We start from the raw sequence: 57,671 nt of genomic DNA, 5'->3' as shown, positions 1-57,671 counted from the left end.
TTACTGCGCTGTCAGGATCTCCGGTCCGTCCGCCGTGATGGCGACGACATGCTCGTACTGGGCCGCCCGTTTGCCGTCCAGCGTGCGCGCGGTCCAGCCGTCCTCGTCGATCGTCATGAAATAGGTGCCCTCCGTAAGCATCGGCTCGATGGTGAACACCATGCCTTCTTTCAGGCGCAGCCCCTTGCCCGGTTTGCCCACGTGCATGTAGCCCGGCTCTTCATGCAGGCTGCGGCCGATGCCGTGGGCCAGCAGATCGCGCACGACGCCGTAGCCGTTCCGCTCGGCATGCGTCTGGATGGCGTGGGCGATGTCGCCGAGCCGGTTGCCGACCTTCGCCTGCGCAATGCCGAGCTCCAGGCATTCGCGCGTCACCCGCATGAGCCGCTCGGCTTCGGGCGAGACGCGGCCGACGGCGTAAGTCCACGCCGAATCGCCCAGCCAGCCGTCCAGCTCCGCGACCGTGTCGATTGTGACAATGTCGCCTTCCTTCAGCGGCTCATCGTTCGGAAAACCGTGCGCGATCACGTCGTTGACAGAGGCGCACGTGGCGTAAGGGTATCCCTTGTAGCCGATCTGGTAAGGTCTTGCGCCATGCTCCGCCATGATCGATTCGACGAGCCTGTCGATCTCCATCGTCGTCACGCCGGGCTTGATCATGCGCGCGATTTGGCGATGGCATTCGGCCACCACCTGTCCCGCCCGGCGCATCGCCTCGATATCGCGTCTGCTTTTCAGTTCGATCATCGTCGTTCTTCCTTTCTCTGCTTGACGTGGGATCGGTCTTGCATTGCTGTCTCGTCCGGTATCGCCGATTGACGATCGCCTTTTCATGAACACTCTATCACAAATGGCCGTCCGATGTGCATTCTTTCACCGAGCAAGTTCCAAACTTGACCGGTCCGGCAAGAAGTTATGATCGGGGTATCGATCTTGCATTCTTGTTATGTCAGCCCATCTCCCCCGGCGCTACAATGGAATCAGAACCGCTAAGATGCGGCTTGCATCAACGACTTGCGGTACGAATACTGAAAAGGGGGATATCGCTCATGGCCTTTTGGGGATCGTACCGAATCCAGAAGCAGCATGCCGGCACCCGGACGAAAAGCGGGGACGCGGCAGGCGGGAAGGCGGTCAGCGATATTTGGAACCGGCATGTGGCGGAATCGGACGGCAGCAGGCTGCTCCGTCCCGAGGATATCGGCGTGCTGGCCGCCATGGGATACCGCGCCGTGCAATTCGAACTGCTGTGGCCCGCAGTCTTGCAGATCGACGGAACGCCGAATGAAGACGGCATCAAACGCTGCCTCGGGCTGATCGAAACGATCCGTCAATACGGCATGACGCCGATCATCGCCGCCTGCCGCTGGGAGCGGCCGCTGTGGGTGCGGCTCGATGGCGGCTGGGTGAATGTGAAATCGGAAGAACGTTACCAGACCTATATCGACAACCTGCACAGCCACTTCGGAAAAGCCGCGGTCATCCGGAACCGGCCGCATGAACCGTGGGACGCGGCTGCCAGGGAGCTGAAGTGGCTGCGCGCATTCGGCCGGAATCCGGTCGAGGCGATGGCAAGCCGGTACCGGATCGATAGCGCCGGCGGCAGCCTTGCCTATCCGTCCTGATCCCCTTGAACGCCAACCGGCTTCGCATCAAATGCGAAGCCGGTTTCTTGTTGCGTGCTTCACGGTCCGCCTGCTTCATGCTCCGGCAACTCGGGCAGCAACGCATCCAGATCCCGGAGCGGCACGGCGAGTCCGACCTGTTTCTTTCCGCCCTGATCCATGATTTCACCCGCGGCATAGATCACGGCGATGGCGCGGCCATGCTCGTTGATGACCGGGCTGCCGCTGCTCCCCTTGTGCACCGGCGCGTCGATCGCCATAACCGGTTGGCTTCGGCCCTGAATCGGCAGCATGCCCAGCACTTTGCCTTCGCTTGCGATCTGCTTGAGATCCAGCGGATTGCCGATCACATAGACGTGCGCGCCGGGTTCCCAATCGTGTTCCCGCTCGATTTCAATCGCCGGCAGCCGCTTTCCCCCGCTGTCCACCTGCAGGACGGCAAGATCCAAATCCGGGTCGAATGCGACGACATCAGCCGCAAATCTTGCGTTTTCCCCGGGAAATTCAACGATGAAATAAGCGGCGTCTTCGATCACGTGATAGTTGGTGACAATGTACCCGTCCGAAACATGGAACCCTGATCCTTTGCCTTTGTCCGTGGCGACCAGGACAACGGCTTTCTTGTAGTGCCGGACTTCCTCGCGGCCGGACAGTTCCCTGGATTTGAACAGAAGCGGCAGCGTCTGCATGTTGTAGATTTGGGGCCAAAACGCCAGGATGTTGCCGATCAAGGCGGCAACGAGCAGCCCGATGACGGCGTTCCTGAACCATTTGCGCCTTGCGGGCGGCTCATCATCCATGTCCGCATCAAGATCATCATCGGGATCATCATTGTGATCCGTGTACGGCTCATCCGTCCCGTGAATCGGCTCTATCCCGCCGCCCGGCTCATGGGTCCCGCCGAGCCGCTCATGAACGGAGCCTTGCTCCGGCTCCGGCTCATGCGGCGGTTGATTTCCGTTGTCGTTGTTGCCCTTAAGCAAGCCGGTTCCTCCTCAATCCCCGAACCTCATTCCGCCCGGTCCCGGTATTCCTGCGGCGTGAGACCGGAATATTCCTTGAACAATTTGATGAAATAATGCGCATTGGAATAGCCGAGCATGGTGGTGATCTCGTAAATTTTCAGGCGGGTGTTGCGAAGCAGATGCGTGGCCTGTTCCATCTTTCTGCGATAGATGGCATCGCTGATATTCTGTCCCGTCTCCTGTTTGTACACTTTGGACAAATAGACGGGGTGAAGCGACACGTGATGCGCGATCGATTGCAGCGTCGCCGATTCCAGGTTGGCGTCAATGTATTCGTGCACCTGCCGGACGAGCTGTCTGCGCGTATTGTTCATCTCGGCTTCCAGTTCGCTCCGGATGCGGGTTACCAATTGCGCGGCCCATTCTTTCAGCTTCGCCGCATCCGGCGGCGGCTCCCGGTCGGCCAGGTCGGCGCCCGCCAGATCGGACAGCATCTTGCCGTTCTTGTGCGCGATATAGAAGCACGCGGCGAGCAGCTGGCTGTGAATCTCGCGGAGATGCTCCGCGGTGTCGATGCGTTTTGCGGCCAGTTCCGCGAACACCGCTTCGAGCTTCTCCATCGCGTTCTCCCACTGGCCGGATTCGAACAGCTGGATGAAGGACGGAGGCTCGTACAACCGGGTCAAGGCGGCGACGTCCGCGGGCGCGTCATCGCGGTCCATCGTCATGAAGAAGCCGTGCTCGCTTCCGATATAACGGCGAAGCAGGCCGAGCGACGACTGGTACAGCCCGGGAAGGTCGTCCGGCAGGATGCCCGTCCGGCTGATGACGACCGAGACGCGTCCGCGCAAATATTGCTCGACGCTGCGCTGCAGCTCTTCCGCCAGCAAGGTGATCCTGGCGTAAGATTCGCCGTCCGGATCTCCGTCCGGTCCGCCCGCCGGCCTCACCGCATACACGAGATGGCCGAGCTCGTCCTTGCAGTTCCACAGCGCGAATTCATCGGCGTACAGCTCGCGGGCGATGTTGTCGATCGCGTATTCGAACAGGAATATGTCGTCCGCGGAGAACGAATGGAACCCCTCCAGCCGCATCGTCATCAGCACGACCCGGCAGCCCGTCTCGAACGGAAGCTGGAACTTCGCAAGCTGCGAAACGAGCCGGTCGGGGGATATTTTTTTGCCCTGGATCAGGTCGCGGAGCAGGTTGTTGCGGAGAAGCGGCAGATGTTCCTCGAAAATGCTGACCGCCCGCTCGTACGACGCGATTTCCTGCCACTCCCGGCGGATCGTCCGGATGACATGCTCCAGCTTCTGCATGAACGCCTCGTCGCTGATCGGCTTGGTCAGATATTCCGACACGCCGATCTCCAGCGCCTGCTGCGCATAGCCGAACTCCGCGTAACCGGACAGCAGGATCACCTTCGTCTGCTTCCATTTCTTCCGGATTGCGGCGGACAGTTCCAGGCCGGACATGCCGGGCATCGTGATGTCCGTCACCACGATGTCGATCGGCCTTCGGGCCAGGATGTCGAGCGCCTCCGCTCCGGAGTACGCCTTGAACACCGCCTCGATGCCCAGCCTGTCCCAGTCGATCGTCATGGCCAGATCGTCCACCGCGTACGGTTCGTCATCGACAAGCAGGATCATCATGCCGTGGGCACCTCCTGTTCACGGAATTCGCAACGCAGGGTGACCGTCGTTCCCTCTCCCGCCTTCGAATCCATCTCGAGCACCGCGCCCGGGCCGAATTTCTGGAGGAAGCGCTGCTGCACGTTCCAGACGCCGCAGCCCGATTCGTCCGACTTCGGCCCCCGGAGCTGGCCGCGCAGCTTCGCAAGCGCTTCGGGCGTCATGCCTACGCCGTCGTCTTCGACCGTCAGCACGAATCCGTCCGCCAGCCGCCGGCCGGTAATCCGGATCGTGCCCCGCCCGGGCTTCGGCTCGATGCCGTGCATGACGGCGTTCTCGACGAGCGGCTGCAGAAGCAGCCTCGGGATGTGCAGGTCCATCAACTCTTCGGAAACATCCGTCATATAATCGATGCGCGGCTTGCGCAGGTTCAGGATCGACACATAATTGTTGATCAGGTCCAGCTCGCTCCGCAGCGGGACCATGTCCTTCTCCGTCCGGGTCATGTAGCGGTAATATTCGCCGAGGCTGAGCGCCATCGCTTCGACCGACTCGGTATCGCCGATCCGCGCCTTGCTTTTGATGTAGAACAGGCAGTTGTACAGGAAATGCGGATTGATCTGCGACTGCAGCTGCTTGAACTCCGCTTCCTTCGCGCGCAGCTGCTCGGTCAGCACCTTGTCGATCAGATCGCCGACCCGCTTCGCCATCTCGTTGAATCCTTCCGTCAGCAGACGGAATTCCCGCGCGGGCTCGAAGCCGATGCGCACGCCGTAGTCGCCTTCCCTGAAGCGGGCCAGGCTGCTGACGAGCTTCCGGATCGGAAGCTGCACGTTCCGGTACAGTTCGAATGCGAACGCCACGCCGAGGCACAGCAGGGCGGCCGTCGCACCCGCGAACAGCGTCGTGCTCTTGCGGATGGGCTGCAGGATGCGTTCGAGCGGGGTGAACTCGATCAGCACCCAGCCGTCGAGCACGGTCGGCAGGGCGTTCAGCAGGTAGGACATGCCGTTCGCTTCCGTCACCATCGTCAGGCTGCCCTCGATTTCCTTCCCCCAGAGCTGGCCGGCCATCCGGATCGCCGTCACGCTGTCCATATTGTAATCGAAGATGAACCGTCCTGAGGGATGATACAGGTACGGCCGGCTGTGGCTTTCGTAGGAGGCCAGCAGCTTGCGGATGTTCTCGGAGGGAAAGGACAGCACCACGCACACATCGCCGCCGGCCTCCCGGTCCCGGACATAGAGGGTGAACTCGCCGGTCAAGTGGTCGAACGTCCATTGCCCCGGCTGCAGCGCGTTAAAATCGTATTCAACTTTGAGCGCCCGAATCGGGTCCGAGGACAGGACGTCGCCCGTCTCCGGATAATAGACCGTCAGCGTATTCGTCCACGCGCTGGCGGTGCTCTGCAGCTTCAATTTTTCCGATATCGTCATCTTCAGCCGGTTCCGGTCCACCAGATGTTCAATGGACGGCAGGATGGCGTAATCGCGCACGCTCTGGTCCTGCAGCAGGTTGTAGGCGTTCAGGGTCAGCTGGTCGATGTCGTTCTCGAGCATGTCGGCCAGGAACTTCAACTGGTTGAGACGCGAAGTCTCCAGCTCTTGCTGCACGGTGTTGATGGATGTGGCCACCGTATAGCCGTAGAGTCCCGCAATGGCGAGCAGCAGCAAGGCCAGAAACGTCACCATTTTGGTAAAAAGACTCCACTTCCGCGTCACGTCCGAAGCCCCCCTCCGCGCTGTCTCTCCATAGGTCCAGTGTACACAAAAAAGGATTCGCCGTCGCGTTCGCCGAGCATTTTTTGCGGCAATCCGCTAAAATGGAGACAGACGAGGCTTGGAGGAGGAATGGCGCTTGCATCGGATTCGGACGATCTGCCTGCCTGCCGCGCTGCTGTTGCTTGTGCTCATCCCGGCCTGCTCCGTTCCGGGCGGTGTCGGGAAGCCGGAAGAGCCGGCTGCGGATGAAGGCGGGCAGCCTTACGTCATGACAACCGTCGGCGCCATTACGCCGGACATGGTGTTCAAGTACGGCGAGACGCTCGAAAACAACGTGCATACGCGATGGGCCGAACAGCGGCTCGGCATTCGGATCCAGTATTTGTGGACCGTGCCGTCCAGCCTGTTCGACACCAAGCTGCGGCTCGAACTGACGGCCAAGCGGAACGTGCCGGACGTCGTGGCGACGCGCAGCGCGATTATTCAAGAATTGATTGATTCCGGGGAGTTCCGGGAAGTCGGCACGCTGTTCGACGCCTACGCCTCCGGGACGTGGAAGAAGGCGATGAACGAGAACGCCGATGTCTGGGAAGCGTTCACGCGGGACGGCCGAAGGTACGCGATCCCGATTCTCGATTACGAATACCATTCCGATCCGGTGCTGTGGATCCGGACGGACTGGCTCCGGCAGCTCGGGCTGGAACCGCCGGCGACGCTGGGCGAGCTCGAGATGGTGATGCGCGCTTTCACCTTCGGCGATCCCGATGGCAACGGCCGCCACGATACGGCGGCGCTGGCGGTGGCGCTGGGTTCCGGTGTCAGCACGCAGGTGGGCGATGCCAGCTGGGTGTTCGGCATGTTCGGCACCGTGCCCGCCCAATGGAATGTCGGCGAGGATGGACGGCTGATCTACGGATCGGTCCATCCGGGGGCGAAGGAGGCGCTCGCCGTCTTGCGCGAATGGCTTCGCCAGGGGCTCATTCCGGGCGAGGCGGAGCTGATGGACGGCACCGCTGCCCAGGAAGCGTTCATCCAGGGCAAGGTCGGCATGATCGTCGGCCCGCACTGGATGGTCTATTGGCCGTTCGGCGACATGACGGGCGCCGAGTTCCGTGCGATTCCGCTGCCCGCCGGGCCGGACGGGCATGTCGCGCGGCGCGGCTCGCTGCCGCGCAACGGCGCCATCCTGATCAGCAACAAGATGGAGAAGCCCGAGTACTTCTTCAAGTATCAGAACTTTCTGTTCGACAGTTACGCGCTGCGCGAGGGCGAGCTCAAGTACGGCCTGGCGGAAAACTACGACTGGTCGTATCACGAAGGGCGCCCGTCGACGGATCCGCGGCGGGTTCCGGGCGGATACGTGCGCGTGGCGAATTATACGCTCACGTTCGACGGCGCCCGGATTCCGTCGAGGTGGCGGGCGGAAGGCCAGCCGAATACGGTGGAAGTGCTGCTGTCCCAGAAGGACAGCTCCTGGATCGACCAGTACCAGGGCGCGCCGACGCCGACGCAGCGCGAGAAGGGCGATGTGTTGCGGAAGCTGGAGGAAGAGACGTTCAACCAGATCATCTACGGTCGGCTGCCGCTCGAGGCGTTCGACGATTTCGTGAACCGCTGGCTCGACCTCGGCGGCCGGCAGATAACGGAGGAAGTGAACGCCTGGCGGGCCTTCTGGCGGTCGTGATCGTACGGTGAGCGCTCTCACGCGAAACAGAAGCAGACATTGCGTTTATTTTCGGCGCGATGCGCCGCCGGCGAGGAGGCAAACCATGAGACACAATATCCGCGGGCTGCTGCGGCAGATCGAGATTTTCAGGGAACTGACGGAAGAAGAGATGGATCAGCTGGCTTCCATCGCCGTGCGCCGATCGTTCGGCAAGAAGGAGATCATTTTCACGGAAGGCACCGAAGTCGAGGCGATCTATTTCGTCAGCAGCGGCCTGGTCAAGACGTTCAAGACGGACGAGTCCGGCCGGGAGCGGATCGTGTCCATCCTTCGGGAAGGGGAGATGTTTCCGCATACCGTGCTGTTCAGCGGCCAGCCGTATCCCGCCTCGGCCGAGACGATCGCGCCGTCCGTGCTGATCGCGCTGCCGGCGCGGCCGTTCGAGTTTTTCCTGGAGCAGCATTCCGCTCCGGCCATCCGGATCATTCGCGATATGAGCAACAAAATCATGGCGCTGCAGAAGCGGCTGCAGGAAGCGGGCGCCTTCGACGTCCACGACCGCGGACTCCGGTTCCTGGCCGATCTGGCGGAGCATTGCGGCGAGCGGCGCGGCGAGGCGATTTACATACGGCTGCCGCTGACGCACCAGGACATCGCCAGCGCCATCGGCACCTCCCGCGAGACGGTGAGCCGGCTGCTGAACCGGCTCAAGCGGGAAGGCATCCTCGAAGCCGGCCGTTCCGGCATCGTGATCCGCGACCCGGAGGCGCTCCGGCGGGAGATGGGCGAGGCGGCTTCGACCGATGGGTAAGCCGCGGCCGGACCGCATTCAGGATTCCGGCTTGCCGCCGCGGCGAAACGCCCCCGGCGTCATCCCCGTCAGCGCCTTGAACACCCGGTGAAAATGGGGCAGACTGTCGAACCCGCACCGCTCGGCGACCGCCCCCACGCTGCTGTCCGTTCCCCTCAGCAATTCCTTCGCCATCAGAATCCGCTTCGCATTCACGAAATCCGTCACATTCATGCCCGTATGCTGCTTGAACACGCGGGCGAAGTGGGCGGCCGACACGCCCGCCCGGGCCGCGAGCTCCGACAGGCTGCCCGCGGCTTCCGGCTTGGCGTCGATCGTGCGCAGCGCCTCCCGCAGCCAGGCCGGGCCGATGCCGCTGCCGGGGGCGCCGTCGCGTTCCGGCAGCAGATGCCGGTTCAGCAAGAGCAGCAGCCGGCAGAGCGCGAGCCGGACCGCCTCGCGGCAGCCGGGGCGGGCGGCGGTCAGCTCCTCGTGCATCTCCTCCAGCAGCGCCTCGATCTGCGCCTTCAGCGGCTCCGGCGGCACCAGCCGGCAGCGTCGCGCCCGGCGAGCCTCTTCGAAGCATCCCAGCGGCGCATAGGACCCGTCCGGCACGGCGGCTTCCGCGAAAGCCGGCGCGAAGAAAACCGCCGTGGATACGATCGGATCGGCGGCGTCGGGGAAAGCGCGGTGGATCGTGCCCCCGGGAATGAGGAACAGGTCGCCCGGCGCCTTCTCGTACAGCGTATCGTCGATGAAAAAGGTGCCGCGTCCGCTGTGGACGTAGACGATCTCGCAACGGTCGTGCAGATGGTCGGGCAGTTCGAACTGCGGGTATTTCGTCGCGCGGTGCACCATTTCGAACGGAAAAGACGGATCGCCGAAGAACGGCTTGCGGAACGGCTTCATGCGCACTCCCCCTCATCGCTGCCCCCAGAATATCAAAATCGGATACAATCATGCAATTTCAGACTATACCATGACCTGAGCCGCGGGGATACAATGGGGGCGAAAACGCCTGAGCTGCCCGACTAGACTCTGGGCGGGATATGGACCAAAAGGCGTGAGAGAGAGGGTGGAGGTGCCGGGAATGCGGGCTTTGAATCGGGAAACAGCAAACGAAGCCGCGGGTGTGGATGCGCAGCCCGACGGACCGGTGAAGGTGCTGCAGATCGGCGAAGGCAATTTTCTGCGGGCGTTCGTCGACTGGATGCTGCATGTCAGCCGGTCGAAGGGAGGGTTCAACGGCACGGTCGCCGTCGTCCAGCCGCGCCCGACGGGCAGGGCGAAGATCGAACAGCTCGCCGCGCAGGACGGGCTGTTCACGGTGGTGACGCGCGGCCTCGAGGGCGGCAAGCCGGTCGAGCGGCGGGAGATCGTCACGGTGATCGGGCAAGCGTTTGACCCTTATGCGGAATGGGAGCGCTTCATCGCGCTGGCGCGCGAGCCGGAGCTGCGCTTCATCGTCTCGAACACGACGGAGGCGGGACTCCGTTATGAACCCGGGCCGCTCGGCGACGGGCCGATTCCCTCGTTCCCGGGCAAGGCGGCCCGCCTGCTCTACGAGCGGTGGCGGGCATTCAGCGGGGACCCGCGGCGCGGCCTCATCCTGCTGCCTTGCGAACTGACCGAGCGGAACGGCGACGTGCTGCGGGACGCCGTGCTGCGCCATGCGGCCGACTGGGGGTGGCCGGAGGCGTTCTGCGAGTGGGTTGCGCAGCATAACCGGTTCCTCAATACGCTGGTGGACCGGATCGTGACCGGTTACCCGGATGCGGAACAGGCGGAAAGCTGGTTCGCTGCATGGGGATACCGGGACGCGATGCTGACGACCGCCGAACCGTACCACCTGTGGGCGATCGAAGGCGAGCCGGAGCTGGATGACGAGCTGGGCCTCAGGAAGGCGGGCCTCAACGTCCATTACACCGACGATCTCGCCGACTTCCGCGAGCGGAAAGTGCGCATTCTGAACGGCGCGCACACGTGGATGGCGGCCATCGGACTGCTGCACGGCATCGGGACGGTGCGGGAAGTGCTCGAACATCCCGCGCTCGGTCCGGCGGTGCGCGAAGCGGTGTACGGCGAGATTGTGCCGGCGATGGCGGATGCGGACGGGGCCTTGCGCGCCTATGCCGATTCGGTATTCGAACGGTTCGCCAATCCGTACATTCGCCACCGGCTCTCGGATATCGCGATGAACAGTCTGAGCAAGTTCAGGGTGCGGCTCTTGCCGTCGCTCGTCTGGTACGCGGAGCGCGGCGGGCGGATTCCGCCGCGGCTCGCGGAAGGACTGGCCGGGCTCCTGCGCTGTTACCGCGCGCAACCGGACGGCAGCGGCGGCGGATATGTATCGCAGGCGCTCGACGGCACGACCATCCCGGTGCGGGACGACGCCGGCTTGCTGGCGATCGCGGCGGATCATTGGCGGGTAGCGGAACAGGGCGAAGGGATCTCCGGCGCGGTGCGCCGGCTGCTGGCGGATGAGCGGCTGTGGGGATGCGACATGTCCCGCTGGCCGGGCCTGGCGGAGACGGCCTCCGCCATCATCGAGAACTGGGAGAGGGGCGTGAAGTCATGAACGGCTGGATCCGGCTGCACCCCGCCGATCATGTCGTGACGGCGCTCCGGCCTTGGGCCGCGGGCGAGACGCTGGAGCTGGAAGACGGCGCGAAGCTGGTCGTGAAGGAAGACGTGCCGCGCGGCCATAAAATTTTGACCCGGCCGGTGAAACAGGGAGGAGACGTCCTGAAATTCGGCTGCTCGATCGGCAAGGCGAAGGAAGATCTGGAGCCGGGCGTCCGGGTGCATACGCACAATCTGCGGACGGGACTCGCCGGGCTGCTCGAGTACCGCTACACCCCCGTCCCGCCGGCGCCTCCGGCGGAGCCGCTCGCGCAGAAGACGTTCCAGGGGTACGTGCGGGAGAACGGCGAAGCCGGCATCCGCAACGAGCTGTGGATCATCAACACGGTCGGCTGCATCAACAAGATGTGTGAGTCGCTTGCCCGTCAGGGCGGCGCAAGGTACGCCGGGCTGGTCGACGGTGTGTATCATTTCTCGCACCCTTACGGCTGTTCGCAGCTCGGCGACGACCTCAAGTACACGCAGCGGCTGCTCGCCTCGCTCGTCCATCATCCGAACGCGGGCGGCGTGCTCATCGTCGGCCTCGGCTGCGAGAACAACCGGATCGACGTGTTCCGCGAGGCGATCGGCGAGATCGATCCGCGCCGCATCCGTTTCATGAACGTCCAGGACGAGGAGGACGAGCTGGAGCGCGGACTGGAGCTGCTCGGCGAGCTCGCCGGGTACGCCGCATCGTTCCGGCGCGAGCCCGTGCCCGTGTCGAAGCTGAAGATCGGGCTCAAATGCGGCGGCTCCGACGGTTTCTCCGGCATTACGGCGAACCCGCTCGTCGGTTCGTCGGCCGACCGGCTGATCGCCTCGGGCGGCACGGCGATTCTGACGGAAGTGCCCGAGATGTTCGGGGCGGAGACGATTCTGATGAATCGGGCCGCCGACGAGCGGGTGTTCGGGCAAATCGTGTCGCTGATCAACGATTTCAAGCAATATTTCATCCGCCACGGGCAGGAAATTTACGAGAACCCGTCGCCCGGCAACAAGGACGGCGGCATCACGACGCTCGAGGAAAAATCGCTCGGCTGCACGCAGAAGGGCGGCTCGTCCACCGTCGTCGACGTCGTGCCCTACGGCGGGCGGGTGAAGAAGCCGGGCCTCAATCTCCTCGAGGCGCCCGGCAACGACCAGGTGTCGGTAACGGCGCTGGCCGCAGCCGGCGCGCAGATGGTGCTGTTCACGACCGGACGCGGCACGCCGTTCGGCGGGCCGGTGCCGACGGTGAAAATCTCGACGAACAGCGAGCTGGCCGAGCGGAAGAAGAACTGGATCGACTTCGACGCGGGCCGGCTGCTTGCGGACCGGACGATGCCGCAGCTCACCGCGGAACTGTGGGAGAAGCTGCTCGCCGTCGCTTCCGGGGAGGCGGTCACGCGGAATGAACGCAACGGGTTCCGCGAGATCGCGATCTTCAAGGACGGGGTCGTGCTGTAACCTGTTTGTTGCTCCGGCTTCCGCCGTGGGGCGAAAAAGATGGATAGGGTGCATATGTGCGCCACATGAGGCCTGTTCGGCATCCGACGGGCAAATCTGGTGCAGAAATGCACCAAATCAAGCCTTCTTGTCAGGTGAACAAGCAATCTGGTGCATTTGTGCACCACATGAGGCCTGTTCGGCATCCGACGGGCAAATTTGGTGCAGAAATGCACCAGATCAAGCCTTTTCGGCAGGCGAACAAGCAAATCTGGTGCAGAAATGCACCACATGAGGCCTGTTCGGCATCTGACGGGCAAATTTGGTGCAGAAATGCACCAGGTCAAGCCTTTTCGGCAGGCGAACAAGCAAATCTGGTGCATATGTGCACCACATGAGGCCTGTTCGGCATCCGACGGGCAAATCTGGTGCAGAAATGCACCAGATCAAGCCTTTTCGGCAGGCGAACAAGCAAATCTGGTGCATATGTGCACCACATGAGGCCTGTTCGGCATCTGACGGGCAAATCTGGTGCAGAAATGCACCAAATCAAGCCCTCTCGGCATCCGACGGCCGAATCAGGTGCAGATTTGCACCAGATTGCACGGCAATCTGCCGGCTGACGCATCCGCTTGCGCGCGGGTGCTTTTTTTCTTGTCCGGGGGCGATTCCGCGTCTGATACCGTCCGGCCGCGCATAGCGTTAGGTGAAGGAGGTTGAGCCGATGGAGAAGATGGCGGAGCGCTATTTCGAGCTCAAACGGCAGCGGGAGGCGATCGAGCGGGAGATGGCCGCGCTGCGCTGCGGCATGCTCGCCTGGTGCGGAGAGCGGAAGCAGACCGAAGCGGAAGCGGGCGGGTACAAGGTGAAAATCGTGACGCAGACAAGGCGGGAATACAACGATGACAAGCTACTGGCCGCGCTGCCCGATCCGGCGCTGTGGCGGCTCGCCGCTTCCGCCGATGCGGCCAAAATCGCGGGACTGCTCCGGCTCAAGGTGCTGACCGAGGAGATGATCCGCGGCACCTACACGGAGAAGCAAGTACAGCTTCTCCATGTGGAGAAGCTGTAGGTTCAGCCCGGGACCGCCTCGCTCTCCATGCGTTCGATGCGGCGCGGGTAGGCGACCTGGATGCCGTATGCTTTCAATTCATAGAGCAGCGCTTTGCGGATTTCTTTGCAAGCCGTCCAGTAGTGCTGGTCGTTCACCAGGCTGACGACGGTATATTTGGCGCCGAGCGCCTGGTTCTCGACATCGGTGATGCCGTAGAGCTGCGGCGGCTCGATCACTTCCCCCTCCTCGTTCCGCAGGAACAGGTGGGGCATCTCCCGCTGCAGCCGGGCCGACAGCCGGTTCACCGCCGCTTCGACATCGGCCGGATCGGTCTCGTAGGCGACGGTAATGTTGATGATCGCCCGCATGCGCTCGCGGTTGTAGTTCTCGCTGATGCGGATTTCCGAGTTCTGGATGACGACGACATGCTGGGCCCAGGTACGGATCTTGGTGGCGCGAAGGCCGACGCTGACCACGGTGCCGCGGATCTGGCCGTTATTGATCGACACGTAGTCGCCGACGGAGAACTGGTCTTCGAATATGATGAAGAAGCCGGTGATCAAATCCTTCACGAGCGTCTGCGCGCCGAATCCGACGGCCAGCCCGACGACGCCCGCCCCGGCGATGATCGGTCCGATGTTGACGCCGAAGGTGCTGAGTCCGGTCAGGATCGCGACGATGAAGATGGCGTACCGCGTAAACGACAGCAGCAGCGATTCGAGCGTTTTACGCTGTTTGATGTCCAGCCTTGTCAGGGCGAAGACACGCGAGACGACGATTTTGCGCAGGCGGAGGGTGAGCCAGGTGAGGACAATGATCAGCAGAAGGTGTCCCAGTTTCTGGAGCGCGGCAACGGAATAAGGCGCCCAGAATTCCCAGGTCAAATAGTCTTCGAAGCTTGGGCCGATCCACCGGTCCACGCGATCACCTCCCGAGGATATGCAGAACCGGTCACAAGGTTATCAATCTTTCATCGGGGAGTCAAATGCCGTTTCTGTTGCGGATTGCCCCGCCCATTGTTAGACTGACAGTAACATGGTCTTGTGTAGCGGGGGCTGGCCGGGTGAGACGATCGATCCGAACGCAGCTTGTCATCAGCTTCTTCGCCGTCATGCTGCCGGTTGTGCTGTTCCTGATCGCCAACAACTGGTATGCGAAGAACGTGGTGCATGACAAGGTATCCGAGACGTATCGCAATACGCTCGATATTTTCGTGGGGCAGCTGGATCTGTATATGGAAGAGATCAATGATTATTTGTACAAGCTGGCCGTACTCGACGCGGATGTCGGGCTGCTGGCGGCTTTTCCCGTGGACAGCGACAATTACGTGCTGACGAAGGTCCGGGTGCAGAACAAAATCAACCGCGACGTCGGATTTTACAATCTGCTGCATACTGTTTTCATTTATAATGAAAACGATATCATTTTCAGTTCTTCCGGAAATTACGGACAGGTGAAGCAGCTGCTTGCGCAGGAGGCGCCTCGCATCGCGGCGCAGCACCGGCAGATGCTGGACGGCACATGGATGCTCTGGGAGAACGACCTGATGCCCGGCCGCGACTTCCTTGTGCGCCTGACGCCGTCCGAAAACAACCAGTACATCGGCGCCATCATCAGCATCAGCGATATTCTGGACTTGCTCCGCATCCAGTGGGACGACGACAAGATCGGAGAGAGCGCCGTGTACAGCCGCGAAGGCGTGCGGATGGCGGACCCGCTGTCTTTCACGGACCGCACGCTGCCGATTGCGAACCTGCCCTTGCTCGACACGCCGTATCAGATCGTCGGGCAGGGGGAAAACCGCCATCTCGTCATGATTCGCACCAGTTCGATGGCCGACATCGCGGTTGCCGTGGCCGTACCGGAGAAACAGATGCTGCAGGGACTCCCCTATTTCCAGAAGGCGGTCTATTTCATCGTGCTCGGCCTCGTCTTCCTGTTCTCCATGTATCTGCTGTTCATCCAGCGCACCGTGTTCCAGCCGCTGCACCAGCTCATCAACGGCATGAAGAAGCTGTCGCTCGGGATGCTCGATTTCCGGCTGAAGACGACGAACACGGTCGAATTCCAGTTCATGGCGAACACGTTCAACAACATGGCCGAGCAGATCAGCAATCTGCGCATCGGGATGTACGAGGAGCAGCTCAGGGCGCAGAAGAACGAGATGAAGCAGCTCCAGGCGCAGATCAATCCGCATTTCTACATGAACAGCCTGAACATCATCTACAACTTCGCCGTCCTGAAAGACCACGATTCGGTGAAGAAGATGGCCCTGCACATGGCCGATTATTTCCGCTTCATCATGCGGGTGAACCGGGAATCGATCACGCTGGAGGAAGAACTGAAGCATATCGGGAACTATGTCGAAATCCAGAAGTTCCGCTTCCCCGAGAAACTGGAATGCATCGTCGACATTCCGGAGCGCTGGCGGACGGCCGCGCTGCCGGCGCTGACGCTGCAGCCGTTCGTCGAGAACGCGATCATCCACGGTTTTCTCAACCGCCGGGAGAAATTCATCATCCGGATCCACGGCGAGATTGCCGCCGCCGATGACGAGGACAAGCTCGTCATCGTCATTCGCGACAACGGCGTCGGCTTCCATCCGGATGTGCTCGACCGGCTGCGCAGGGGAGAGGAGCTTCCGGCTTCGGAATCCAGCCGGCTCGGCATCGCGAACGTGGTGCAGCGGCTCAAGCTGCGGTACGAAGGCGGGGCCGGGGTCGAATTCGACAACGATCCGGGCGGCGGCGCGGTCGTTCGCGTCCGGCTGCCGCTGCCGGCCGAGCTGTCGGCGGAACGGACGGCTGACATATCCGTTATCGGGGAGGCGGACGATGTACAATCTGTTGGTCGTGGATGATGAAGAGATCGCGGTAAGGGGCATCGTGCAGGGGATCGACTGGGTGTCGGCGGAGATCGCGAACGTGTTCACGGCGTATGACGCGGCGGAAGCGCGCGAGATCTTCCGGCAGCATCCGATCCATATCATGATTTCGGATATCGAGATGCCCAACGAGACCGGCATCGACCTGTTGGAATGGGTCAACGAGCATTCGCCGCAGACGGAGACGATCTTCCTGACCGGGCATGCCGATTTCCGCTATGCGCAGCAGGCGATCCAGTTGTCGAGTTTCGATTACCTGCTCAAACCGATCGATCATGAGCAGCTCAAGGCCTGCGTCGTCAAGGCGCTCGGCAAAATCCGGCAGCGCGAGCAGGAGGAGGCGTTCCGCAAAACCTACGAATATTACTATGAACAGTGGAATCGCCAGCTTCCGCTTCTGATCGAGCGCTTCTGGCAGGACGTGTTCCATCATCGGCTGGCGCCGACGCCGGAGCAGCTGGAGCCGATGCTGGCGCTCTACGGCATCGAGCTGACCGCGGACAGTCCGGTTCTGCCGATCCTGATCAGCGTGGAAGAATGGAAGCAGGACTGGAGCGCGCGCGATGAGGAGATCATGACGTACGCGCTCAAGAACGCGGCCGGCGACATCCTGCTCCGGGACAGTGCCGGACACGTCATCCAGGACGGGCACGGCATGCTGTTCGCGCTGTTCTACGATCCGCAAGGCCTGGGCGGGGACGAACCGGAAGCGCGATGCCGCGAATACGTGCGCAAAGCCGGCGAGCTGCTCTACAGCGTCGTCTCCTGCTACATCGGCGAACCGGCCCCGTTGCGGGAACTGCCTCCGAACATTGCGCTGCTCGCGGAGATGGAGCGGCACAACGTCCACCGGACCGGCGAGGTGTTCCGGGCTTCCGCCTTCATGCGGCAGCCGGTCCGATCGGCGTACATGCCCAACTTCGGCGAATGGGCGCTGCTGATCGAGAACGGCCGGGAGCCGGAGCTGATTCGGCGAATCGACGAGGCGTTCGCCGCGTTCACCCGCGAGCCGCCGGATCGGGCGGCGATGATGCTCTATATCTCGGGGCTTACGTACGAAGTGTTCCAGGCGCTGCTGCGCCGCGGGCTGTCGCCGGGCGACGTCTATCCCGACGGCGGGCATCCGGATGTCAACCAGACGATGCGGACGCTGGCGGCGCTGAAGAGCTGGACGATTGCGTTCACCGGCAAGGCGCGCAAGGTGATCGCCGAGCACAGCGAGGCCAGCTCGAACACCATCGTTCGCGTCAAACGGTTCGTCGACGCGCATCTGCACGACGATCTGAATCGGGAGCGAATCGCCGGACACGTCTATCTCAATCCGGCCTATCTGTCCCGTCTGTTCCGCAAGGAGACGGGCATGTCGCTGACCGATTACATCGTCGACCGGCGGATGGAGAAGGCGAAGGAGGCGCTGGCGAAGACGAACGTGAAGATCAGCGACATCGCCTTGTCCGTCGGCTATGCGAATTTCTCTCACTTCTCGAAGCAGTTCAAACGTTCGACCGGTCTGACGCCGCAGGAATACCGCAAAAAATATCAGGAAATCGAGTAAAATGTCACCATACCGTCAAGCGAAGGTCACATCGCCGATAGTCCGCCGGCGATGTTTTTTATTACAGTATTAGACAGCGGGGAGGGATATTCTGGAAGATGGCGCTTCGGACAACACCCGTGGTTACAAAAACGTCAACCCGGTCATCATCCCGCTAGAAGCGCTTTCAGAGCCTCCGCTATGCTGGACATATCAACGCCACAGAGAGGCTGGGAGGATCCGAATGGCGAACCATGCTGCGGAAGCGATTGCGTCGGCAACAGACGTTCCCGAAGTGAAGACGCGCAAACCGTCCTTCCTGGGGACCGTCCGGAAGTACTGGATTTTCTACCTCATGATGCTTCCGGCGCTTGTCATCCTGTTCTTCAACAACTACCTGCCGATGTTCGGGATTCTGATCGCGTTCAAGAAAGTCAACTATCAGATCGGCATCTGGGACAGCCCGTGGGTCGGGTTCAAAAACTTCGAGTACCTGTTCCTGACGAAGGATGCCTGGATCATTACGCGGAACACGCTGGCCTACAACGCGCTGTTCATCGTCCTGAACCTGATCTTCCCGCTCGCGTTCGCCATCCTGCTGAACGAGCTCAGAAGCAAGCTCATGGCGAAGCTGCACCAGTCGATCATGTTCCTGCCGTACATCCTGTCCTATGTCGTCATCAGCTACCTCGTGTACGGCTTCATCAGCCCGGAGCACGGCTACCTGAACAAGACGCTGTTCCCGCTGCTCGGCATCGAAGAGATCAACTGGTACTTCGAGCAGAAGGTGTGGCCGTGGATCCTGCCGATCATCAACACCTGGAAAAACATGGGGTACTATGCGGTCATCTATCTGGCGGCCATCGTCGGACTGGACGACGAGCTGTACGAAGCGGCCACGATCGACGGCGCGAACAAATGGCAGCAGATGACCCGGATTACGGTGCCGCTGCTCACGCCGATCATCACGATCATGACGCTGCTCCAGATCGGCCGGATTTTCAACGCGGATTTCGGTCTGTTCTACCTGGTGACGCGCGATTCCGGCGTGCTGTTCCCGGTCACGAACGTCATCGACACGTACGTTTACCGCACCTTCCTGACCGTCGGCGATGTCGGCATGTCATCGGCCGCCGGGCTCCTGCAATCCGTCGTCGGGTTCGTGCTCGTCTATTTCTCGAACTGGGTCGTGCGGCGCATCAACAGCGAGAATGCCTTGTTCTAGGAGGTCCAGCGATGGAAGCTGCCGTGAATGCGAAACCGAAAGCGAAACTGTCCGGGGCCAACCCGAAAAATATTTTGCCCGCGTGGGCGCAGTGGAGCGTCAACATCGTCTTCATCCTCTATTCGCTCCTGTGCATCATTCCGATCGTGCTGCTCGTCATGGTGTCGTTCTCGAGCGAAGACGTGGTGATGCGCGAAGGGTACAAGTTCATCCCGTCGGTGTTCGACACCGGCGCTTACGATTTCCTGTTCGAAGATTTCAGACAGGTGGCACGGTCGTACGGCATCACGGTCTCGGTGACCGTCATCGGCACCGTGCTCAGCATGGTCATGGTGGCGATGTACGCCTATCCGATCTCCAGGCGGGATTTCCCGCACGCCCGTTTCTTCACGTTCATCGTGTTCTTCACGATGCTGTTCGGCGGCGGTCTGGTACCCTGGTATCTCGTGTATGTCCAGCTTCTCCATCTGAAGGATACGCTCTGGGTGCTCATCATGCCGCTGCTTATCCCGGCGTTCTGGGTGCTCGTGACGCGGACGTTCTTCGCGACATCCGTGCCGAGCGCCGTGCTGGAGTCGGCGAGAATCGACGGCGCGGGCGAGGTCCGCATCTTCTTCCAGATCGTCATGCCGCTCTCGCTGCCGGTGCTGGCGACGGTGGCCCTGTTCCAGACGATCACCTACTGGAACGACTGGTTCCTCAGCCTCGTGTACATCACGAAGAACGAGAACGTCAGCATCCAGTACCTGATGTACAAGACGATGCAGAACGTCCAGTATCTCGCGCAGAACAGCCAGGCCATGCAGGCGCTGCAGCAGGCCGGCGCATATGTCCGGTTCCCGGCAGAGACGATGCGCATGGCGATGGCCGTCGTCGGCATCGGACCGATCGTGCTCGCCTACCCGTTCTTCCAGAAATATTTCATCAAAGGTCTGACGGTCGGCGCCGTCAAAGGCTGAGGGCAGCGCGCTGCGAAACGCCGTCAAGCCAATTCCGTCCGGCTGTAACCGGTTATTCCGCCGGTATGGCATATAATCTATTTCATTCAGGGAGGTCTACTTGAACATGAAGCAGCGGAAGAAACGTCTGACGGTCATCTTCACGCTTCTCGTCGCCGTGGCGTTGGTCATCTCCGCATGCGGAGGCGGCGGCAACAATAACGGCGGCGGTTCGAACGGCGGCAGTTCGACCGACGGCGGCGGCTCGCCTTCCCCGTCGTCCGGAAACGACGGCGGCTCGTCCGATCTGCCGCCGTATGAGCTGAGCCTGTACTATCCGGGGACCCCGCAGAAGGACGAGAAGGTGGTCGAAGAAGCGATCAACAAGATTCTGAAAGAGAAAATCAACGCCACCCTGGACATTGTCCCGATCGAATGGGGCGCCTGGGATGACCGGATGAACCTGATGATCGCATCCCGCGAAAAAGCCGACATCATTTTCACGGCTCAATGGAACGGCCACGCGGTCAACGTCGGCAAAGGCGCGTTCCTCGAACTTGGCGACCTGCTGCAAAAACACGGGCAGGGCATCCTGGAGACGCTCGATCCCGCCTTCCTTGAAGGCGCGAAGATCAACGGCAAGAACTACGGCGTGCCGACGAACAAGGAGCTGGCGGCTGCCGGCGGCATCGTATACGACAAGACGATTGCGGAAGAGCTGGGACTCGATATGAGCTCGGTGAAGACGCCGCAGGATCTGACGCCGATTCTCGAGAAAGTGAAGCAAGGCCGTCCGGACGTCGTGCCGGTATGGTCGAACGGCGGCCTGTTCAACTCGCACTTCTTCGCGAACTATGACTTCCTCGGCGACGGCACGATTCCGGGCGCCATCCTGAAAGACATGGACGACACGACGGTCATGCCGGTCGAAGAGCTGGACCGCTACAAGGAATATCTCGCCATCGCCCGCGATTGGTATCAGAAGGGTTACATCAACAAGGACGCCGCGACGACCCAGCAATCGTCGGCCGACATCTGGCGGGCAAGAGGCACGTTCATGACGGTCGAGCCGATGAAGCCGGGCAAGGCGGAAGAAATCGCAAGCGCGGCCGGCCGCTCCGGCGAACTGGAGCAAATCATCATGACGGCGAAGACGGTCGCCACGTCCGAGACGGCCGGTTCGATGCTGGCGATCTCCTCGACGTCCGAAGATCCGGAGCGCGCGATGATGTTCATCAACCTGCTGCACACGGACAAAGAGCTCAACAACCTGCTGAACTTCGGCATCGAAGGCGTGCACTATACGAGGAACGGCGAAATCATCTCGCCGACGGACAAGACGGCCGACTACTCGCCGGGTTCGGCGTGGATGTTCGGCAACCAGTTCCTGAATTACGTCTGGGATTCCGAAGATCCGGAGAAGTGGAACAAGTTCCGCGAGTTCAACCAGAACGCGCACGTTTCGCCGGGGCTCGGCTTCGTCTTCAACAGCGACCCGGTGAAATCGGAAGTCGGCGCCCTGGCCAACGTCATCGAGCAGTATCAACGCGCGCTCGAGACGGGTTCGGTCGATCCCGACAAGGTGCTGCCGGAGTATCTGAACGCGCTGCGCGCCGCCGGCCTCGACAAGGTCGTGGAAGAGAAGCAGCGGCAGTTCAACGAGTTCCTTGCGAGCAAGTGACAGCCTGTCCAACATCTGCACCTCAAGCGATTTTCAAGCGATGCTCCAGCATCAGGCTCCTTCCGCCCGGAAGGAGCCGTTTTTTCGGCCGCTGCCGGCGGGACCGCGGACGGGCTGCGGGAGAACGCGGACTTGTCCCGGCCGGTGTGCTATACTTTTGGGCAAAAGATTCGTTGGACGTGGGGGAACGATGACGCCATTCACTGCGAGGGTAGTGCGGCTCATTCAGAGCATACCGGAAGGCCGCGTCATGACTTACGGCCAGATCGCCCGCCGTGCCGGCAGTCCGCGGGGCGCGCGGCAAGTCGTTCGCATTCTGCACGCGATGAGCGAAAGGCACCGGCTGCCCTGGCACCGGGTCGTGAACGCCAGGGGCGAGATCGCGATTCCGGACGCGGCGGGCCGGGAGATGCAGGCGCAGCTTCTTCGGCGGGAAGGCGTCGCCGTGGACGCGAGCGGACGGGTGGATCTGGCGCGGTTTATGCATGAACCGGAATGGGATGCCGGTTGGTGAACCTGCGTGGTTGCGTGATTTTCCCCGGGGGCCGGTGATGCGTCAAACTTGCCGCTGTTTGCGCCTGATCCGAATGGACAACAGAAAGTCGACCGCGAGCATCAGGAGCATCAGCAGGCACAGGACGGCGGCGAAGCTCAGACGGCCTTCGGGAGGCACCCGAAGCGGGTGGGAGAGCAGCCAGCCGACGGCCAGCCCCGATAGAGTATGGCCGATCAAGCGGATGACCATGAGCGCCTTGCGGGAAGCGAATCTGCGATACAGGATGCTGTCCACCCACATCGAAACGGGCAAAGCGATGAAGAAGTAATAGAAAAAAAGCTGGTAAGCGGCGGTTCCGATGACGTAGAAGTTGGAGAACCCGGCATGGGGCCGAGGTTCATCCCCGGCGTTCAGCGCCATCCAGATGAGCAACAGGGCAAACGAGACGGCGCAGGCCAGCAATCGTTTCATATTGTGATAACCCCCAGTATGACGGCTGGAAATATTTATATCATACTCCGGAGGCCCGCTGCCGGCAACTGTGCCGACGATGCCGCAAAATCCGGCTCGGTCTGCAAGCGAAGGTTCTCCCCGACCGGGGTCCAGGTCCAAAAACCGCCCCCGGTCCGTTTTGTGTTATCCGGATTATACCTAGAATAAAGACAGAAGGAACGAACCCGGTTGGAAAGGCGGTGAACGGTTTGAACAGCAAGACGGCGCTCGGCGTCATTCTCGTCATTATCGGCGGAATGATCGTGCTCAGATTTTTCGGTTTCACGCTCGGCCCGATCTTCGGCTGGCTCTTCCCCATCATTCTGCTCGGTCTCGGATATGTCGGACTGAGGAACGGCAAGCACTGGATCGGGACCATCCTCATCGCCGTCGGCGCAATCATGCTCCTCGGCAAATTGTCCGGCCTGCTCTTCCTGATTCTCGCGATTGCAGCCATCGTGATCGGCATCTCGATGATCAAGGGCAAAAGCAGGAGGGTCTTCTGATCCGACTGAAACATTCGACAGAACAACAGCGATACCAACGGAAACGGAGGTCATGCGATGAGCAGTCTGATCAAGCGCGTGCGCGACATTACGGTTGCGACGCTGAACGAACGGCTGGAGCGGGCGGAAGACCCGGTGCGGCTGATCGATCAGTTCCTGTGGGCGACGCGGGAAGAGATCATCCAGGCTGAACGGTTGTACCAGCAATATTCGGCTCACGCGAGCAGCCTGCGGGCGCAATGGCTGCAAGCCGAACAGCAGGCGGAGAAGCGCGAGCAGCAGGCGGTCACCGCGCTGAAGGCCGGGGAAGAACATCTGGCCCGCCTCGCCCTGACGGAGAAGCAGCATCACGCGCAGCGCGCGCAGCAATATAAAGAACTTTACGAGAACAGCCAGGCGAACGTGACCGAACTGGAGGCGCTGCTGCGGGAGCTGCGCAGCGAATACCAGGCGGTCTATGACAAGCGCGAATACTATGTGGCGCGCATGGAGTCGCTCCGTCTGCAGCAGCGCATGAACGAGCGGTTCGGCTCGATGGTGGGCCACCCGGACACCATGTTCCGGCGGCTCGACGACCGGATCAGCGACATGGAGCTCGAAGCACGCAGCCTGCGTGAAATCCGCCGATCCGGGCAGTCTTACATCCCGACAGGATCATCCGAACTGGTCGAAGCGGAATTGGAGCAACTGAAACGCAAGCTCGAGAAAGAAGGCTGATACCGCGATGAAAATATACCGCTCTTCACGCGACAAGAAATTGTTCGGGCTGTGCGGCGGTCTGGCGGAGGCCATGAATGTGGACGCGACGCTGCTTCGGATCGTCGCAATCGTGCTCGCCGTCGTCACGAGCGGAGGTTTCATCCTCATCTACATTCTGGCGGCGCTTGTCGTCCCGAAGGAACCGCCCCATTACAACAATTATTACGGTCCGGGCGGTTACGGCGGATATCCGCCGGGCGGCGGAGGCTACTACAATCCGCACCACGGCGGCTGGAGGAATCCCGGTTACGGTTCCTATCCGCCCAACCACGGTCCCGAATACGGCCCCCGGCCGAATTATGAGACGCCGCCTCCGAACCCGGACAATCTTGACGCCATGATGGAAGATTTGGAGAAGAAGGCGCTTCGCAGAGAAATCGAAGAGCTCAAGGCCAAAATCCGAAAGCTCGAGAAAGGAGAATAACCATGGGAGTATTCAAAAGATTGAAAGACATGACGAAGGCGTCCCTGCATGAGATGCTCGACAAGCTGGAAGATCCGGTCGTCATGCTGAACCAGTATCTGCGCGACATGGAAGCGGAAATTCATCAGGCGGAAGTTACGGTGGCCAAGCAAATGGCCAATGAACGCCGCATGAAGCAGCGCCTCGAGGAAGCGGCGCGCAACGCGATCGACCGCGAGGCGAAGGCCGAGCAAGCGCTCCGCACCGGACGCGAAGATCTGGCGCGCAAGCTGCTGGAGGAGAAAATCTACTTCGATCAGAAAACGGCGGAGTACAGCGATCTCCACGCCCAGGCCGAGCAGCAGGCCGAAGCGCTGAAGGCGCAGCTGCGTGAAATGAAAGACGAGTACTATCAGCTGCGCAACAAGCGGAACGAACTGGCGGCGCGGGCGCAAATGGCGAAAGCGCAAAAGCAGCTCGCGCAGATCACGAACACGCACTCGATTGAGAGCGGCAACGCGGCGCGCGGGTTCGCCCGGATGGAAGAGAAGATTCTGCAGATGGAGGCGGAAGCCGAAGTGCTTCGCACGCCGGGCTACTACAGCTCCGCGGCGGCGGCGCCGAAGCTCGATCCGGGCAAGGAGCTTGAAGTCGAAGCGCAGCTTCAGGCGCTCAAGAACAAGCTGAACCAGTCCGCCGGCGAATAAGGTTGACGGCAGCCGCGGAGCACCGCGTGGAAGGTGCGCCCGCGGCTGCATGCCGCGCGGACAGGATTGGCGAAGCGGAACCTGCTTTACGGAAGCGGGTTCCGCTTGCTACGATTAGGACGAAAAGAGAGGCCGGCTTACGGCCGGCCATTGGAAGGAGCGGCGGCATGTCGGCGGACAAAATGCCGGGACGCGCACCGGCCGGCCCGGGCAGACCCCGGGATCAGGCGAAGCCGAAGCGCAACGCGACCGAGACGCTGCTGTGGCTCGTCGTGCTGCTCGGCCTCATGGTGCTGGTGCTGCAGGGCACGGGATATTTGAAGATTTTCAAACTGCAGGAGAAGACGGCGGCCTTCGTGCTGACGCTCATCGGGCTCGGACTCGCCGTGGCGGCCCTGTACAGTTACCTTCAGGGGGTCAAGCTGAAGCAAACGTTGATGAAGCTGGCGGAGCAGCAGCTCAAGCGCCGGCCGGTGACGCTTCCGGGCGCGGATGGCGAGGGCGGTGAAGCTTCGGGGGAAGATGAGAACCCCGAGGAGCGGATGCGCAAGGAGCAGCTGAAATTCAAGGCGATCACCGAAGAGCGCCAGCGCCTCGCCCGCGAACTCCACGATGCGGTCAGCCAGCAGCTGTTCGCGATCTCGATGACGGCCACCGCGGTGAAGCGGACGCTGGACAAAGACTTCGAGCGGGCGAAGCGGCAGGTGGAGCTGATCGAGGAGATGGCGTCCGTCGCGCAATCAGAGATGCGCGCTCTGCTGCTGCATCTTCGGCCGGTCCATCTGGACGGCAAGCGGCTGCCGCAGGCACTGGAAGCGCTGGTCGGTGAATTGCAGCAGAAGGTGCCGAACATGGTGATCGCGCTCGAACAGGAGCCGCATCTGGCGATTTTGCCGGAAGCGGAGGATCATCTGTTCCGCATTGTGCAGGAGGCGCTGTCGAACACGCTGCGCCACGCGAGAGCTTCGCGCATGGACATTTCGCTGCGGCGGGAGCATGGCCAGCTGCATCTGATGATGCGCGACGACGGCGTCGGATTCGACATGGAAGCGAAAAAACAGACATCGTACGGGCTGCTCACGATGGAGGAACGCGTGTACGAGATGGGCGGCACGATGACGCTCCGTTCTGCGCCGGGCGAAGGAACGGAAATCGATATCCGGGTGCCGGTACTTATGGAAGAGAGGGACGGATGAAGGGATGGATCAGCCGATCAAGGTGCTGCTCGTCGATGATCACGAGATGGTGCGCATCGGCCTGGCGGCCGTGCTGGACACGGAAGAAGGGATCGAAGTCGTCGGCGAAGCTTCGAACGGCCAGGAGGGCCTCAGACTCGCGCAGATGTACAAACCGGACGTCGTCCTCATGGACCTCGTCATGGACGGCATGGACGGCGTCGAGACGACCCGCAGGCTGATGGAGATGCTGCCGGACTGCAAGGTCATCGTGCTGACCAGCTACATCGACGACAGCAAAATGTACCCGGTTATCGAAGCGGGTGCGTTCTCCTATCTGCTGAAGACGTCGCGGGCGACGGAAATTGCGGAGGCGATCCGGGCGGCGGCGAGGGGCCAGTCGGTGCTCGAGTCGCAGGTGGCGGCGAAAATGATGAACCGGTTCCGGCAGCCGCAGCGGGCGCAGACGCCCGCGCCGCACGAGTCGCTCACCGAACGCGAGATGGAAGTGCTCAAGCTGCTCGCCCAGGGCTTGTCCAATCAGGAGATTGCGGATAAGCTGTTCATCGGCGTGAAGACGGTGAAGTATCACATCACGAACATTTTCTCGAAACTGGGCGTGGAGGACCGGACGCAGGCCGCGATTTACGCGCACAAGCAGGGGCTTGCAGACTGAAGGGTATGGAATAGGGAGCATGATGAACCGCCGGCGGGCGGTTTTTTCATTTTTTACGGCAGCAGGGTCCGGGCGAGGGAGAAAATGCTGTCGACGTCATCGCGGCAGAAGACGGGCATGCCCGTTGCGCGCGGCATCCAGCCGTCGGGCACGATCGCGGCCGCCGCGTTCGGCAGGCCGAGCAGCGGCAGATCTTCTTCGCCGCGCAGCAGGACGAGCTTCGGGTGCGGCGCGTCCTTGAAGCCTTCGGCGAGCACGAGGTCGGCGTGCGCGGCCTGACCCGCCAAATCGTCCAATGATGCGGGACGGCTCGATGTCCACGCGGTCCGGTGCGGCGAGGTGATGGCGACGAACCCGGCCCCGGCTTCCGCCATCTTCCAGGTGTCGGTGCCCGGACGGTCGAATGCGAAGTCGTGGGCGTCGTGTTTGATGGCGGCGACGGTGAAGCCTTCGGCGCGGAATTTCCGGACGAGCGCGCAGAGCAGGGTTGTTTTGCCGCTGTTTTTGTATCCGACGATTTGCAGGATCGGGCGCTCGGTGGCCGTCATGTCCGGTCGACTTCCTTTCCGCGGGGTGTCTTAATAAGACGCGTCATCCTTCATCCCGTTCGCCCGAGAAGACATGGGCCGCAGCAAAAGCGGCAAGAAACGCGAACAGCAGGCCGATGCTCCAGCCGATGATCTCCGCTCGCGGATGCGTGTTCCGGAGCAGGCTGCCGCCCAGAACGCCGCCGGCGGCGAGCAGCAGCAGAATGACGAGGATCCGCGGCATATGTCTGCGCACGGCACTCACCTCCATTGCCATTGTAGCACAACCCGGCGGGCGCGTTGTCTCTGTAACGTGGTATGCACGTTACAGCAGCTACTGCCTGGCTCGCGCGCCTCTGTAACGTAGTATGCACGTTACAGCAGCTACTGCCTGGCTCCGCGCGCCGCTGTAACGTGGTATGCACGTTACAGCAGCTTCTGCCTGGCTCGTGCGCCTCTGTAACGTGGTATGCACGTTACAGCCGATTCGGCACATAATACATCGAATCGAAATACCACCCGGAGGCGGGCGCCGCCGGCTGCACCTGCGTGCCGCCCGACAGATCCGGCGCATAGGTGCCGGCGTCCCGCATCGCCGGGTGGATCAGCGCTTCGGCGGGCATCACGAGAAACCGTTCCATCGTCCGGATGACCCCGGCGGCCCAGCCGTCGGGGCCGGCGAGCTCCAGCCGCACGCGCTCCGGATCGTGCCGGATCGCGTCGCGGAATCGGCCTTCATCCAGCGCCCATCCGTCGCCCGAGCGCGCGATGCCGAGCCGCTCCGCGGCCTCCGACGTCATCGCCGCGTCCAGCTCGCGGAGCAGCGACGGGTGGAGGCTGCCGGCGCTCGTCCGGTGGATGCCGGCCAGCGCATCGATGTCGCTGACGGCTGTCCGGACTTCCGCCGCGATCGCATCCGCATCATAGCCGACCGCAACGTCATAGGTCCCGGATGCCGTAGCACGCCATGCGAGCCGGACCCGGCCGGGATCCAGGACCGTCTCGTTCACCGGCGACACCCGGTCCAGCCCGCCGTTCACGCGGAAGACGGCGTCCTCCGCCGCGATCGAAGCCGTGCCGATGCCGGACGCGCTGACGGCGCTGCCGTCCACATCCGCCAGCTCGAACGCGCCGCGGGCGCCCGGCGCCGAGCCGGTCACTTCCAGCCAGACGAGGCGGAGCTTTCGGTCTTCCCGCCGCGCGGCCCGAACGCCGGCTTCGGCGTCGTTGATCGCGCCCGCAAGCCGCGCGAGCGCCGTCAAGTTCGTGTCGCCCGCTTCGATCTCCACTTCAAGCGCGCAAGACTTCCCGGCGCACGCCAGCCGGAACGCATGCCGGCCGGGCTCGATGACCGACGCGCCGTGCATCGCCAGCTCGAAGCCCAGGTTCCGCTGCGTCCGGGCCGTCCGCTCGATCTCGAGGCGAAAGGCGGCAAGCGGCGCGTCGTCCGGAGCTTGTCCGGCGACCGCCTCCGGATCGCTGCTCCAGACGCTTCTGCGTGTCCAGAGCGAAGCATCGGCGAGCCGGCCGGCGGAATCCCGGGCGCGGCCGGCCGCCGCGAGCCATGCGGCCGCGCTCCCGGCGGCCCGCCTGCGTTCGACCGCCGGATCGGACGCGCCCCCGAACCGCCGTCCGGGCGGCTTGCGGCCGTCGTCCGCGGGACGGACGGGCGGCAGGGCGCTGTCGATCGGCCAGGTCCGGCGCAGTCTGACGGGTTCGACCTTCATCGGCGTTCCCTCCCGGTCGGCGCAATGTGAGCGCCTTGTTGCATTAATTGTAAGGATTTGTATGGCCGATGTCCATCCGGGAAGGAATGCGCCCGAGGCGGATCAGGGAAACCTACAGGATCAGGAACACGAGCGCGATCAGCGCCAGATCCAGCAGCAGCCGCGGGCCGAAGAACCCGTACGGACCGTACGGCGGACCTGCCCATCTGCCGCTTCCGAAGCCGGCCGCATAAGCCGCATCCGGCTGCGCGGCACCCGCCGGCTTCCCGCTGCGTTTCCGGCTCACGGACTGCCGCCGGGAGCGCCGCTTCCCGCCGGCATCGGCATGCAGATCGGGGCCATCGCCGCCCGCATCATCGTTCAGGACGAGCTGCCCGTTGCGGCAGCGGCTCAAGATCCCGACATGCCGCGTGCCGTCCTGCATGACGACGCACACCAGTTGTCCGCGGAACCGGTCAAGATGCTCTTCCGTGAGCGGAAAAATCGGTTCCATCCGCATCTCCTCCTTTCCGTCCGACATCGGCACAGGGGGGACAGCTGCCGATTCAATATATTCACCCGGGGGCGGATGCGCATCGTCATTTGCCCACCCGTGCGGATTCGGAAACGGCTTTCGCACGCGGCGGTCGGCCCATTTTGATGATCAGGTTTATCAATTTTTTTTATAAAGGGTCAGATGGCGATCGGCAGGCGATTGTGATACACTACATAGCATGTAAAACATAGGCAGCCACCATATCCAATTCGGGAAAGAATGAGGGGAACGATGTCTGGTCAATTGAACCTGGGGCCGCAAGCGGCCAAAATGGAAGGCGCTGTCATTTATCTGTTCGGCGCAACCGGTGATCTTGCGAAACGCAAGCTTTACCCTGCCCTGTTCAGTTTATATAAGGAAGGAAAACTGGCCGAAGATTTCGCCGTCGTCGGCCTGGCGCGCCGGCCGCGCACGGACGAACAGTTCCGCGCGGATGTGCTCGCCTCGATCCAGGAGTTCTGCCGGTACAAACCGGATGACGAGGAACTGTGGAGCCGGTTCGAGAAGCACTTCGTGTACATGTCGCTGGACATCCATAACCTGGAAGGTTTCCGCGAATTGGTCGCCCTGACGCAGCGGCTCGAAGCGCAGTTCGGCATTCCGGGCAACCGGCTGTTCTATCTGGCGCTGGCGCCCGAACTGTTCGGCCCGGTGTCGTTCAACCTGCGCGAAGGCGGTCTGCTGGAGACGACCGGCTGGCATCGGCTCGTCATCGAGAAGCCGTTCGGCTATGACCGCGAGTCCGCGCGGGAGCTGAACGCGCAAATTACGCAGGTATTCCGGGAAGAGGAAATTTATCGGATCGACCATTACCTCGGCAAGGAAATGGTGCAGAACATCGAAGTGATCCGCTTCGCCAACGCGTTCTTCGAGCCGCTCTGGAACAACAAGCATATCGCGAACGTTCAGATCTCGCTGGCCGAGACGGTCGGGGTGGAGGACCGCGGCGGCTATTACGACAAATCCGGGGCGCTGCGCGACATGGCGCAGAACCATATGCTCCAGATGCTGGCGATGATCGCGATGGAGCCGCCGAGCCGGCTGCATCCCGAGGACATCCGCGACGAGAAAGTGAAGGTGCTCCGCTCGCTGCGGCCGTTCCGGAGCCCGGAAGAGGTGTACCGGAACGTCGTGCGCGGCCAATACACGGCGGGCACGCTCAAGGGCAAGCCGCTGAAGGGGTACCGCGAAGAAGATTCGGTCGATCCCGCATCGGTGACGGAGACGTATTTTGCGGCGCGGGTGTTCATCGACAACTTCCGCTGGGCCGGCGTGCCGTTCTACATCCGCACGGGCAAGCGGCTGCCGGTGAAGACGACCGAGGTCGTGATCGAGTTCAAGAACGCGCCGGCGGGCGTGCTGTTCCGAACGCGGAACGAGCTGGCGCCGAATCTGCTCGTCATCCGCGTCAATCCGATGGAAGGCATCTACATCAAAATCAACGCGAAAAAACCGGGGAGCGACGCGGACATCCAACCGGTGGCGATGGAGTTCTGCCAGAGCTGCCAGGTCGGCCTCAACACGCCGGAAGCGTACGAGACGCTGCTCTACGACGCGATCCGCGGCGACTCGACGTACTTCACCCGCTGGGACGAAGTCGATCATGCCTGGGCGTTCGTCGACCCGATCGCCGAGGCCTGGCGCCTGCCGGAGTCGGAGCTGCTCTTCTACCCGGCCGGCTCCTGGGGGCCGGAGCGCGCCGCGGAGCTGCTCGCCGAAGACGGCTATCACTGGTGGCCGGTGAACGGACAGGACGAAGACAACGTCATCTGGATCAGCAATACGAAATAACGGGCCGGTGCCGGAACCGCGCGCCTGAAACGGAGGGACGGACATGCAGCGGATCATCGACATTTCGATGACGATCCATGAAGGCATGCAGGTATACAAGAACAAGGATGAGAAACGGCCGAAAATCTACAACACGGTCAATCATCAGACGGGCAAGGTGCACGAGAGCCGCATCGACATCGATGTCCACTGCGGCACGCACGTCGACGCGCCGCTGCACATGCTGGCGGGGGGCGAAACGATCGAGACGATCGGGCTGGAGCAGCTCGTCGGACCGGCCCGCGTGCTCGACCTGACGCATGTGAATGACGCGATCACGAAGGAAGATCTCTTGCCTCACGGCATCCAGCGCGGCGAGCGGATTCTGCTCAAGACGAAAAGCTCGCTGACGGACGAGTTCCTGATGGACTTCGTCTACCTGCGCGAAGACGGGGCGCAATACCTGATCGAGCGCGGCGTGACGCTGGTCGGCACCGACGCGCTCGGCATCGAGCGGGCGCAGCCGGAGTACACGACGCACCGGCCGCTGCTCCGAAACAACATCGTCATCGTCGAAGGCCTGAGGCTCGGCCACGTCGAGCCGGGCAGCTACTGGCTCGTCATCGCGCCGCTCAAGCTGACGGGCATCGACGCGGCGCCGGCGCGGGCGTTCCTGATCGGATGAGGATAGCATGAACCGGATAAGCGGGTCTGCGAACCAGTTTCGCGGCCCGCTTGTTGTCTGTGCGGACGAAAATCCGTAAAATCGCAACTGATATCGGTAGTTCCCGACACGCTCCCGCGCGACGTGATCTGCTAGATTGGATGTATGATCGGGAGGGCTGAACCGTGCGATTGCGCCCCAGACTCATCAATCCGCTGACCCGGCTGACCATGAAGCGGCAGCTCGTGCTGCTCTTTCTCATCATCATGGTTCCGGTCTTTGCCCTGCACCTGTACGGCGGCCGGAAAGCCGAGCAGATTCTGAAGAACAACGTCACAAGCGCCTATGTGGAGCTGAACAAGCAGAACTACAGCCTCATCGAGCGGGATATCGACGCGATCAACAAGATCACGCGGACGATTCTGCAAAACCCCGTCCTGCAGCGGCTCGGCCATCCGGAGCAGTTTTCGGCGTACGAGCGGATCAAGCAGTTCGAGGCGCTTGACGAACTGCTGGCCAGCTACTCCACGGCGATGAGCGGATCGCGGGCGGTCGACTACTCGTTCTATGCGCATGATCCCGACGGCTACTTCTCGTTCGCGCCGAGCACGCAGCTGTCGATGCGCGGGGTTTATTTTTTCGGCGACGTGGAAATGCCGGACTGGTACCCGGAAGCGCTGGAGAAAAAGGGGACCGGATACCTGAAAATTTTCGCCGCATACGGCCCCGTCTCGAAACAGCCCACCCTTGCCTACGTGCGGGCGGTGAACAGCACCGAACGGGCGGATCGGCCCATCGGCGTCCTGGTCGCGACCGGCGTGGAGCATATCGTCCGCGAATCCTTGAATACGGTTACATTGCCGGAAGGCGAAATATTCTTCACGAACGGAGACGATCAGGTGCTGGCGTCGAGTTCCGGCGAGATCGGACAAACGATCGACGTGCCGGGCAAGGAGAAGATGTCCTACCAAGGGACATACAGCGCCGTGCACGAAGATCACATTTACGTTGTTCACTATAACGAATACCGGCAGCAGAAGCTGGTGTACCGCATGCCCGTCGAGGCGCTGCTCAGCCAGCAGACCGAGCTCAGGCAAGCGCTCCAGACGATCACGGTCGGACTTGCCTTCGCGGTCATGCTGATCATGTTCTATTTCTGGCGCTCGCTGATGACGCCGCTGCAGAAGCTGGTCGGCTTCGTCCGGATATACGAACCCGGCAGATCGCTGCCGGCATACCGCGAGACGGGCCGCCATGACGAAATCGGCGTGCTGATGTCCTCCGTGCACGCGATGGCTTCCCGCCTCAACGCGCTGTTCGAGAATCAATACAAGCTGGAGATCAAGCAGCGCGAGGCGCAGCTCAAGCTGCTCTACGAGCAGATCAATCCGCATCTGCTCTACAACACGCTCGAAAGCATCTATTGGAAATGTTCGCTCGACGGCCATTCCGAATCGGCGCAGATGATCAAGGAGCTGTCCAGACTGATGCGCATCGCGCTGAGCTGCGGCATCGGCGTGCTGATGTTCCTGGTGCTGGCCCTGCTTGCGGTCATTCGGAACCGTCTGCAAGACAAAGGAGCGAGCGCATGATGAGTAGTGTTAAAGGCATCGAACGCGGCCGTCAACTCGTTCCCGCCCGCCTTCCTGCCGGACGGGTGGCATTGGAGCAACTACAGGGAAGGCTGGCAGTTTTTCGACATGCCGCTGTATTTGCGGAACACGCTGCTCATTTTCGGCGGGAACTTGATTGTCATTTTCATCGTGCTGGGAGCGGCGGCGTTCAGTCTGTCCCATCTGCGGGTGCCGTTTCGGCAGGCAGTGACGACGTTTTTCCTGATGACGCTGTTCATTCCGCCGACGACGTACATCATCCCGAACTTCGTCAACATCAAGGAGCTCGGGCTGATGAACAGCTTCTGGGCGTTCTGGCTGCCGGCGGGCGCCAACGCGTTAAATCTGCTGCTGCTCAAGACGTTCATGGACGGCATTCACCATGAACTGTTCGAGGCGGCGCGGATGGACGGCGCTTCCGATTGGCGCTGCTTCCGCCGGATCGCGCTGCCGCTGTCGGTGCCGATTTACTCGGCGCTGGCGATTTTCATTTTCTCGACGGCGTGGAACGACTGGTTCTGGCCTTCGCTCATCATGCACAAAAGCACGATGTACCCGCTGTCGACCGCGATCTACAAATACGTCATCGGCGCGCGGCAGTTGGACCTGAACATCCGGTTCGCGATTCTGTCCATCGTCATGATTCCGCCGATCATCGTGTTCCTGCTGTTCCAGCGGTTCATCATGCGGGGGCTGCAGCTGGGAAGCGTAAAAGGGTGACGGGCGTCCGGCTTTATGCGTGCCGAAATCACCTTCGTAATCTTGCACACTAACGGAGTAGGAACGCACATTTCGCTCATGAAGCGCTTGCACTATGATGGGGATGTAACACGAGCCAACGAAAAAAGGGGAGTAATGGGATGCGCAAGTTGATGGCAGTGGCCTGCTGTCTCGTGCTCTTGGGAACGATCATCGCCGCTTGCGGCGGAGGCGGCGGCCAGAAGGAGGACGCGAAGGGCTCAACGAACAACTCGGCCTCCGCGGACAACCACGGTTCCGGCCAATCGTCCGGGCAATCGTCCGGGCAGCAGGAAGAGACGCCGGAGGAAGTGACGATCAGCATTTACTATCCGCTTCCGGACCAGACGGAAGCGCGGCGACTGGAAGACGACAAGATCCGCCGCTTCCAGGAGAAGTATCCGCATGTCAACATCGTGAAGAGCGACTGGCACTATTCGATCAGGCGCTGAACCAGGGCGGCATGCAGCCGGAGAACGTGCTGACGTTCCCGATGCCCGCCTATGAGAAAGGCGGCCGGCACATCGGGGTGCTGGGCGGCGACTGGCTCGTCATCAACCCGAACGCGACGCCGGCCGAACAGAAGGCGGCTGACTATATCACGTTCGACTATTTCACGGACGATTATCTGGAGTCGCTGGAGCGGAACATTCAGGCGCGCAAGGATGAGGGCAAGTTCTTCGTCCCGCCGCAGTTCAACTACTTCGACAACAACTCGGAGTACGGGCAGAAGGTGCAGGCGATTTTTGAACGGTACGACAACGTGTACAAGTACGATCCGGAATCGAACCGGCTGCTGGACGGCAAGCCGGAGGCGCAATATCATATGCAGGATTACTACGCGGCGATGACGAACGTCATCCAGAAAGTGTTCTCGGAGAAGGGCGTCGATCTGAAGAAAGAGCTGGATGCGGCGGCTGCGCAGGTGCAGGCGGATTATTTTGACAAGATTGTGATGGAATAGTTGTTGCGGGGCAGGGCGTTCTGCGGGTCGAGGGACCCGCGGGGCGCCCTGGTTGCTGCTTGGCGGGTGCGGGTTTCGCCGGGCAAGCTTATCAGGTGCTGCGGGAGCGGGTGATTGCGCCGATCGCGTTCACGGAAGGGGAAGCGGCCGCCGTCTTCTTCGCGATCCATGCGCTGCGCCATTACGCGGAGCTGCCGTTCGAGGCCGAGTCGGCGTCGGCGGAGCGGAAGTTCTGTCTGAACATGCCCGACGACATCCGGGAGCGGATCGACGGGATGAAGGACCGGGTCGACTTCCTGGCGCCGAAGCGGCGGGCCGAGGCGCCGTGTTTGGGGAGGCTGCTCGACGCGGCCATCCGAGGCCAGGCGCTGCGGATCGAATACGAGGCGAAGAACGGCGCGGTCGAGCTGCGGCGCATCCGGCCGGCGCTGCTGTACGCGGACGACGGGTTCTGGTATTGCACCGCATACTGTTACGAGCGGGAGGATTACCGGGTGTTCCGCTGCGACCGGGTTCGCCGGGCGGAGCCTGACGGTCCGGATCTGCAGCCGCTCGATCCGGATGAAGTGCGGGAAGCCCGGATTGGAGCTGCGGAAGCGGGGGAGCGGGTTCGTCTGCGGGCGAGGCTGACCGCGGAAGGCGTGCGCCGGTGGGAGAGCAAGCACTGGCTGGCGCCGATGGTCACGGTGGAGGGCAACGGCAGCGGGAAGGTCGATGCGGAGGTGCCGCGCGGCGATCTGCCGTTCTTCGCGGAATTGATCATCGCGCTGGGGAGCGAGGCCGATGCGGAAGGGCCCGAGGAGCTCCGGGCGGAAATCCGCAGGCGGCTGGCGGAGCGGTTGGAGCGCTATCGGGAGTAGGCGGTGGAGCCCGCGGATTGGGGATGGCTGCGCCCGTCTGGACGGCGGCATGCGCGGATTGCTTCGGGGTTGGAGGGGGCGCGGTCCGGCAATCGCGCAGATCACGCCGGCCGTAGGCCATTGCGCCGCCTGTAACGGCACGAAATGCCGTTATTGGGGCGGGCAGCCACGCGGGACTGGTCATTAACGGCATAGAATGCCGTTAATGCCAGCGGTCGGGCGTGTCCGGATGCCTTATGCTGCGTTTAACGGCACGAAATGCCGTTAATGGGGCGGGCAGCCACGCGGGACTGGTCATTAACGGCATAGAATGCCGTTAATGCCAGTGGTCGGGCGTGTCCGGATGCCTTATGCTGCGTTTAACGGCACAAAGTGCCGTTATTGGGGCGGGCAGCCACGCGGGAACGAGCATTAACGGCACGGAATGCCGTTAATGCCCGCTGACAGTCGTGTGTGACTGCCGCCTGTAACGGAACGGTGTTCCGTCAGCGGCCACATCGCAGCACGCTGGTGAGCTCTAACGGAACAGGGTGCCGTTAGAGCCCGCAATCGGGCGTGTACTTTGCCACCCGGCCGATTAATTCGCCGCCGGCCGCTCCGTGAAGATCTGGAACGTGACGCCGTAACGATCCCTGACGATGCCGTAGGCCGGGCTGAAGTAGATCGGTTCAAGCGGCGCGACGACCTCCCCGCCGTCCTTCAGCGCGCTGAAGATGCGGGTGGAGGCGGCGACGTAGGGCGCCGTGACGCAGATCTGGACGCGGGGGCCGGCATGCGCGGGTTCCCCGGGCAGACAATCCGCGACGTACAGCTCGGCGCCGCCGAACACGAGCACCGAGTGGGTGCGGTCGCGGGCTTCCGGGGACAGCCCCTGCGCATCGGCGTCCGGCGCCTCGCCATAGGTCTTCAAAAGGACTGGCTGCGCGCCGAGGGCTGCTTCGTAGAGCCGGATCGGCCTCCCGGGCCTGTCCGTCGAGCAGGATGAACGGTGTTGCCTTGTACGACATGGTCATCTCTCCTTGCGATTTGATCTTTGCGCCGGGCGGCCGAGGGGATGAAGCCGCACCGGCCCGAAGCCATTGTAGCGCGGATTGGTGACAGGTACGGTCATGAATCCGGTTGTGGTATAATTGGAATGTTATTTTGCTGAGGATGAGAAAGGACTGCGTGTATGAAGAGCGATGTGCTCGAAGAACTGCGGACGGAAGTGATGCGCCGCCGCACGTTCGCCATTATTTCCCACCCGGACGCCGGGAAAACGACGCTGACGGAGAAACTGCTGCTGTTCGGCGGCGCCATCCGCGAAGCGGGCAGCGTCAAGGCGCGCAAGGCCAACCGGCATGCGACATCCGACTGGATGGAAATCGAGAAGCAGCGGGGCATCTCGGTGACGAGCTCCGTGCTGCAGTTCGACTACAAGGGCCATCGGGTGAACATTCTGGACACCCCGGGCCACCAGGATTTCAGCGAGGACACGTACCGCACGCTGACCGCCGCGGACAGCGCGGTCATGCTGATCGACGCGGCCAAAGGGGTCGAGGCGCAGACGATCAAGCTGTTCCAGGTGTGCGCGAAGCGGGGCATCCCGATCTTCACGTTCATCAACAAGCTCGACCGGGAAGGCCGGAATCCGTTCGATCTGATGGAAGAAATCGAGCGGGTGCTCGGCATCCGTTCGGTGCCGATGAACTGGCCGATCGGCATGGGCCGGGAGCTGTGCGGCGTCTATGACCGGATGAAACATCAGGTCGAGCGGTTCCAGGGGAACAACCACGACACGATCGAAGTCCACAAGGTGGACGACTACCGGGACGAGAGCGTCCGCGCCATCGCCGGCGATTATTTGTACGAGCAGCTCTGCCAGGATCTCGAACTGCTCGATGTCGCGGGCGACCCGTTCGATCTGGAGAAGGTGCGGCGCGGCGAACTGACGCCGGTCTTCTTCGGCAGCGCGATCAACAATTTCGGCGTGCAGACGTTCCTCGAGAACTTCCTCGAGCTCGCGCCGGCGCCGACGCCGCGGAAATCGCAAAACGGCGAAGTGGAGCCGCTCAGCCCCCGGTTCAGCGGGTACATTTTCAAGATTCAGGCGAACATGAATCCGGCGCACCGCGACCGGATTGCCTTCCTGCGGATCTGCTCGGGACGGTTCGAGCGCGGCATGACGGTGCGGCATGTGCGGGCCGGACGCGAGATCAAGCTGTCGCAGCCGCAGCAGTTCCTCGCGCAGGATCGGGATATCGTCGAAAAGGCGTATCCCGGCGACATCGTAGGGCTGTTCGACCCCGGCATTTTCCGGATCGGCGACTCGCTGGCGGAAAAAGAGGACATCGTGTTCGACGAGCTGCCGACGTTCTCGCCGGAACTGTTCGCGAAGGTCACGGTCAAAAACGCGATGAAGCACAAGCAGTATCAGAAAGGGATCGACCAGCTGACCGAGGAAGGCACGGTGCAGGTGTTCTACTCGACGAGCGGGTTCGACGAGACGATTCTCGGCGTCGTCGGCCAGTTGCAGTTCGAGGTGTTCGAGTACCGGATGAAAGTGGAGTACGGCGTCGACATCGAGCTGCACCGGATGCCGTTCCAGTTCGCCCGCTGGCTCGTCGGGGACAAAATCGACACGTCGAAGTTCCGCATCAACTCGACGGTGGTGCGGGACAAGAAGGACCGGCTCGTCGCGCTGTTCGAGAGCGAATATGCGCTGCGGACGGCGATGGAGAAAAATCCGGACGTCACGTTCCTCGAGACGGCGCCGTAATGGTGCGGCGTAAAAAGGCGTAAAAAGGCGTAAAAAATGCAGCGCGGGCCGGAAAAACGCGGGCGTGCGGCGCAATCAGGCACAGGCCGGTATAAGCGGGAGATCGGCGCAATACCGGCGCAATACCGGCAGAGCGAAACAAGCGGAGGAGTTGAGCGGCATGGCACGGCAGGAGGCAAACCGCTGGTGGCTGGTGTTTACCGGTTCTTATACGCCGGCGGATCGGGAAGGTATCGAGACGCTGCTGTTCGATGCGGAACGGGGCGAGCTCAAGCGGCTCGCCGGATGCGGCGGCGTGGCAAATTCATCGTATCTGGCGTTCGATGAGCACCGGTATGTGCTGTACGCGGTGAGCGAGCACGGCGAAGGCGAGGTGGCCGCGCTAAGCGTCGACCGCGCGACGGGCAGGCTCGCGCTCATCAACCGCCAGCCGTCCCACGGCCGCTCGCCGTGCTATGTCTGCCTGGAGCCGGACGGCTCGCGCGTGTACGTCGCCAATTATATGGGCGGCAACGCGTCGGTCTACCCCGTCCGGGAAGACGGCGGGCTGCTGCCGGCCTCCGACACGGTGCAGCATGCCGGCAGCGGTGTGCGTCCGGACCGGCAGGAAGCGCCGCATGTTCATTCGATCCTAAACGACCCGTCCGGCCGGTACCGGATCGTCTGCGATCTGGGCATCGACCGGCTGATGGTCTACCGGACGAGCCCGGACGGGAAGTTCGAACCGGCGGGCGCCATTCATACGACGCCGGGCGGCGGACCGCGCCATCTGGCGTTTCATCCGTCGCTGCCGCTCCTCTATCTGCTGGAAGAGCTGTCTTCGACGGTGTCGGTCTATGCCTTCGATGCGGAGCGGGCGGCCGGCGAGCTGCTGCAGCGCGTGCCGATGCTGCCGGAGGACTTCAAGGGAGCGAATCTGGCGGCGGACATCCATCTCGATCCCGGCGGCCGATGGCTGTACGCGTCCAACCGGGGCCACGACAGCCTGGCCGTCTACTCGGTCGGTCCGGACGGCCTGCTCACCTTCATCGGGCACGCGTCCACCGGGCGGACGCCGCGCAACTTCGTGCCGGTGCCGGACGGACGGCACCTGCTCGTCGCCGCGCAGGACGACAACCGGATCGACGTGATGCGCATTGGCCCGGACGGCATGCCAGCCGCCGTCGGCGAGCCGTACGCCAGCGAGAAACCGGTGTGCATCGTCATGACGCCGGCGCCGCCGGAGCTGGTGTCGGAGGGCTGAAGTTCGAAATCGCAAGCCGTCCGTCCATTGACAACGGGCGGCTTTCCGATTATGATAAAACCAAGTATTAGAATCGGATATATCAGATTAATGAGCGTCATGCGGGAGGGAACCGGGATGGAGAAATCGTTGACGCTGAAGTTCGAATCCCTGGAATTGGCGGCGACGCTGCATTATCCGGCGGGCGAGAAACGGGAAGAAGGAAGAGCGCCGGCGGTCATCATCTGCCACGGCTTCGTCGGCAACCGCATCGGCGTGGACCGGCTGTTCGTCAAGACGGCCCGGGCGCTGGCGGAGGCGGGCTACTACGCGCTGCGCTTCGATTACGGCGGATGCGGCGAAAGCACGGGCGACTACGGCTCGCTCGGCTTCTCGTCGATGATCGGCCAGACGCGGACGGCGCTCGACTATGTGCTGGACATCTGCGACATCGACCCGCAGCGGGTGACGCTGCTCGGCCACAGTCTGGGCGGAGCGGTCGCGCTGCATACGGCGGTCAAGGACAGGCGGGTGCGGCAGCTCGTGCTCTGGTCGGCGGCGTTCCACCCGTTCAACGACATTGTGCGGATCGTCGGCCGCCATGTCTACGACGAGGCGATGGCGCGCGGCGAGGCGGACTATCTCGGCTATTCGCTGAAGCCGCGGTTCTTCGAATCGCTGGCCGAGCACCAGCCGTTCCAGGCGGCGCCGCAATTCACGGGCGATGTGCTGCTCCTGCACGGCACATCCGACGACGTCATTCCGACGGATTACACCTTCCTGATGCAGAAGCTGCTCTGGATGCGGAGCGAGGGAAGCTGCGAGAAGGAAATTTTGTTCCAGGCGGATCATACGTACTCGGCGCGAAAAGCACAGGAGGAAGCGATCCGGCACACGATCAACTGGTTGAACGGGCTGTCGGCCCGGCAGGAAGAGTGGCACCACTGGAGCATCTGAGCAAGGAAAACGGGGGGTCCGGAGAAGGATCGCGCCGTTTTTTTTCTTGGGCCTGTCGGGCGGTTTGTCGAAGAGCGGGCATCCATTTGATGAGATGTGACGGGACAATTGGACAAGTTCTGTGGTTTAATAGAGACATCGGTGAAAAAACAGGGGATGACAAGGAAGGGATCGAAGCGTGAACAAACCGCGAAACGCCCGGAAGGTGCTGCTTCTGCTGCTTGCGCTGCTCATGCTGCTGCTCGCGGCGGGATGCGGCGGCAAGCAGGAGAACAACGGGAATGCGGATCAGGATGCGGATCAGCAGGAGCCGAATGTGGTCCCGGAGCCGGAACCGCAGCCCGCTTATTTCGCGCCGCTGACCGGGCTTCCGCGCGATGAAGAAGCGAAAAAGCGGCCGGTGGCGGTCATGATCAATAATCTGAAGCCGGCGCGGCCCCAATCCGGCCTGCCGCACGCCGACGTGGTGTGGGAAGTGCTCGCGGAAGGCGGCATTACGCGGCTGATTGCGATTTTCCAGAGCGATGAGGCATACGACGGGGCGATCGGACCGATCCGCAGCATCCGGCCGTACATGATCGAGCTGGCGGAATCGTACAACGCGGTCATCGTGCATGCCGGGGCGAGCACCGACGCCTACGGGATCTTGCGCAAGCAGAAGAAGGAACATCTTGACGAGATCACGAATGCGGGCGCTTATTTCCGCCGCGACAAGTCGCGCAAGGCGCCGCACAATCTGTACTCGGATCTGCCGAACCTGCGCGCGGGCGCGGAGAAGCGGGGGTATGCGGCGGATGTGGAGATTCCGGCGTACCGTTTTCTGGACGATGAGGGAGACGGAGCGGCGGCGGGCAGCGCCCTGGAGATCGATATCCGTTTCCAGCTGAAAAACTACATCGTGACGTACCGTTACGATGCAGAAAAGCGCCAGTATCTCCGGTTCATCAACGGCGAGCCGCATACCGATCTGGTCAGCGGGGAGCAGCTTGCGGCGACGAACCTGGTAGTGCTCGGCACGTCCCACAAGGTGCTTGACGATGAAGGGCGGCTGGCGGTGGATCTGGACTCCGGCGGTCCGGCCATGCTGATCCGCCGCGGCGAAGCGATCGAGTGCACGTGGGAGCGCGACGCAAGCGGCGTCATCCGGCTGATGAAAGACGGCGCCGAGCTGCCTTTTGCGCGCGGAACGGTCTATTATCATGTCGTGCCGGACGAGAAGTCGGTGGCGGATCATGTGACGATCCGGCAGCCGGAGAACGCTTAGGCTTGCGTGCTGCCGCATGAGACTGTCACTTTACGTCCACTTAACATGGGACAGGCAGATGTGCTAAGATAAGTGAGGTTCATTCAGGCCAAGCCGATGGCGAAGGGGAGTTCCATGTTCAACCGTAAGAAAAGCATTTTCTTCCAGACGTTCGAAGAGATGGCGGACACGATCGTCGAGGCGGTCGAATATTTTCACAAGCATGTGCCGCAGCTGACTGACCTGACATCGTTCGCCCGTGACATGAAAGAATTCGAATCGAAATGCGACCGGCATGTACATACGATTCTGACCGAGCTGAACAAGACGTTCATTACGCCGATCGATCGCGATGACATCCTGAAGCTGACCGGTTCGCTGGACGACGTGCTCGACGGCATCGAGGCGCTGGCGTCCCGGTTCGAGATGTACCAGATCCGGGAGCATGACAAGTACGTGTCCGTATTCGCGGAGATTCTGGTCAAGTGCTCGCACGAGATTCGCAAGGCGGTCCAGCTCCTCTCGCAGAAGAAACTGCTGGCGATGCGCCAACATGCGATCGCCATCAACGAGCTGGAAAATGAGGCGGACGATCTGATGCGGGAGTGCATCAAATCGCTGTTCTCGAGCGTGACGGATCCGATCGAGCTGATGAAACGGAAAGAGATCTACGAGCGGCTTGAATCGACGACCGACTACTGCGAAGACGTGGCCAACACGCTTGAGACGATCATCATGCGGAACAGCTGACGGGCGCAGCGAACCGACACAAGGGGAATGGATCAACAGATGCCAGCTTTCGATAGCATGTTTGTCATCGTCTGCGTCGTCGTTGTTCTGGCGCTTGCTTTCGACTTCATCAACGGGTTCCACGATACGGCCAACGCCATCGCGGCGAGCGTTTCGACGCGCGCCATGACGCCCCGGATGGCAATTATTCTGGCGGCCATCATGAACTTCGTCGGGGCGATCATGTTCACCGGCGTCGCGAAGACGATCGGCGGCAAGGTGGCGGACCCGGCGACTTTGACATATGGCGTACAGATTGTGATTGCGACGCTGATATCGGCCATTGCATGGAACCTGATCACCTGGTGGTACGGCATCCCGTCGTCTTCGTCGCACACGCTGATCGGCTCTCTGGCGGGCGCCGTCATCGCTTCGGAAGGGTTCGGCGGCGTGAACGCGTCGGGATTCACCAGCATCGTGCAGGCGCTCGTTTTCTCGCCGATCATTGCGTTTGCCGCGGGCTATATCGTCATGACGCTGCTCAAGCTGATCTTCGCGCGGGCGAATCCGCACCTGGTGAACAAGGGCTTTCGCTCGATGCAGATTCTGACGGCGGCGTTCCAGGCGTTCACGCACGGAACGAACGACGCGCAGAAGGCGATGGGGATCATCACGATGGCGCTTGTGGCGGCGCAGTACCAGGATTCGCTGGAGGTGCCGTTCTGGGTCAAGTTCTCGGCGGCGCTTGCGATGGCGCTCGGGACAAGCGTCGGCGGGTGGAAGATCATCAAGACGATGGGGACGAAAATTTTCAAGATCGAGCCGGTGAACGGCTTTGCGGCGGATACGACGGCGGCGAGTGTCATCATGACGGCGACGGCGACGGGGCTGCCGGTGAGCACGACGCATGTCATCACGTCGGCCATCCTCGGCGTCGGCAGCGCGAAGCGGTTCTCGAGCGTGAACTGGGGCGTTGCCGGGCGCATCGTGTCCGCGTGGATCATCACGATCCCGATTTCGGCGGTGATTGCGGCGATCGTGTTCAAGCTCATCGAGTTTTTGTTCCTGTGAGTGTGTGTGGGGAACCTTTGCAGGGCGTTCGGATGGGCGCGGATGCGAAGGTTTTTTTGTTGGGCGCGGGAAACGCCCAAGCCTCAACCGTATTTTGGTATTGCGCTTAAAATTTGTCCTCCATTATGATGAAAGTGCGGCGCCGGTACAGCAGTCCAACCTAAGCGGGTGGGCTGAAAGCGGTGACCGGCGGTTCCATCCGCGTCAGTTCGAATATGGCGGTGATGCGTATAGGAGAACGGACGGGATAACGAATGACGCGCATGAACTTGAAAAAGGGAAAGTGTATGGCGATCCTGTGAAGCATCGTACCTGCAGCACACGAATTTCGCTCTGACACTTGCACGGACGACAAACGTGGGAAAGGAGCGGATGCCACAGGGAAGTGGATCGAACGGGATAACACGTCAGCATTGACGAGCGGAACTGATGTCGGAGTCGACTGCTTCGGAACAGATGACAGGCTGGTTTGACAAGTATCAGAACCGAGTCGTACAGCAAGAAGGCTTTGCCGGTGCCCGGTGAGGGAAGGCAAAGCCTTCGTTTTCGTTGTCAGAACATCTCGTCGAAGCTCCGGATGCCGGCGCGTCTGCGCGATCCGCGCCGGGCTCTTCCGCTGCGCGGCCTTCGGCCGCCGCGCCGTCTGCGCCGGCGGGGGCGCCGTTCGGTGTTCGTGCTTGCGGCTGCGGCGGTCTTCTTCGAGCCCAGCGAACCGGCGAGCAATTTGATCATCGGCGCGAACTGCTGCACGGTGCCGACGATTTTCTGGACTTTCTGTATGGTGCTCAAAATGCCTTCGATGCCGCCCATCCGATCGATGATCAGCTTCAGATCCGCCAGATTCGGAAGACCGCCCGGCTTGGCTGCGCCCTGCGCCGGAATCAGTCCCGGATATTGCACGCTCTGCAGGTAGGCGGGCGGCCCGGCGAACGGATCGGCAGGCGGTCCGGCCTGCGGTCCCCCGGGAAAAGGAGCACCGGCGCCCGGCAGCTGTGTAAATCCGCGGCTGCCGGGCAAGTGCGTATAATGGTTCACGGTGATCACAACCTCTTTTCATGGGTATCGTTCATCCCCAGTGTATGCATGGGCATCCGTCGCGTATGGACGAATGCCCGGTAGCGGGCGGATTTGGATGGTGCGGGCCGTGCTCTCTTCGCTCCTGTAAAGCGCCAATACGGTAATGCTTGAAAAAACCGTGCTTCCGTTCTACAATGAGCTTACAAGGACGCTTTGAGGGGGACGCCGGATGCAGCTCAAGAAGCTCAACGACAAAACGATCGACCAACTGTTCGAGGCGATTCTGACGCTGAAGACGGTGGATGAGTGCTATATTTTCTTCGATGATCTGTGCACGGTGAACGAGATCCAGTCGCTCGCGCAGCGGCTGGAGGTGGCGCGGCTGCTCGGCCAGGGCGCGACGTACAGCCAGATCGAGGCCGAGACGGGAGCCAGCACGGCGACGATCTCCCGCGTGAAGCGCTGCCTGAACTACGGCACGGACGGTTACCGGCTGGCGCTCGGCCGCCTGGGACGCTGACGATGGGCGCAAGACCGGGCGTGCTCGTCATCAGCCACGGCTCACCCGACGCGGAATGGGTCCGGCTGGTCGACGAAGCGGTCAGAGACGTGCGGCTGCCGGAAGGCGTGCCGATCGTTTCGTCGTTCCTGGAATGCGTGGAAGGACGGCTCATCCAGGACGGGATCGACGAGCTGGAAGCGCGCGGCGTGGATGAGATGTTCGTGCTGCCGCTTTTTGTATCGTCGGGCAGCACGCATGTCGACGACATCCGGCAGGCGTTCGGCCTGCCGCCGGCCGCGTTCCGCGAAGGCGAGCTCGAGCCGTTTCGGGTGCGGCGGGCGCGCGTCACGGTCGGCCTGCCGATCGACGACGACCCGATCATCGCGGAGCTGATCGCGGACAACGTGCGCGAGCTGTCGACCGCGCCGGAACGGGAGGCGCTGCTGCTCATCGCGCACGGCAGCCGCGAGCGCGGCTTGAACCGCATCTGGCGGGACGGGATGCGCAAGCTCGCTGCGCGCGTGCGGGAGCTGGGCGGCTTCGCCCGCGCGGAGACGGCGATGCTGCTGCCGGATCAGGCCGCCTGCGTCATGCGGGCGCTGACGAAGCGGCAGGCGCGCACGGGAGGCGCAGCGACGGCGGACGGCTGCTGCGCGGTGCCGGCCGCGGGACCGGAGACGGACGCGGTCATCGTGGCGCCGCTGTTTCTGTCGCGCGGTTATTTCACGAACACGGTGATTCCCGCGCGCCTGTCCGGGTTCGACTACCGGTACAACGGCAAGGCGCTGCTGCCGAATCCGGCGATTTCCCGGTGGATGGAGCGGCAGCTCGAAGGCTGGCTGGGCGGTATCGGGCAGTCGGGCTGAAACGGAAAACGTGCCGGTTCGGCGGGGTTATTTTTTTCACGGAAGGTTAACTGGAAACGGACGCCGAATCCGGCTACAATGGTGGAAGCGGCCTACCGGCCGATGCCATGGATGAGGCGGGGGTTGGCTTGGCAGTCAAAAGGGCTAGACTCATTTATAATCCGACGTCCGGCCGCGAAGAGATCAGACGAAGGCTGCCGGACATTCTGCAACGGCTCGAGCGGGGCGGCATCGAGACGAGCTGCCACGCGACGACCGGCGAAGGGGACGCGACGATTGCGGCTTCGGAGGCGATCGAGCGCGGCTTCGACATGATCATCGCCGCGGGCGGCGACGGGACGCTGTACGAAGTGATCAACGGGATGGCGCGCCATGAGAAACGGCCGCCGCTCGGCATCCTGCCGCTCGGGACGACGAACGATTTTGCGCGGGCGGTCGGCATCCCGAAGCACTGGGAATACGCGGTCGACCTGATCGTCGCCCAGTACAAGCGGACGATCGACCTCGGGCAGGCGAACGACCGGTATTTCATCAATATCGCCGGCGGCGGTTCGCTGACGGAGCTGTCCTACGAGGTGCCGAGCAAGCTGAAGACGATGATCGGGCAGCTCGCCTATTATATGAAAGGCATCGAGAAAATGGTGAACTTCCGGCCGACCAAGGTGCGGATCGAGGCGGAAGGCGTCGGCGAGATCCACGAGAAGATCATGCTGTTCCTGATCTGCAACAGCAATTCGGTCGGCGGGTTCGAGCGGCTGGCGCCGGATGCGAGCATCGACGACGGGCTGTTCGAAGTCATCATTCTGAAGAAATGCAATCTCGCCGAGTTCCTCCGGGTGGCGACGCTGGCGCTTCGGGGCGAGCATTTGAACGATCCGCTCATCATGCATTTCCGGTCGCGGCATATCAAGGTGACGACGGAGGATCATGTGCAGCTCAACCTGGACGGCGAGTACGGCGGCACGCTGCCGTGCACGTTCACGGTGTTGAAGGGGCATCTCGAGATTTTCGTGGATGAGCAGGGCATTGCGTCTTATCGCAAGCGGCTGATCGCGGGCACGCAGTTGTGACGCGGCGGCCGCTTGACGTTATTTTCTTGACGTGATCAAGTGAAGCGGAATGGGGTCAGGCAGTGAGAACAACGACGGATGTGCCGGTGAGAAAAAACGACGAAGTAACGCTCGACATCATCGGTCTGACGCAGGACGGCGAAGGCGTGGGGCGGGCGGATGGTTTTACCTTGTTCGTGCAGGGCGCGCTGCCGGGCGAACGGATTAAGGCGAAGGTGCTGAAGGTGAAGAAGCAGTACGGCTACGCCAAAATGCTGGAGCTGCTTCAGGCCAGCCCTGACCGCGTGGAGGCGCCGTGTCCGATCTATCGGCAGTGCGGCGGGTGTCAGCTGCAGCATATGGATTATGCGGCGCAGCTTGCGTGGAAGCGGCAACATGTGATCGACAGCCTGACGCGGATCGGGAAGCTGCGGGTGGCGGATGTTGCGGGCGAGGGCGTCGTCGTGCACCCGACGATCGGCATGGCCGAGCCGTGGCGCTACCGGAACAAGGCGCAGGTGCCGATCGGCATGGCGCAGGCCGATATGGCCGACGGCGCGGCGGGTTCGCTGATCGGCGGGTTCTATGCGCGGGGCTCGCACCGCATCATCGACATGGACGCGTGCGTCATCCAGCACGAGCGGAACGACGAGGCGGTGCGCCTGGTGAAGGCGCTCGGCACGCGGCTCGGCATCCGCGCGTACGACGAGACGACCGGCCGCGGGCTGCTCAGGCACGTCGTCGTGCGGACCGGTGTTGTAACCGGCGAGACGATGGTCGTGCTCGTCACGAACGGGACGCGCATTCCGCGCGTGGATGAGCTGGTCGAAGGCATCCGGCGCGCTTTGCCGGATGTGCGCAGTATCGTGCAAAACGTGAACACGCGGAACACGAACGTGATCTTCGGCGACGAAACGCGGGTGCTGTGGGGGAGCGACGTCATCTACGACGAGCTCGACGGCATCCGGTTCGCGATCTCGGCGCGGTCGTTCTATCAGGTGAACCCGGCGCAGACGGTGACGCTGTATCGGAAGGCGGTCGAATACGCGGGCTTGACGGGGCGCGAGACGGTCATCGACGCGTACTGCGGCATCGGCACGATCTCGCTGTTCCTGGCGCGGCACGCGGGCAAGGTGTACGGCGTCGAGTCGGTGCCGGAGGCGGTCGAGGATGCGCGGCGCAACGCGGCTTTGAACGGGATTGATAATGCTGATTTTGAAGTCGGGCTCGCGGAAGAGGTCATTCCGCGCTGGCGTGAGGAAGGCGTGACGGCGGATGTGATCGTCGTCGACCCTCCGCGCAAAGGCTGCGACGCGAAGCTGCTCGACACGATCGTGCGGATGCGGCCGAAGCGGGTCGTGTACGTGTCGTGCAACCCGGCGACGCTGGCGCGCGATCTCGCGGTGCTCGAAGCGGGCGGCTTCCGCACCGTGGAGGTGCAGCCGGTGGACATGTTCCCGCATACGGGGCATGTGGAGTCGGTAATTTTGTTGGTTCGTAAATAGTAGCTGAGGTGCGACAGCCTGCCCAATTAAATTTTCAGTCCTTTTCGTCGATATATATTATATCGGCTGGGTAATAGTTTCTGTTCAGGATACCCTTAGCATTATCTCAAAGCTGACTTCTTTTTGAACGGGGGTAGATCCATGTCTAATTCATGGCATTATCAAGACCCGTTGCAACTGACCGAAGAGGAATGGCTTTCTTTGCTAAGTGATCCAGAAATCGTGGATGAAACTGGAAGGGAAATGCTAGCATTTGTGTACAGCCAGCCGAATCATCAGTCCAGTGCTACTGAAATCGGTGAAGCACTCGGCGGAGTGCCACAACAACGGGTGACTGCTATAAACCGCCGAATTTCCAGACGTGTGTATAAGCGACTTGGTAAAGAACCACCACCGAACACGAAAGGCGGAAAACGATTCTGGAATGTTTTGTTTGACGGCGACCCAGATCGCATACTAAATGAAAAAGGTTACTTCATCTGGCGGCTCCGTCCAGCCGTTGTTGCGGCGCTTGAGCGATCTGGCATTGTATAGCTCTTCTACCCGTCACTCAAAAACACCTCATATCTTGAAAACACGCCCCCCCGGAAGTTAACATACAACAAACTTCCGAGGAGGCGTATTTTCATGTCCAAGCCCATCCGTCTTTACCTGCTGGATTATCGACCCCGCCACCGAGCGGCATCTGCTTCCCTCGCCCAGCGCCATCTCAAGCTGGTACTCGAGAGCGGCCACCGCCGGACTTCACCCAAGCGCCGCGCTGAAATCGTTCAAGAAATCGAAGCTATTCGCGCCGAACGCGACTCCATAATCGCCCGCCTGCGTAAAGAGGCAGAAGTGCAAGGGGGACCTTGAAGAATGAGGTTCATTTCGCCAAATACACAGGTCTTTTGTGATGCTTCTCAACAAATTGGGTATTGATACCATAACTTCGTAAATCGTATACTTTAGGTCAGTGAATAGAGGCAAATCGGATAGGCTCAAGCTCGTAAATCTCAGTGGTAGTATTTTTCTAAGAGAAGTTGGCTTATCGGAGGTACATATATGGCGGTTCGAAATAAGTTAACCAGAATAGTACTTAGCACCTATCCGAAAACCTCTGCGCAGCGGAAACAAATCCAGGCGCAGGCAAAATGGAGCATGGCCTCGTAGTTCTCCACTTTCTTTTCCCAACGAATGAGCAAGCGGCGAAAGCGATTCATCCAGGAGGGGGTCCGTTCGACCACCCATCGTCTGGCCCGGTATCCGGGAATCGCCGCTTTTTCTTCTTTCTCTTCGCCGCGCGAACGCAAATGAAGGACATAATCCCAACTCGGCCACTTGTTCGCGGATGATCGGATAGTCGTATCCCTTATCCAGGCACCAATGCTGCGGGTTCTTCGCGTCCGGTTCCGGTCGCGGAGCAGCCGGCTCGGACAGCGTGGGCCCCAGCAGTTTCATATCGTAACGATTCGCCCCATCGACGACGACGCCCAAGGGCATGCCGCGTCCATCCGTCCACAAACTCCGCTTGGTTCCAGGCTTGCCGCGATTCGTCGGGTTAGGACCCGTCTTTTTTTTCCCCAAGCGGAGCCTTGGTCATGGCTCCGTCCACCGCTTGCCAGGTCCATTCGATTCCTCTGGCCTCGTCGTACGCTTGCGACCCGGCCCCCCACATCCGTTTGAATACGCCTTGTTCCTGCCAATATTGAAAGCGGTCATGCACCGTACTGGCGGCCCCCATTTGACGGGGCAACGCTTTCCACGGGATGCCCGTGCGGAGCACGTAAAAAATCGCCGTCATCGCCTGACGATCATCCATGCGCGGACGACCGCCCTTCGGTTTTGGCGGTTCCTCCGGTAGCAAAGGTTGGATTTTCTCCCACAGTTCATCGGGAATCGAAAAGAGTTGCTTCGGTGCATTTGCCATGACGATCTCCTCCAAGTGCTTCTCTTGAAGGAATTCGACATGTTCCACCGTTTTCCTACTTGCTTATAATGGTTTTCGGATAGGCTCTAAGTTACATGAGGTATGGAACAACGTATTGTTCAGTGGTTGAGGGAGTATCCTGATCTCTCTGCCGCTCAAAGAACGAGGCAAAGCGATTCCGGAGGTAGAGGTTCCTTCGGAGTTCGCGTTCCAAGCATCTTAAACGACAGCCCACGCTAGCTTGACACTGACGGACTGGCGTCCGGTTGACCTTAGATTTATAAAGAAAAGATAAAATAAGCAGGAACTGCACATAAATATGCTACATTGGTTCACAGGAGGAGCTGCCGATGAAAGCGCGACTGCTGCTGGTTGAAGATGATTCGGAAATTGCCCGTGTAATCCGCGACACGTTCATTCGTGAAGGATACGAAGTGACATGGGCGACCACGGGGGCAGAAGGCTGGGAAGATTTTCAGGACCGTGCTTATGATCTGGTTCTTATCGATCTCATGCTGCCGGAAATGGACGGCTTTGATCTGTGCAAAAATATCCGCTGGCAAAGCGATGTTCCGATCATCATCATCAGCGCCCGCAAAGAAGATGAGGACAAAGTTGAAGGTCTTCATATCGGTGCGGATGATTATGTGGCCAAGCCTTTCAGCCTGGGGGAACTGAAAGCGCGGGTGGAGTCCCACTTGCGGCGCTGGCGGCGTTACCAAGGCATGCCGAAGCTCGCGGACAAGACGGATTATGCGCTTGGCCTGACCATTCACTGGGATCAGGAAACAGCCCTGCTCAATGGCCGGGAAATCCCCTTGACGGTGAAAGAATTTGCGCTTTTGAAGGTGTTGGCGCAAAACCCGGGGACCGTTTTCACGAAAAACGAGCTGTATCAGCATGTGTGGCAGCAAGCTGAAGCCGAAGGCTTGCATACCGTCACCGTCCATGTCAAATCGCTGCGGGAAAAACTCGCCGATCCGGTGAAAAATCCATCTTTCATTCAAACGGTCTGGGGCAAAGGTTACCGGTTTATCGGTGAGCCGATATGAAAATCAAAACATGGCTCCTGCTTTCGTACTTTGTCGTCATGCTCCTCCCGCTCGCCGCGGCGTATTTGTTATTTGCCTGGATCAACATATACCACAACGATCGGAATGTGGAAGAATACGTTCAAAAGTCTCTGCAGCTGAACCGGATCGTGTCCGTTCTGGACAACCCCGCGCTGTACCAGCCGAACATTGAACGGCCACAGATAGAAAAATTGGTAAGCCCCCAAGTTTCCATCGTGCTCTTTAACCGCGACGGACTTGTGCTGTATACGTCCAATCCGTTGCAGGTTCCGCCGCATTTTGCCCTCGGCCGGAAACAATTGTACGAAAATTTGTATACACTTGAACAAGGCTTCCGCGCTTACCGTTACAAGCAGCCGGTGTTTAACGGCAATGAGCTGGCCGGGTTTTTCGAACTTCAGTTGAGCCGGGACGAGTGGGCGGCGGGAGTGGGCAAGCGCACGCGTTGGGTGGCGTTCGTGTTCGCCGGGGGGGTTGTGCTGATTTATTTGACCGTCGTGTGGTTCGTCAACCGCAAGTTGAACCGCAGGTTGAACCGCCTGATGGAGCAGATGACCGCCTTCGCCCGGCGGGAACCGTTCGAGGAAATGCCATCGGGAAACGATGAGATCGGCGAATTGACGAAGCATTTTTACGGGATGCGCCGGCAAATCGAAGAGGCTCACGAGAAGATTGCCAGACAGCAGCAAGAAAAAGAATTGCTGATCGCAAGCATCTCCCACGATTTGAAAACGCCGCTGACGTCGATTCGCGCCTATGCCGAATCTTTGGCTTTGCCAAATGAGCTGAAGGCTGAGGATCGTGAGGAGTACAGCAGGATCATTGCCGAAAAAGCCGATTACATGAAACAGATGCTCGATGATTTGACGGTGTATACCCTGCTTCAGTCGCCGGCATACGAAATGGAGCTTGCCGAGGTAGACGGTGAAGAATTTTTCGATATGCTTTTATCCGGTTACGAGCCGATATGCCGGGAGAAAAACATTTGCCTGCGCGTGCATTGTGATGTGACGGGAACTGTCCGCATCAATCCGCGCCAGATGATGCGTGTGGCGGACAATCTGATGAGCAATGCCGTCCGGCATACGAAGCCTGGAGCGAATATTTTGCTCGCCGCAGTCTCCTCCGGCCGACCGCTGCCGGAAGGCCTGTTCTCCTTCGTCACGAATCAGGCAGAGCTGCATAAGGAGGACGGCGTCTATCTCATTGTGCAGAATGAAGGCGAAGGCATGGATGAAGAACAACTGTCCCGCGTGTTCGAGCCGCTTTACCAGGCCGATGAGGTACGGAGCAAAAACGGTGAGCGGGGGACGGGCCTCGGACTCAGCATCACCCGCCAGATCATCCGGAAGCATGGTGGAACGGTGCACATTTTTGCGCAGAAGGGAGGCGGAACTTGTGTCGTCTGCTTCCTGCCGAAAACAACAAGAGAAGGTGAACAACGGTGAAATTCACAAGGTTAAGGAATATTGCGGGAATGTTTGGGGTCGGAGTGTTGGCAATGGGGCTTTTCGGTTGTTCTTCGGGCAGTCCATTTTTGCCGGAGCAGGTGATCAACAACGCGCTGGAACGCGCGAAGGAACCGGCGTCGTATTATCTGGAAGCGGAGATGAGGACGGTTGAAGGCGGCAAAGAAACGGAACGCATCCTCTTGAAAGAGTGGGTCAGCGAGGAAGGCCAAAGACGAACCGAAACGCAGGATGCCGACGGCAGCGGAAAAAGTATTGCCGTGCATGACGGCGCGAAACTGATCAGTTACCAACCGGAGACGAATCAGGCGTTTCTCATCGAAAACGCGGAATTGTCCGAACTGAATCAAATGTCGCCGAAACACCAGGCGGAACAGCTCCTGAACATGATCCGGGACACGCACGAGATCACGGGCGGCGGTGAAGAGAAAATTGCCGGGCGAGAGGCCTACCGTCTGAACGCCAAAGCGAAAGACAAGGACAGTCTGATCGGCGATCAGGAGCTGTGGATTGACAAGGAAAACTGGATGGTGCTCAAAATGGTTTCCGCTTCCGGCGATGTGCGGAGTGAAATGGTGCTGACCAAGGTCGATTTGAACCCCGCGATTCCCGCCGAGACGTTCGTCCTGGAACTGCCGGAACATGTGCAGATCGTTGATTTGGAAGAGATGAACCGGACCACGGAAGTGACGCTTGCGGAAGCGGCGGAAAATATCGGCGCAGCATTTCTTTATTTCCCGGAAAGCGGCGGCCTTTCCATCTCCAGGATTGAACTGGCGGAGCTTGCGGGCGAACTGAAGCGCAAAGAAGTGAACTTCGATTACCAGAAGGACGGGCTTCCCTCGTTTACGATGACCGTGTTTCCGTCCCCGGAAGACAGCGGAGAAGATATCGGCAGACTTCCGGGAGAGGAGGCCGTCACGGTTCGCGGCCAGGAAGGAACCTATATGGAAATGGGGGATTTCCGCTCGCTTGTATGGCAGGAAAACGGCTTGAATTATTCGATCGTATTCGTCGATCCGAACCTGACGCTCGAACAGTTTACGGCTTTGGCGGACAGCATGGCATTGTACACAGGGGAGTGATCGTAAAACGTGCTTGACAACGCGTTCCCTGGTCATGTGCTGCCCGATATGCCGGCCATTGTGCTTGTTGTATTTCTGGCCATTCTCACCAACCTGGTTGCCGTGCTGCTGCCGAAAGAAATCGCCTCCGCGGCGGAGATTTTGTTTGCCGCCGCAGTGATCGCCTGTTTGTTTATCGTGTTTCCGTTCGGACAGGCGTCCATCTTGCTCACGCTTGGGGCCAGCGCTTACGGAAATTTTGGTCAGCTTGCCGATCGGCAAAAAAGAGAGAAGTACAAGGAATTGGAGCGCAAACTGCGGGAAGCTGATGCCGTGGAATTGCTGCAGGACAAAGATCAAAGGCGCATCGCCGCCGATCTGGGGCTCGCGCTCATCGTTTGTTCGGGAGCCGTCCTGTTTTTCCTGCTGGCCCCGGACAGCTATGTTGCCGCCAAACTGATTGCCGGCATGACGCTTTTATCCGTGTTGGCGAAAATGATTGAGCGGATAGGCAATTTTTTCTCTGCCCGATTGTATTGGCTGCCGGGAGAAGAACGACTGGTCATCTTCTCCTTGTTTCAGCCACGGAATTATCCGCTGAAGGATGTCAAGGAAGTGCTGAGCGAATCCAGGCCGGATTTGCTGAAACTGCATCCCCTGTTTACGTTTTTTTCGGAAAACCGGGATTATACAAGTTCATTTGGGGAGGTACTCAGGCTTTCCTTTCCCGGAGAAAATGTTTTTATCACCCCGCGGCAAGTGAACGATTGGAAAAACGTGTTTGCGCCATATGGCAAACAGGCAGCTTTCAAGGCGAGCGTCGGTGACAGCCCGCAGCATGTTGTTCCTGGTGCATTAAATCTTCAGCATACAAAGGATGTCCTGCCGCTTTGGCATCCTGCCGTGCTTAAGCGTCTGTTCTGGAAAGGGTATTTTGCCGTTACGGTTAAAGGCATCTCCGCGTATACGGGACTGCTGCTTATGCTGATCTGGCTGGATGTGCCTGCCTGGGCCGCTGCGGTGTTTGTCCTCTTGTGGTGGGCGCTGAATCTGTACGTGTCCGACCGTGTTTTGATCGCAGCGACGGACGCGGAACTGCTTGCCGAGGGAGAACTTCATGACCGGGCGCAGGCGATATTGAAAAGGGCGGGCATTCCCCGCACGCGGCTGTTTGTTGTGGATTCGCCGGTTTACAACGGGATGGCGATGGGCATGAATATCGGCCGCGCGGCGATCATGCTGACGTCGGCCACCTTGCGCCTGCCGCCGGATACAGTAGAAGCGATCCTGGCGCACGAGGCGGTTCATGTGAAAAAACGCGACGTGCTCCTGAATCAATTGGCGCGGCTTGCGTTTTTCGTCGGTTTGGGCGGGTTGGTATATTTGTATTTTACAGAACTGAAGTGGCTTGCTGAAAACTATGCTTTTCTCCTCTTTGTGCTGGTGTATGCGCTGATGTTTGTTTTTCCCGTTTATTTGTCTTTTTGTTCTCAATGGTGCGAAGTCAGGGCGGATCACCTGGGGGCCGCTCTGCTTTCCGGAGGGTATCGGCAAATGGCAGACGGACTGGCGGATTTGGCCCGCGCCCAGGAGCGAGACAGCGAAAGGTCGGTTGTCTACAGTCTGCCGGAAGGGCGCACCGATTCGCCAGTGCCGTCAAGTTTGGAGCGGGACAAGTGGTTTTGGCGGCTGCTGGAATTTCAATTTATGCTCCACCCGCCATTGTATTGGCGGATTCAAAGCTTGGGCAAGCATGCCGACTGGCGGGAAGCGCGCAAGGATTGGATGATCGACCGGTTCAAGGAGTCGTATCCGGATTTCTTTCGGAAGAAACGTGCTTGAGCAAATAGAGTAGCCACACAGTTTTCTTATTTAGTTGCTCCTGAAAAAGTCCGATCGTGAACATCACCTCATCCCCATCCTTTTTCAGGACTGCCCATTTACCTTATTCTTCCTTATTTTGCTGCCTTCGCGAGCATTTTGGCCGCTCTGTCCAGGTTGTGGGTCAGGATTCCGAACCCGACCCAGCTTTTTGAGCCGACAAGGCCCCGGTACCTGCTGCGGCCTAAACCGTACTTTCGCTTGAGGAGGCTGATCCTGGCCTCTCCTGCTGCACGGTAGCGCTGCAAGTCTTTGAACCAAGGTTGGTTTTCATGTTCCGTTCTCGCCTGGCCTTTCTTGCCCTTTCGGGGTAAGCTGGCCCGTTTGACGCCGAGCGCCGTCACTGCCGATTCGTTTTTCTTGCTGGAAAAACCGCGATCCGTCGCGACAGCTGTTGGGGCGACGCCGAATGTTTCGATGTGGGCTTTGACCGCCGGAATGAGCAGTTCATCGTCCGCCGGGTTGCCATTGTACACGGCATATCCGGTAATGAAGCCGCTCTCCGTTTCGTCAATCCGGACTTTATACCCGAACTCCGTTCCTTTGGCTAACTTGCCTTTCTTGATCGGCCGGGCTTCCGGATCGAAAAAGCTGACGATGCGATCCGGGATGACCCGCGTCCCCGATACGACTTGCTTGGCTTGGCGGATCAGTTGGCCGGTCAGCGTGATGGCTGTTTGAAGCCGCCCTTTGCTCTGTTGCGCCATCCGTTTGCCGGTCTCCCGTATTTTTGCGACAACCGCGTTTGCTTGCTCGACCACGGCTTCCGTCACTTCGATGACGCTTTCGGTGATCCGGTCGACTTCTTCCCAAGACTCCCGGCTGCGGCGGCGAAGTACCTTAGCGATGGACAGAATCTTCTCCTTGATCTCGGCGGTACGGTCTTCAAAGCCTTGCGCGGCATGGGAAGCGACTTGGCGGATCTTCCGCACCAGGTGGGTGATGACTTTGACGCCGTCCTGCAGCAAGGTTGCGTCTGTGGG

Annotated in this window: 55 protein-coding genes and 1 pseudogene; 41 read left to right on the top strand and 15 right to left on the bottom strand. The window is 60.9% G+C overall.

Annotated features, from left to right (window positions below; genetic code table 11):
• A complete protein-coding gene (gene map / locus C6W55_RS05430; protein ID WP_015253597.1) occupies positions 1–747 on the bottom strand; it encodes a type I methionyl aminopeptidase in 747 nt (248 codons plus the stop codon).
• Between the two features lie 302 nt (positions 748–1,049).
• On the opposite strand from map, the gene C6W55_RS05425 reads away from it, so the two are divergent.
• Positions 1,050–1,625, top strand: a complete 576-nt coding sequence (locus C6W55_RS05425; RefSeq protein ID WP_015253598.1) for a family 1 glycosylhydrolase — start codon at positions 1,050–1,052, stop codon at positions 1,623–1,625.
• 59 nt (positions 1,626–1,684) lie between these two features.
• Here C6W55_RS05425 and C6W55_RS05420 read toward each other — a convergent pair whose 3' ends face one another.
• From C6W55_RS05420 to C6W55_RS05410, 3 genes are read right to left on the bottom strand one after another with little or no spacing between them, the layout of a single operon-like run.
• Positions 1,685–2,608 carry a S1C family serine protease gene (locus tag C6W55_RS05420; protein WP_286891810.1) on the bottom strand — a complete coding sequence of 308 codons (924 nt, stop codon included), beginning with the start codon at positions 2,606–2,608 and terminating at the stop codon, positions 1,685–1,687.
• Positions 2,609–2,634: 26 nt separating this feature from the next.
• Positions 2,635–4,242, bottom strand: coding sequence for a response regulator (locus C6W55_RS05415; RefSeq protein WP_286891809.1), 1,608 nt, complete (start codon positions 4,240–4,242; stop codon positions 2,635–2,637).
• On the bottom strand, positions 4,239–5,942 hold the full coding sequence (locus C6W55_RS05410) for a sensor histidine kinase (protein WP_286891808.1): 1,704 nt from the start codon (positions 5,940–5,942) through the stop codon (positions 4,239–4,241). The genes C6W55_RS05415 and C6W55_RS05410 overlap by 4 nt, the downstream gene beginning before the upstream one ends.
• Positions 5,943–6,078: 136 nt before the next feature.
• Between C6W55_RS05410 and C6W55_RS05405 the strand changes: the two genes are divergently transcribed.
• On the top strand, positions 6,079–7,626 hold the full coding sequence (locus C6W55_RS05405; RefSeq protein WP_286891807.1) for an extracellular solute-binding protein: 1,548 nt from the start codon (positions 6,079–6,081) through the stop codon (positions 7,624–7,626).
• Between the two features lie 85 nt (positions 7,627–7,711).
• A complete protein-coding gene (locus C6W55_RS05400) occupies positions 7,712–8,419 on the top strand; it encodes a Crp/Fnr family transcriptional regulator (protein ID WP_015253603.1) in 708 nt (235 codons plus the stop codon).
• Between the two features lie 18 nt (positions 8,420–8,437).
• Here C6W55_RS05400 and C6W55_RS05395 read toward each other — a convergent pair whose 3' ends face one another.
• Complete coding sequence (locus tag C6W55_RS05395; RefSeq protein WP_015253604.1) at positions 8,438–9,307, bottom strand: AraC family transcriptional regulator; 870 nt, start codon at positions 9,305–9,307, stop codon at positions 8,438–8,440.
• Positions 9,308–9,488: 181 nt separating this feature from the next.
• On the opposite strand from C6W55_RS05395, the gene C6W55_RS05390 reads away from it, so the two are divergent.
• The 3 genes from C6W55_RS05390 to C6W55_RS05380 all read left to right on the top strand — a co-directional run bounded on the left by C6W55_RS05390 (position 9,489) and on the right by C6W55_RS05380 (position 13,517).
• Entirely contained in the window at positions 9,489–10,976 is a 1,488-nt protein-coding gene (locus C6W55_RS05390) for a tagaturonate reductase (RefSeq protein WP_286891806.1), read from the top strand.
• Positions 10,973–12,466 (top strand): UxaA family hydrolase, encoded by a 1,494-nt coding sequence (locus tag C6W55_RS05385; RefSeq protein WP_015253606.1) that lies wholly within the window; start codon positions 10,973–10,975, stop codon positions 12,464–12,466. Before C6W55_RS05390 ends, C6W55_RS05385 begins: the two co-directional genes overlap by 4 nt.
• 703 nt (positions 12,467–13,169) lie before the next feature.
• Entirely contained in the window at positions 13,170–13,517 is a 348-nt protein-coding gene (locus tag C6W55_RS05380) for a hypothetical protein (RefSeq protein WP_286891805.1), read from the top strand.
• Between the two features lie 2 nt (positions 13,518–13,519).
• Here C6W55_RS05380 and C6W55_RS05375 read toward each other — a convergent pair whose 3' ends face one another.
• A complete protein-coding gene (locus C6W55_RS05375; RefSeq protein ID WP_286891804.1) occupies positions 13,520–14,419 on the bottom strand; it encodes a mechanosensitive ion channel family protein in 900 nt (299 codons plus the stop codon).
• A gap of 143 nt (positions 14,420–14,562) precedes the next feature.
• Here C6W55_RS05375 and C6W55_RS05370 point away from each other — a divergent pair, with 143 nt between their 5' ends.
• The 6 genes from C6W55_RS05370 (at position 14,563) to C6W55_RS05345 (ending at position 22,275) form a co-directional block, all read left to right on the top strand.
• Positions 14,563–16,359 carry a sensor histidine kinase gene (locus tag C6W55_RS05370; protein ID WP_286891803.1) on the top strand — a complete coding sequence of 599 codons (1,797 nt, stop codon included), beginning with the start codon at positions 14,563–14,565 and terminating at the stop codon, positions 16,357–16,359.
• On the top strand, positions 16,334–17,938 hold the full coding sequence (locus C6W55_RS05365) for a helix-turn-helix domain-containing protein (RefSeq protein ID WP_286891802.1): 1,605 nt from the start codon (positions 16,334–16,336) through the stop codon (positions 17,936–17,938). Before C6W55_RS05370 ends, C6W55_RS05365 begins: the two co-directional genes overlap by 26 nt.
• A gap of 223 nt (positions 17,939–18,161) precedes the next feature.
• Positions 18,162–19,142 (top strand): ABC transporter permease, encoded by a 981-nt coding sequence (locus tag C6W55_RS05360; RefSeq protein WP_286891801.1) that lies wholly within the window; start codon positions 18,162–18,164, stop codon positions 19,140–19,142.
• Between the two features lie 11 nt (positions 19,143–19,153).
• Positions 19,154–20,101: a carbohydrate ABC transporter permease gene (locus C6W55_RS05355; protein WP_015253613.1), complete on the top strand. Its 948-nt coding sequence runs from the start codon at positions 19,154–19,156 to the stop codon at positions 20,099–20,101.
• 106 nt (positions 20,102–20,207) lie between these two features.
• Positions 20,208–21,761 carry an ABC transporter substrate-binding protein gene (locus C6W55_RS05350; protein ID WP_286891800.1) on the top strand — a complete coding sequence of 518 codons (1,554 nt, stop codon included), beginning with the start codon at positions 20,208–20,210 and terminating at the stop codon, positions 21,759–21,761.
• 190 nt (positions 21,762–21,951) lie between these two features.
• Complete coding sequence (locus tag C6W55_RS05345; RefSeq protein ID WP_286891799.1) at positions 21,952–22,275, top strand: MGMT family protein; 324 nt, start codon at positions 21,952–21,954, stop codon at positions 22,273–22,275.
• Between the two features lie 42 nt (positions 22,276–22,317).
• Here the strand turns inward: C6W55_RS05345 and C6W55_RS05340 are convergent, their stop codons facing one another.
• On the bottom strand, positions 22,318–22,728 hold the full coding sequence (locus tag C6W55_RS05340; RefSeq protein ID WP_015253616.1) for a hypothetical protein: 411 nt from the start codon (positions 22,726–22,728) through the stop codon (positions 22,318–22,320).
• A gap of 230 nt (positions 22,729–22,958) precedes the next feature.
• Here C6W55_RS05340 and C6W55_RS05335 point away from each other — a divergent pair, with 230 nt between their 5' ends.
• The 6 genes from C6W55_RS05335 (at position 22,959) to C6W55_RS05310 (ending at position 26,975) form a co-directional block, all read left to right on the top strand.
• The gene (locus tag C6W55_RS05335; RefSeq protein WP_213484094.1) at positions 22,959–23,255 is read left to right on the top strand and encodes a LiaF transmembrane domain-containing protein; all 297 of its coding nucleotides are present in this window, start codon (positions 22,959–22,961) and stop codon (positions 23,253–23,255) included.
• A 57-nt stretch (positions 23,256–23,312) separates the two neighbouring features.
• Positions 23,313–23,972, top strand: a complete 660-nt coding sequence (locus C6W55_RS05330; protein WP_015253618.1) for a PspA/IM30 family protein — start codon at positions 23,313–23,315, stop codon at positions 23,970–23,972.
• A 7-nt stretch (positions 23,973–23,979) separates the two neighbouring features.
• Complete coding sequence (locus tag C6W55_RS05325) at positions 23,980–24,438, top strand: PspC domain-containing protein (RefSeq protein WP_015253619.1); 459 nt, start codon at positions 23,980–23,982, stop codon at positions 24,436–24,438.
• 2 nt (positions 24,439–24,440) lie between these two features.
• Positions 24,441–25,124, top strand: coding sequence for a PspA/IM30 family protein (locus tag C6W55_RS05320; protein WP_286891798.1), 684 nt, complete (start codon positions 24,441–24,443; stop codon positions 25,122–25,124).
• Positions 25,125–25,291: 167 nt separating this feature from the next.
• A complete protein-coding gene (locus C6W55_RS05315) occupies positions 25,292–26,320 on the top strand; it encodes a sensor histidine kinase (protein WP_286891797.1) in 1,029 nt (342 codons plus the stop codon).
• Between the two features lie 4 nt (positions 26,321–26,324).
• Entirely contained in the window at positions 26,325–26,975 is a 651-nt protein-coding gene (locus C6W55_RS05310) for a response regulator transcription factor (RefSeq protein WP_286891796.1), read from the top strand.
• 53 nt (positions 26,976–27,028) lie between these two features.
• On the opposite strand, the gene mobB is transcribed toward C6W55_RS05310, so the two are convergent.
• The 4 genes from mobB to C6W55_RS05290 form a co-directional block, all read right to left on the bottom strand.
• Entirely contained in the window at positions 27,029–27,523 is a 495-nt protein-coding gene (mobB, locus tag C6W55_RS05305; RefSeq protein WP_286891795.1) for a molybdopterin-guanine dinucleotide biosynthesis protein B, read from the bottom strand.
• Between the two features lie 43 nt (positions 27,524–27,566).
• Positions 27,567–27,758, bottom strand: coding sequence for a hypothetical protein (locus C6W55_RS05300; protein WP_015253624.1), 192 nt, complete (start codon positions 27,756–27,758; stop codon positions 27,567–27,569).
• Between the two features lie 220 nt (positions 27,759–27,978).
• Positions 27,979–29,229, bottom strand: coding sequence for a hypothetical protein (locus C6W55_RS05295; RefSeq protein ID WP_286891794.1), 1,251 nt, complete (start codon positions 29,227–29,229; stop codon positions 27,979–27,981).
• Between the two features lie 112 nt (positions 29,230–29,341).
• Positions 29,342–29,722, bottom strand: coding sequence for a hypothetical protein (locus C6W55_RS05290; RefSeq protein ID WP_286891793.1), 381 nt, complete (start codon positions 29,720–29,722; stop codon positions 29,342–29,344).
• A gap of 273 nt (positions 29,723–29,995) precedes the next feature.
• Here C6W55_RS05290 and zwf point away from each other — a divergent pair, with 273 nt between their 5' ends.
• The 7 genes from zwf (at position 29,996) to C6W55_RS05260 (ending at position 36,373) form a co-directional block, all read left to right on the top strand.
• Positions 29,996–31,555 (top strand): glucose-6-phosphate dehydrogenase, encoded by a 1,560-nt coding sequence (gene zwf, locus C6W55_RS05285; RefSeq protein ID WP_213485434.1) that lies wholly within the window; start codon positions 29,996–29,998, stop codon positions 31,553–31,555.
• Between the two features lie 43 nt (positions 31,556–31,598).
• Positions 31,599–32,219: a cyclase family protein gene (locus tag C6W55_RS05280; protein ID WP_015253628.1), complete on the top strand. Its 621-nt coding sequence runs from the start codon at positions 31,599–31,601 to the stop codon at positions 32,217–32,219.
• 164 nt (positions 32,220–32,383) lie between these two features.
• Positions 32,384–33,790, top strand: a complete 1,407-nt coding sequence (locus tag C6W55_RS05275) for a sensor histidine kinase (protein ID WP_286891792.1) — start codon at positions 32,384–32,386, stop codon at positions 33,788–33,790.
• A 6-nt stretch (positions 33,791–33,796) separates the two neighbouring features.
• Positions 33,797–34,531: a carbohydrate ABC transporter permease gene (locus C6W55_RS05270; protein ID WP_286891791.1), complete on the top strand. Its 735-nt coding sequence runs from the start codon at positions 33,797–33,799 to the stop codon at positions 34,529–34,531.
• A gap of 140 nt (positions 34,532–34,671) precedes the next feature.
• Positions 34,672–35,001 carry a hypothetical protein gene (locus C6W55_RS18060; RefSeq protein WP_353682011.1) on the top strand — a complete coding sequence of 110 codons (330 nt, stop codon included), beginning with the start codon at positions 34,672–34,674 and terminating at the stop codon, positions 34,999–35,001.
• Positions 35,002–35,012: 11 nt separating this feature from the next.
• Positions 35,013–35,513 carry a hypothetical protein gene (locus C6W55_RS18055; RefSeq protein WP_353682010.1) on the top strand — a complete coding sequence of 167 codons (501 nt, stop codon included), beginning with the start codon at positions 35,013–35,015 and terminating at the stop codon, positions 35,511–35,513.
• Positions 35,514–35,572: 59 nt separating this feature from the next.
• On the top strand, positions 35,573–36,373 hold the full coding sequence (locus tag C6W55_RS05260) for a helix-turn-helix transcriptional regulator (RefSeq protein WP_286891790.1): 801 nt from the start codon (positions 35,573–35,575) through the stop codon (positions 36,371–36,373).
• Between the two features lie 577 nt (positions 36,374–36,950).
• Here the strand turns inward: C6W55_RS05260 and C6W55_RS05255 are convergent.
• Positions 36,951–37,283 carry a VOC family protein gene (locus C6W55_RS05255; protein WP_353682009.1) on the bottom strand — a complete coding sequence of 111 codons (333 nt, stop codon included), beginning with the start codon at positions 37,281–37,283 and terminating at the stop codon, positions 36,951–36,953.
• A gap of 261 nt (positions 37,284–37,544) precedes the next feature.
• Here C6W55_RS05255 and C6W55_RS05250 point away from each other — a divergent pair, with 261 nt between their 5' ends.
• The 6 genes from C6W55_RS05250 (at position 37,545) to C6W55_RS05225 (ending at position 44,353) form a co-directional block, all read left to right on the top strand.
• Positions 37,545–39,131 carry a peptide chain release factor 3 gene (locus C6W55_RS05250; protein ID WP_015253637.1) on the top strand — a complete coding sequence of 529 codons (1,587 nt, stop codon included), beginning with the start codon at positions 37,545–37,547 and terminating at the stop codon, positions 39,129–39,131.
• Between the two features lie 160 nt (positions 39,132–39,291).
• Positions 39,292–40,374 (top strand): lactonase family protein, encoded by a 1,083-nt coding sequence (locus tag C6W55_RS05245; protein WP_286891789.1) that lies wholly within the window; start codon positions 39,292–39,294, stop codon positions 40,372–40,374.
• Between the two features lie 117 nt (positions 40,375–40,491).
• Complete coding sequence (locus C6W55_RS05240; RefSeq protein ID WP_015253639.1) at positions 40,492–41,310, top strand: alpha/beta hydrolase; 819 nt, start codon at positions 40,492–40,494, stop codon at positions 41,308–41,310.
• 178 nt (positions 41,311–41,488) lie between these two features.
• A complete protein-coding gene (locus C6W55_RS05235) occupies positions 41,489–42,574 on the top strand; it encodes a DUF3048 domain-containing protein (protein ID WP_286891788.1) in 1,086 nt (361 codons plus the stop codon).
• A gap of 114 nt (positions 42,575–42,688) precedes the next feature.
• On the top strand, positions 42,689–43,303 hold the full coding sequence (locus C6W55_RS05230; protein WP_041853771.1) for a DUF47 domain-containing protein: 615 nt from the start codon (positions 42,689–42,691) through the stop codon (positions 43,301–43,303).
• A 39-nt stretch (positions 43,304–43,342) separates the two neighbouring features.
• Entirely contained in the window at positions 43,343–44,353 is a 1,011-nt protein-coding gene (locus C6W55_RS05225; RefSeq protein WP_286891787.1) for an inorganic phosphate transporter, read from the top strand.
• 552 nt (positions 44,354–44,905) lie between these two features.
• Here the strand turns inward: C6W55_RS05225 and C6W55_RS05220 are convergent.
• On the bottom strand, positions 44,906–45,388 hold the full coding sequence (locus tag C6W55_RS05220; RefSeq protein WP_286891785.1) for a tyrosine protein kinase: 483 nt from the start codon (positions 45,386–45,388) through the stop codon (positions 44,906–44,908).
• A 211-nt stretch (positions 45,389–45,599) separates the two neighbouring features.
• Here C6W55_RS05220 and C6W55_RS05215 point away from each other — a divergent pair, with 211 nt between their 5' ends.
• From C6W55_RS05215 to C6W55_RS05190, 6 genes are all read left to right on the top strand, one after another.
• Complete coding sequence (locus C6W55_RS05215; protein WP_015253644.1) at positions 45,600–45,890, top strand: YerC/YecD family TrpR-related protein; 291 nt, start codon at positions 45,600–45,602, stop codon at positions 45,888–45,890.
• A 2-nt stretch (positions 45,891–45,892) separates the two neighbouring features.
• Positions 45,893–46,738, top strand: a complete 846-nt coding sequence (locus tag C6W55_RS05210; protein ID WP_015253645.1) for a sirohydrochlorin chelatase — start codon at positions 45,893–45,895, stop codon at positions 46,736–46,738.
• Between the two features lie 128 nt (positions 46,739–46,866).
• A complete protein-coding gene (locus tag C6W55_RS05205; RefSeq protein WP_286891784.1) occupies positions 46,867–47,808 on the top strand; it encodes a diacylglycerol kinase in 942 nt (313 codons plus the stop codon).
• Between the two features lie 62 nt (positions 47,809–47,870).
• Positions 47,871–49,292 carry a 23S rRNA (uracil(1939)-C(5))-methyltransferase RlmD gene (gene rlmD / locus C6W55_RS05200; protein ID WP_286891782.1) on the top strand — a complete coding sequence of 474 codons (1,422 nt, stop codon included), beginning with the start codon at positions 47,871–47,873 and terminating at the stop codon, positions 49,290–49,292.
• Positions 49,293–49,433: 141 nt separating this feature from the next.
• Entirely contained in the window at positions 49,434–49,826 is a 393-nt protein-coding gene (locus C6W55_RS05195; protein WP_286891780.1) for a hypothetical protein, read from the top strand.
• Between the two features lie 93 nt (positions 49,827–49,919).
• The gene (locus C6W55_RS05190; protein ID WP_286891779.1) at positions 49,920–50,147 is read left to right on the top strand and encodes a hypothetical protein; all 228 of its coding nucleotides are present in this window, start codon (positions 49,920–49,922) and stop codon (positions 50,145–50,147) included.
• Between the two features lie 230 nt (positions 50,148–50,377).
• On the opposite strand, the pseudogene C6W55_RS05185 reads toward C6W55_RS05190, so the two are convergent.
• Positions 50,378–51,201: pseudogene (locus tag C6W55_RS05185) on the bottom strand (IS5 family transposase).
• 350 nt (positions 51,202–51,551) lie between these two features.
• On the opposite strand from C6W55_RS05185, the gene C6W55_RS05180 reads away from it, so the two are divergent.
• The 4 genes from C6W55_RS05180 to C6W55_RS05165 are packed head-to-tail and all read left to right on the top strand — an operon-like array spanning position 51,552 to position 56,649.
• Positions 51,552–52,253 carry a response regulator transcription factor gene (locus C6W55_RS05180; RefSeq protein WP_286891778.1) on the top strand — a complete coding sequence of 234 codons (702 nt, stop codon included), beginning with the start codon at positions 51,552–51,554 and terminating at the stop codon, positions 52,251–52,253.
• Positions 52,250–53,722, top strand: a complete 1,473-nt coding sequence (locus tag C6W55_RS05175) for an ATP-binding protein (RefSeq protein WP_286891777.1) — start codon at positions 52,250–52,252, stop codon at positions 53,720–53,722. The genes C6W55_RS05180 and C6W55_RS05175 overlap by 4 nt, the downstream gene beginning before the upstream one ends.
• 53 nt (positions 53,723–53,775) lie before the next feature.
• Complete coding sequence (locus tag C6W55_RS05170; RefSeq protein ID WP_286891776.1) at positions 53,776–54,828, top strand: LolA family protein; 1,053 nt, start codon at positions 53,776–53,778, stop codon at positions 54,826–54,828.
• Between the two features lie 9 nt (positions 54,829–54,837).
• On the top strand, positions 54,838–56,649 hold the full coding sequence (locus C6W55_RS05165) for a M56 family metallopeptidase (protein ID WP_286891775.1): 1,812 nt from the start codon (positions 54,838–54,840) through the stop codon (positions 56,647–56,649).
• A 113-nt stretch (positions 56,650–56,762) separates the two neighbouring features.
• Here the strand turns inward: C6W55_RS05165 and C6W55_RS05160 are convergent.
• A partial coding sequence (locus tag C6W55_RS05160; protein WP_286891774.1) for an ISNCY-like element ISTco5 family transposase occupies positions 56,763–57,671 on the bottom strand: 909 nt, incomplete at its 5' end.

Origin of the sequence: Thermobacillus sp., assembly GCF_003390775.1 — a bacterium.
GTDB classification, from domain to species: Bacteria; Bacillota; Bacilli; order Paenibacillales; family Paenibacillaceae; genus Thermobacillus; species Thermobacillus xylanilyticus.
The sequence above is the reverse complement of the archived record's forward strand: the minus strand, read 5'-3'. Positions and strand labels throughout refer to the sequence as shown.

Coding starts and splice junctions, on each gene's coding strand:
- map (WP_015253597.1), bottom strand. CDS start 747: ATGATCGAACTGAAAAGCAGACGCGATATCGAGGCGATGCGCCGGGCG.
- C6W55_RS05425 (WP_015253598.1), top strand. CDS start 1,050: ATGGCCTTTTGGGGATCGTACCGAATCCAGAAGCAGCATGCCGGCACC.
- C6W55_RS05415 (WP_286891809.1), bottom strand. CDS start 4,242: ATGATGATCCTGCTTGTCGATGACGAACCGTACGCGGTGGACGATCTG.
- C6W55_RS05400 (WP_015253603.1), top strand. CDS start 7,712: ATGAGACACAATATCCGCGGGCTGCTGCGGCAGATCGAGATTTTCAGG.
- C6W55_RS05395 (WP_015253604.1), bottom strand. CDS start 9,307: ATGAAGCCGTTCCGCAAGCCGTTCTTCGGCGATCCGTCTTTTCCGTTC.
- C6W55_RS05390 (WP_286891806.1), top strand. CDS start 9,489: ATGCGGGCTTTGAATCGGGAAACAGCAAACGAAGCCGCGGGTGTGGAT.
- C6W55_RS05385 (WP_015253606.1), top strand. CDS start 10,973: ATGAACGGCTGGATCCGGCTGCACCCCGCCGATCATGTCGTGACGGCG.
- C6W55_RS05380 (WP_286891805.1), top strand. CDS start 13,170: ATGGAGAAGATGGCGGAGCGCTATTTCGAGCTCAAACGGCAGCGGGAG.
- C6W55_RS05365 (WP_286891802.1), top strand. CDS start 16,334: ATGTACAATCTGTTGGTCGTGGATGATGAAGAGATCGCGGTAAGGGGC.
- C6W55_RS05360 (WP_286891801.1), top strand. CDS start 18,162: ATGGCGAACCATGCTGCGGAAGCGATTGCGTCGGCAACAGACGTTCCC.
- C6W55_RS05355 (WP_015253613.1), top strand. CDS start 19,154: ATGGAAGCTGCCGTGAATGCGAAACCGAAAGCGAAACTGTCCGGGGCC.
- C6W55_RS05350 (WP_286891800.1), top strand. CDS start 20,208: ATGAAGCAGCGGAAGAAACGTCTGACGGTCATCTTCACGCTTCTCGTC.
- C6W55_RS05345 (WP_286891799.1), top strand. CDS start 21,952: ATGACGCCATTCACTGCGAGGGTAGTGCGGCTCATTCAGAGCATACCG.
- C6W55_RS05340 (WP_015253616.1), bottom strand. CDS start 22,728: ATGAAACGATTGCTGGCCTGCGCCGTCTCGTTTGCCCTGTTGCTCATC.
- C6W55_RS05330 (WP_015253618.1), top strand. CDS start 23,313: ATGAGCAGTCTGATCAAGCGCGTGCGCGACATTACGGTTGCGACGCTG.
- C6W55_RS05325 (WP_015253619.1), top strand. CDS start 23,980: ATGAAAATATACCGCTCTTCACGCGACAAGAAATTGTTCGGGCTGTGC.
- C6W55_RS05320 (WP_286891798.1), top strand. CDS start 24,441: ATGGGAGTATTCAAAAGATTGAAAGACATGACGAAGGCGTCCCTGCAT.
- C6W55_RS05315 (WP_286891797.1), top strand. CDS start 25,292: ATGTCGGCGGACAAAATGCCGGGACGCGCACCGGCCGGCCCGGGCAGA.
- C6W55_RS05310 (WP_286891796.1), top strand. CDS start 26,325: ATGGATCAGCCGATCAAGGTGCTGCTCGTCGATGATCACGAGATGGTG.
- mobB (WP_286891795.1), bottom strand. CDS start 27,523: ATGACGGCCACCGAGCGCCCGATCCTGCAAATCGTCGGATACAAAAAC.
- C6W55_RS05295 (WP_286891794.1), bottom strand. CDS start 29,229: ATGAAGGTCGAACCCGTCAGACTGCGCCGGACCTGGCCGATCGACAGC.
- C6W55_RS05290 (WP_286891793.1), bottom strand. CDS start 29,722: ATGGAACCGATTTTTCCGCTCACGGAAGAGCATCTTGACCGGTTCCGC.
- zwf (WP_213485434.1), top strand. CDS start 29,996: ATGTCTGGTCAATTGAACCTGGGGCCGCAAGCGGCCAAAATGGAAGGC.
- C6W55_RS05280 (WP_015253628.1), top strand. CDS start 31,599: ATGCAGCGGATCATCGACATTTCGATGACGATCCATGAAGGCATGCAG.
- C6W55_RS18060 (WP_353682011.1), top strand. CDS start 34,672: ATGCGCAAGTTGATGGCAGTGGCCTGCTGTCTCGTGCTCTTGGGAACG.
- C6W55_RS18055 (WP_353682010.1), top strand. CDS start 35,013: ATGCAGCCGGAGAACGTGCTGACGTTCCCGATGCCCGCCTATGAGAAA.
- C6W55_RS05250 (WP_015253637.1), top strand. CDS start 37,545: ATGAAGAGCGATGTGCTCGAAGAACTGCGGACGGAAGTGATGCGCCGC.
- C6W55_RS05245 (WP_286891789.1), top strand. CDS start 39,292: ATGGCACGGCAGGAGGCAAACCGCTGGTGGCTGGTGTTTACCGGTTCT.
- C6W55_RS05240 (WP_015253639.1), top strand. CDS start 40,492: ATGGAGAAATCGTTGACGCTGAAGTTCGAATCCCTGGAATTGGCGGCG.
- C6W55_RS05230 (WP_041853771.1), top strand. CDS start 42,689: ATGTTCAACCGTAAGAAAAGCATTTTCTTCCAGACGTTCGAAGAGATG.
- C6W55_RS05225 (WP_286891787.1), top strand. CDS start 43,343: ATGCCAGCTTTCGATAGCATGTTTGTCATCGTCTGCGTCGTCGTTGTT.
- C6W55_RS05215 (WP_015253644.1), top strand. CDS start 45,600: ATGCAGCTCAAGAAGCTCAACGACAAAACGATCGACCAACTGTTCGAG.
- C6W55_RS05210 (WP_015253645.1), top strand. CDS start 45,893: ATGGGCGCAAGACCGGGCGTGCTCGTCATCAGCCACGGCTCACCCGAC.
- C6W55_RS05195 (WP_286891780.1), top strand. CDS start 49,434: ATGTCTAATTCATGGCATTATCAAGACCCGTTGCAACTGACCGAAGAG.
- C6W55_RS05190 (WP_286891779.1), top strand. CDS start 49,920: ATGTCCAAGCCCATCCGTCTTTACCTGCTGGATTATCGACCCCGCCAC.
- C6W55_RS05180 (WP_286891778.1), top strand. CDS start 51,552: ATGAAAGCGCGACTGCTGCTGGTTGAAGATGATTCGGAAATTGCCCGT.
- C6W55_RS05175 (WP_286891777.1), top strand. CDS start 52,250: ATGAAAATCAAAACATGGCTCCTGCTTTCGTACTTTGTCGTCATGCTC.
- C6W55_RS05170 (WP_286891776.1), top strand. CDS start 53,776: ATGGGGCTTTTCGGTTGTTCTTCGGGCAGTCCATTTTTGCCGGAGCAG.